Origin of the sequence: Streptomyces yatensis, from assembly GCF_018069625.1 — a bacterium.
In the GTDB taxonomy this organism is placed as follows: Bacteria; Actinomycetota; Actinomycetes; order Streptomycetales; family Streptomycetaceae; genus Streptomyces; species Streptomyces yatensis.
Genome location: NZ_CP072941.1, coordinates 4,692,413 through 4,748,347, shown reverse-complemented (window position 1 = coordinate 4,748,347; position 55,935 = coordinate 4,692,413). Strand labels below are relative to the sequence as shown.

Genomic DNA, 55,935 nt, shown 5'->3' with positions numbered 1-55,935 from the left:
CGGGGGCGGGATCAGCCGCCGAGCGCGGCGCGCAGCCGCTGGGGATTCACCCGCCAGAAGTCATGCTGTTCGCCGTCGATGAGCACCACCGGGATCTGCTCCCAGTAGGCGCGGTACAGCTCCTCGTCCTGGGTGATGTCCTTCTTCTCCCAGGGAGTGCCCAGCGCGCCGCAGACCTCTTCGACCACGGCCTCGGCGTCCTCGCACAGATGGCAGTCGGGCTTGCCGATCAGCGTGACCGTGCGCTCGGAGGGCTTCTTCCGCGGGGTGCGGCGCAGCAACGGACTCATGCCCTTCATTCTGCCTGCCCGCGCCGGGCGGGCCCGCTTCCACGAGTTCGGAAGTGGGCTCTCGGTCGATTACGATCGTGGGCGTTTTGTTGCTGTCCGGGGGTAAAAAGGTGAGGAGTGAGGGCCTGTGCTCCGGTCGGCGGCCCAGCGGTACGAGCGTGCCTGCCGGGAACGGTGTGACGCAGGTGGTGGTTCCGCGGCTGGCGCGAAAAGGCGCGTGACACCGGTCACTTTGCTCGGACAAAGCGGACACCATCTTTGTGCACGCGTTCACAAAGACATAGCCTGCTGTCGATGGGGCGGTCATGAAACACCCGGCCGCCCACAGCCTCGCTCTACCCGCAGGAGCACCGTGGCAACTGGCCGAACTCACCGACCGGCGACCCGCAGCCGAGGGATCCCCGAGGCCACCGTCGCCCGGCTACCGCTGTATCTGCGTGCCCTGACCGCTCTCTCGGAGCGCTCGGTGCCCACGGTGTCCTCGGAGGAGCTGGCCACCGCGGCCGGCGTCAATTCGGCCAAGCTGCGCAAGGACTTCTCCTATCTCGGTTCGTACGGCACCCGCGGTGTCGGCTATGACGTCGAGTACCTCGTCTACCAGATCTCGCGGGAGCTCGGGCTCACCCAGGACTGGCCGGTTGTGATCGTCGGTATCGGTAATCTCGGCGCCGCGCTCGCCAACTACGGCGGCTTCGCCTCCCGTGGCTTCCGGGTCGCCGCGCTGATCGACGCCGACCCCACCATGGCCGGGAAGCCGGTCGCGGGCATCCCGGTGCAGCACACCGACGAGCTCGAGAAGATCATCACGGACAACGGCGTCTCGATCGGCGTCATCGCCACCCCGGCGGGCGCGGCCCAGCAGGTCTGCGACCGGCTCGTCGCCGCCGGGATCACCTCGATCCTCAACTTCGCGCCCACCGTGCTGACCGTTCCGGACGGGGTGGACGTGCGCAAGGTCGATCTCTCCATCGAGCTGCAGATCCTCGCCTTCCACGAGCAGCGCAAGGCGGGTGAGGAGGTCACCGCCCCCGAGGAGGCCGCGGGAGCCGTTCCACCGCCGCCCGTGCCGCATCGCGCGCCCTCCGGCGGCCCCGGCGCCGACAGCGGTCGGCAAGGACCTGACGGGGACGTGCCCGCCGTGATGCCGGCATGAGTCTCCTCGTCGTCGGACTGAGCCACCGCAGCGCGCCCGTGAGCGTGCTGGAGCGCGCCGCCCTGGTGGGGGACGAGCAGGCGAAGCTGGTGCAGGACACCCTCGCCGCCGAGCCCGCCACCGAGGCCGCGGTGCTGGCCACCTGCAACCGCATCGAGCTCTACGCCGACGTGGACAAGTTCCACGCCGGGGTCGCCGAGCTGTCCACGCTGCTCGCCCAGCACACCGGCGTCGGACTGGACGAGCTCACCCCGTATCTCTACGTCCACTACGAGGACCGGGCCGTCCACCACCTCTTCTCGGTGGCCTGCGGGCTGGACTCGATGGTCGTCGGCGAGGGCCAGATCCTCGGCCAGATCAAGGACGCGCTCGCGCTGGGGCAGGAGCTGCACACCGCCGGACGGCTGCTGAACGATCTCTTCCAGCAGGCGCTGCGGGTCGGCAAGCGGGCCCACAGCGAGACCGGTATCGACCGGGCGGGCCAGTCGCTGGTCACCTTCGGTCTGGAGCAGCTGGCCCAGGGCGCGCCGGTGGCGGAGTGGGCCCGGGGCAAGCGGGCCCTGGTGATCGGCGCCGGTTCGATGTCCTCGCTGGCCGCGGCGACGCTCGCGCGCGCCGGTGTGACAGAACTGGTGATCGCCAACAGGACGTTGGAGCGGGCGCTGCGCCTGGCCGAGTCCCTGGTCCAGCAGCACGCGGCCACCCCGGCCGCGATCCTGGCCGAGGGTGATGAAACGTTGCGCGAGCCGCTGGTGGCCCGCGCCGTGCCGCGGGACCGGGTCTCCGCCGAGCTGCCGCACGCCGACATCGTCGTCTCCTGTACGGGCGCGACCGGGCTGGTGCTGACCGCCGCGGAGCTGCGCACCGCGCTCGCCCAGCGCGCGGCCTGCCCGCCCGGGGTCCACCGCGCGGGGACGGACGTCTCGCTGCTCGACCTGGCGATGCCGCGCGACATCGACGCGGCGGCGCACCGGATCGAGGGGCTGCACCTGGTCGACATCGAGTCCCTCGCCGAGGCGGCCGCCGAGCCGTCCGGGGCGCCGGGCTCGTCCGCCGGGGCGATGGCCGCCGACGTGGACAAGGTGCGGACCATCGTCTCCGCCGAGGTGGCCGCCTTCGGCGCTGCCCAGCGCGCCGCGCACATCACCCCGACGGTGGTCGCGCTGCGTACCATGGCGGCGGACGTCGTCGCGAGTGAGATCGCCCGGCTCGACGGGCGCCTTCCGGATCTGGACGACAAGCAGCGGTCCGAGATCACGCAGACCGTGCGCAGGGTCGTCGACAAGCTGCTGCACGCGCCCACCGTGCGGGTCAAGCAGCTGGCGAGCACTCCGGGTGGTGCCGGTTACGCGGACGCGCTGCGCGAGCTCTTCGACCTCGATCCGCAGGCGGTCGCCGCCGTCAGCCGTGCCGACGGCTCGGCCCGCGCGGCCGAACCGAACGACCCGAAGGGAGGCCGGCCATGAACGCCACCCCCTCACCCGCCGCCTCCGGCGGCACCCCGCCGCTGCGTCTGGGCACCCGCCGCAGCGCGCTCGCCATGGCCCAGTCCGGCCTGGTCGCGGACCTGGTGCGGGAGGTCACCGGGCGCCCCGTGGAACTGGTCGAGATCACCACGTACGGCGACACCTCGCGGGAGCACCTCGCGCAGATCGGCGGCACCGGCGTGTTCGTCTCGGCGCTGCGCGAGGCGCTGCTGAGCGGTGAGCTCGACCTGGCCGTGCACTCGCTGAAGGACCTTCCCACCGCGGAGCCCGACGGGCTGCGGCTGGCCGCGATACCGCGCCGCGAGGACCCGCGCGACGCGCTGATCGCCCGGGACGGGCTCACCTTCGCCGAGCTTCCCCCGGGGTCCCGGATAGGCACCGGATCCCCGCGGCGCGCGGCCCAGCTCAACGCGTGGGCCCGCTCCTTCGGCCTCGACATCGAGACCGTGCCGATACGCGGCAACGTCGACACCCGCATCGGCTACGTCCGGTCCGGACGGCTGGACGCCGTGGTGCTCGCCGCCGCCGGCCTGATCCGTCTGGGGCGGATCGGCGAGGCGACCGAGCTGCTCGATGTCGGCCATGTTTTGCCCGCCCCCGGCCAGGGGGCCCTGGCAGTGGAGTGTGCCGCGTCCAGCGTGGCGCTCACTGCCCGGCTCGCCGAGATCGACGACCCGTACACGCGGGTCGCCGTGACCGCCGAGCGATCCCTGCTCGCCGCCCTGGAGGCCGGCTGCAGCGCACCCGTGGGGGCGCTGGCCGACCTGCTGGCCGACGGTCAGGTTGTCACCGAAATGCGCCTGCGCGGCGTCGTCGGCTCTCTCGACGGCACGACGCTGGTGCAGCTGTCCACCACCGGTCCCGTACCCGCGTCGCCCAGTGAGGCCGGGGACCTCGGTCGCGAACTCGCCGCCGAGATGCTCGCCAAGGGTGCGGCCGGTCTTATGGGGGAGCGAGCACTTTGAACCCCACCGTCCCGAATCACCCCGGCTGCGGACACGTCACCTTCCTCGGTGCGGGCCCCGGAGATCCGGGCCTGCTGACCTTGCGCGCCGTGGAGGCTCTGGCCACCGCGGACGTACTGATCGCCGACCCGCAAGTGCTCGACGTGGTGCGGAGGCACGTCAGGCCGGGCGTGGCCGCGGACGCTCAGGGCGCGCCGCGGCAGGCGGACGCTGATGGGTCGTCAGCCACCGCCGCCGTCCCGGTACTCCGGGACACCGCCAATCTTGTCATGACGGCCGCGCGCGGCGGCAAGCGGGTCGTCCGCGCGGTCGCGGGCGACCCCGGCCTCGACGGATACGCCGCCGACGAGATGCTCGCCTGCGCCGCCGAGGGCATCCTCTTCGAGGTGGTGCCGGGTGTGGCCGCCGCGGTGGGTGTGCCCGCCTATGCGGGGGTGCCGCTGCGGGACGCCCACAGCGCGGATGTGCGCTTCGTGGACGCCCTGGCCGCCGATGAGCGCTGCTGGAGCGAGGTCGGCTCGTCCGACGCGACCGCCGTGGTCTCCGCGACCCTGGAGACGGTGGCCGCCGCCGCGGGTGAGCTGGTGGCCGCGGGCCGCAAGCCGGACACCCCGCTCACCGTCACCGTGGGCGGCACCACCACCCGCCAGCGGACCTGGACCGCGACGCTGGGGACCATCGCCCAGGTGCTGAAGGCGGCCAAGGTGCTGCCGTCGCCGCAGGGCGCACAGCCGGTGATAGCCGTGGTCGGCGAGCAGAGCGCGGCCGGCCGCCGCGATCAGCTCTCCTGGTTCGAGTCCAAGCCGCTGTTCGGCTGGAAGGTCCTGGTGCCGCGCACCAAGGAGCAGGCCGCCTCGCTCTCGGACCAGCTGCGCGGCTACGGCGCGGTGCCCAGCGAGGTGCCGACGATCGCCGTGGAGCCGCCGCGCACCCCGCAGCAGATGGAGCGCGCGGTCAAGGGCCTGGTCACCGGGCGCTATGAGTGGATCGCCTTCACCTCGGTCAACGCGGTCAAGGCGGTGCGGGAGAAGTTCGAGGAGTACGGGCTCGACGCCCGCGCGTTCGCCGGGATCAAGGTCGCGGCGGTGGGTGAGCAGACCGCGAAGTCGCTGATCGACTTCGGGGTGAAGCCGGATCTGGTGCCCAGCGGTGAGCAGTCCGCGGCCGGGCTGCTGGAGGACTGGCCGCCCTACGACCCGGTCTTCGACCCGATCGACCGCGTCTTCCTGCCGCGGGCCGACATCGCCACCGAGACCCTGGTCGCCGGGCTGATCGAGCTGGGCTGGGAGGTCGACGACGTGACCGCGTACCGCACCGTGCGCGCCTCGCCGCCGCCGGCCGAGACCCGTGAGGCCATCAAGGGCGGCGGGTTCGACGCGGTGCTCTTCACCTCGTCGTCCACCGTGCGGAACCTCGTCGGCATCGCGGGCAAGCCGCACAATGTCACTGTCATCGCCTGTATCGGCCCGGCCACCGCGAAGACCGCGGAGGAGCACGGGCTGCGGGTGGACGTGCTGTCGCCCGAGCCCTCGGTGCTCAAGCTCGCCGAGGCGCTCGCGGACTTCGGGGCGGCGCGGCGGCAGGCCGCGGTCGAGGCCGGGGAGCCGGTCACCCGCCCGAGCGAGCGACGGCCGGGATCGCGGAGGAGGGCACGCTCTTGAGCACCACGTACGGCAGTTTCCCCGGTGCGCGGCCGCGCCGGCTGCGGGTGAACCCGACCATGCGCCGCATGGTCGCGGAGACCCGGCTGCATCCGGCCGAGCTGATCCTGCCCGCGTTCGTCCGCGAGGACGTGACCGAGCCGGTGCCGCTGCAGACGATGCCGGGCGTGCTGCAGCACTCCCGGGACTCCCTGCGGAAGGCGGCGGCCGACGCGGTCGCCGCGGGCATCGGCGGGATCATGCTCTTCGGGGTGCCGGAGGAGTCCAAGAAGGACGCCGTCGGCACGCCCGGCACCGACCCGGACGGGATCCTCCAGGTGGCCATCCGCGATGTGCGCGCCGAGGTCGGCGACGACCTGGTGATCATGTCCGATCTCTGCCTGGACGAGCACACCGACCACGGCCACTGCGGGGTCCTGGACGCCGAGGGCCGGATCGACAACGACGCCACGCTGGAGCGGTACGCGGAGATGGCCCGCGTCCAGGCCGACGCGGGCGTCCACACGGTGGGCCCCAGCGGCATGATGGACGGGCAGGTCGGGGTGATCCGCGAGGCGCTGGACGGCGCCGGGCATAGGGACGTCTCGATCCTCGCCTACACCGCGAAGTACGCCTCCGCCTTCTACGGTCCGTTCCGCGAGGCGGTGGGCTCCTCGCTGAAGGGCGACCGCAAGACGTACCAGCAGGACCCGGCCAACGCCCGCGAGGCGATGCGCGAGCTGGAGCTGGACCTGGCCGAGGGCGCGGACATGGTCATGGTGAAGCCGGCCCTGCCGTATCTGGACATCCTGCGGCAGATCGCCGACGCCGTGGACGTGCCGGTGGCCGCGTACCAGATCTCCGGCGAGTACGCGATGGTCGAGGCGGCGGCGGCCAACGGCTGGATCGACCGCGACCGCGCGATCATGGAGACGCTGACGTCGGTACGGCGCGCGGGCGCCGGGATGATCCTCACGTACTGGGCGGTCGAGGTCGCCCAGCGGCTGAACCGCGGGGAGTGAGCCTCCACCGCGAGGAACGACCACGAGGCCGGGGGCGCGGAGCCCCCGGCCTTCGCGTCGCCGGCCCGCCCCTGGTCGTGTCGCCCATACGGCGATCACCGGCCGCTGACCACGAAGTCGGCGGCCGCCCGCCCGGGGGCGACCAGCCGGGCGTTGGCCTCGTCGGAGGTGAGGACGAAGCGCTCGGCCGCCTCGCGCGGCTTGCCGAACCGCTCATGGCGGTCGATCAGCCGGCGCACCCGCTCCTCGGTGTCCAGGTCGACCCACCAGGTCTCGTCCAGCAGCTCGCGGACCGGGAGCCAGGGCGCCTCGTCCAGCAGCAGATAGTTCCCCTCGGTGATCACCAGCGGGATCTCCGGCTCCACCGGGATGGTGCCCGCGACGGGCTGTTCCAGCTCGCGGTCGAACCCCGGCGCGTAGACGACCTCCTCGGCGCGCGGCGCCCGCAGCCGCCGCAGCAGCGCGGTGTAGCCGTACGGGTCGAAGGTCTCCGGCGCGCCCTTGCGGCCGATCAGGCCGAGCCGGCGCAGCTCGGCGTCGGCGAGGTGGAAGCCGTCCATCGGCACCAGGACGGCCCGGTCGGCGCCGAGGGCGTCGACCAGGTACTCGGCGAGGGTGGTCTTGCCGGCCCCGGGCGGTCCGGCGATGCCGAGGAGGCGGCGGCCGCCCGCGTCGGCCAGGCGCTGGACGCGGTCGAGGAGGTGCTGGGAGGTCATGGCGGCGCTTTCGGTGGCTTCGGGAATCGGCACGGTCCACTATCCGGCCTGCGGCCCGCCCCCGCGGCTGGCGGTGCGGGGGCGGGCAGGCGGGCAGCCGGGGGAATTTCCAGAAATCTCGGCAGAGGGGCACATCCCTCGGCCCCTTTCACGCGTCACATGAGAGAGCGGCCCTGCGATGCGGCCGCAGGCATGGGGCATTGGGAGATATTCACGTTGAAAACCGGCATGAAGGGTCTACGTCGCGTATCCGCGGTCGCGATCACCGCTGGAGCCGTGCTGTCGGCGGGGGCGTTCACCGCCTCCGCGCAGGCCGCGACGACCGCTACTCCCACGATCGCCGCCAAGGGCGGGTTCGTGATGAACAACGGCACGGGAAAGAGCCTGTTCACCAAGGCCGCGGACACCCGTCGGTCCACCGGCTCCACCACCAAGATCATGACTGCCCGGGTGGTGCTCGCACAGCCGAATCTCAACCTGGACGCCAAGGTCACGGTCCAGAAGGCGTACAGCGACTACATCGTCGACAACAACTGGGCCTCCTCGGCCCGGCTGATCGTCGGCGACAAGGTCACCGTCCGCCAGCTGCTGTACGGGCTGATGCTCCCGTCCGGCTGTGACGCGGCGTACGCGCTGGCGGACAAGTTCGGCACCGGTTCCACCCGGGCCGCGCGGGTGAAGTCGTTCATCGGCAAGATGAACACCACGGCCAAGTCCCTCGGGCTGACGAACACCCACTTCGACTCGTTCGACGGCATCGGGCGCGGCGCCAACTACTCGACGCCGCGCGATCTGACGAAGCTGGCCAGCAGCGCGATGAAGTACTCCACGTTCCGCACGGTCGTGAAGACGAAGTCGACCAAGCAGAAGGTGACCACGAAGAGCGGCGGCTACCGCTACATGTCGTGGACCAACACCAACAATCTGCTGGGCAGCTATTCGGGCACCATCGGCGTCAAGACCGGCTCGGGCCCGGAGGCCAAGTACTGCCTGGTCTTCGCGGCCACCCGGAACGGGAAGACGGTCATCGGCACCGTCCTCGCCTCCTCCTCGGTGGACAACCGCACGGCGGACGCGAAGAAGATCATGGACTACGGCTTCAAGCAGTAGGCCGGTCCGAGGTGAACAAGGGCCTGCCCCACGACCGTCCGGCCGTGGGGCAGGCCCTTCGCCGTCTTCCTCAGCGCACCGCGTTCCAGGAGTGCGCCACATCCACCACGACCCGCCCGTCCGTCTGGAAGACGCGGAACGGCAGCCGTGCGCGCACGCCCAGGCCGACCTGGGTCTCGCCCTCGAAGCTGGCGCCGAAGCGGGTGTCCCGGAAGGTCTGGTAGCCGGCGACGTTCACCCCCGGCAGCGGCTTGCGCGCCCGCCCCGGATACGACTCCCCGCCGGTCCCCGGGTCGTAGCTCGGCGCGGCCACATGGATGTCCAGGATGGCCCCGCCGCCGACCGGGATCTCCTCGCCCGAGCCCTCCTGGTACAGGGTGTCCACGTAGGACACGCGGTAGCCGACGCGATCGGCGGCCGTGGCGCCCTTCACATCGAACACCATGCGGTCGTAGCAGGCGTGCCGGCCGGTCCTGATGCTCCCCAGCGGTGTGTGACCCGCCGGCTGGGCCGTCTTCTCGCCGCTGCCCCAGCCGGTCTCACAGGCCGCCGCCTTCGCCGCCGCCTCGGCCGCGGCCGGAGTGACGGCCCCCGCCGCCCCCGCCGTCGCCGCCAGCGCGCCGCCCGCGAGCACCGTCGCCGCGAGCGCGGTCCCCCACCGTCGCATGGTCAAGCCCCCAATGGTCTGTTGATGACAGGTGATTCACGGGGTTGGACGGGCCGGGGTGGCGAGAGGTTGTCCCGGTCCGGGAAATGTGTCGCGAATGCTACGTGCGCGACGGTACGCCTGACGTTCCGTCGGGGGTTATCCCCCGGAAGGGTCGGCCGGTTGCCCGGATGGGAGACGGAAGCCGGTTCCACAAGGCTTGGGCACATGAGACCGACGACCGGCAGAACCGCCGCGCTGGCCCTCGCCACCGCCGCCGCCGCATCCCTCCTAGGCGTCGCGTCCGCGGACGCGACCCCGGGACCGCTGGCCGATCCGACCGCCACCGCGCTCAGCTGGGGGGCCTGCGAGGGCACCGGGCTCGACCCCCGGCAGGAATGCGCCACGCTCAAGGTGCCGCTGGACCACCGCGACCCCGGCGGCAAGCGGATCTCCCTCGCCGTATCCCGCATCCCCAGCGAGCGGCCGCAGGCCCGCCGGGGCACCCTGCTGCTGATCCCGGGCGGCCCCGGATCCACCGGGCTGGAGCGGCCCACCACGCTCGGCAAGCGGCTGCCGCGGTCGGTGCGGGACGCCTATGACCTCGTCAGCTTCGACCCGCGCGGCATGGGGCGGTCCACCCACACCGGATGCGGTCTGGACACCGCCGATCTGTCGCTGCTCGCCTCCCGCCCCTGGCCCGCCCCCGGCGGGGACATCACCCGGAACGTCACCACCGGCCGCCGCATCGCCGACACCTGCGCCCGCAACGGCGGTGAGCTGCTGCGCACCATCAGCACCGTCAACGAGGCCCGGGACATCGACAGCATCCGGCGGGCGCTCGGCGAGCGGAAGCTGTCCGCATGGGGCGTCTCCTACGGGACGTACGTGGGCTCCGTCTACGCGCAGATGTTCCCCGAGCACACCGACCGCTGGGTGCTGGACAGCAATGACGACCCGGATCCGGAGCGGGTGGAGCGCCGCTGGCTGGCCAACTACGCCGTCGGCGTCGAGGACACCTTCCCCGACTTCGCCGCCTGGGCCTCCGCCCCGAACAGCCCCGTCCGGCTCGCCGGGACCCCCGACGGGGTGCGCCGCCGCGTGCTGGACCTCGCCGCCCGGCTGGACGCGAAGCCGCTGCCGTGGCCCGGCGCCAACCCGCCCGAGCTGAACGGCAACGCACTGCGCCAGAGCATGCTGAACGCCCTCTACTCCCGGGACGACTTCGAGGACCTGGCCAAGCTGATCGTGGCCGCGGACGCCGGTAAGGCGCCCGGCGCGGCACCGGCCGACCCGCCCCAGGACGCCGCGGCCGTGTCCCTCGCCACCATCTGCAACGACGTGGAGTGGCCCACGTCCCTGCCGGACTACGCCCGGGATGTGGCCGCCAGCCGGAAGAGCCACCCGCTCACCGCGGGCATGCCGGTGAACGTCACGCCCTGCGCGTTCTGGCATGACGCGCCGCGGGACAAGCCGGTGCGGATCACCGACCAGGGACCGTCGAACGTGCTGCTGGTGCAGAACAAGCGCGATGTGGCCACCCCGTACGGCGGGGCGCTGAACCTGCGGCGCGCCTACGGCGACCGGGCGCGGATGGTCAGCGTGGACGCGATGGGGCATGGCGCGGCCTATGTGGGAGACAACGGCAGCGCCTGCGCGGACCGGAAGGTCACGGACTTCCTGCTGAAGGGGGAGCGGCCGGAGCGCGATGTGCTCTGCCGGTGAGGCACGCGCGGCTGAGGAACGCGAGGAGCCCCGCCCCTCGTACCGGGGCGGGGCTCCTCACACGCGGTGGCTCAGAGGCGCTCGGGGGTGCGGATGCCCAGCAGGGTCATGCCCTGCCGCAGCGTGCGCGCCGTGATGTCGCACAGGAAGAGGCGGTTCTCCACCTGGGACGGGCCGCCCTCGGCCTTCAGGACCGGGCACTGGTCGTAGAAGGTCGTGTAGAGCGAGGCCAGCTGGTAGAGATACCCGGCCAGCTTGTGCGGCTCGAACCCGGCGGCCACCTCGGCCAGCGTCTCCCCGAACTGGTCGAGGTGCAGCCCCAGCGCCCGCTCGGCCTTGGTCAGCGGCAGCTCGGGGTGGGCCAGCGGCCGCTGACCTTCCTCGGCGCGGCGCAGGATCGACTGGATCCGGGCGTACGCGTACTGCAGATAGACCGAGGTGTCTCCGTTGAGCGAGACCATCTGGTCGAGGTCGAACTTGTAGTCACGCGAGGCGGAGGTGGACAGATCCGCGTACTTCACCGCGCCGACGCCGACCTGGGCGCCGCGCTCGAGGATCTCCTCCTCGCTGAGACCGAGCTTCTCGCTCTTCTCCCGGACCACGGCGGCGGCCCGCTCGGTCGCCTCGTTCAGCAGGTCCTCCAGCCGCACCGTCTCGCCCGCGCGGGTCTTGAACGGCTTGCCGTCCTTGCCCAGGACGGTGCCGAAGGCGAGCTGGACGGCGTGCACCTGGTCATTGAGCCAGCCGATCCGGCGGGCGGTCTCGAAGACCATCTTGAAGTGCAGCGACTGCCGGGCGTCCACCACATACAGCAGGGTGTCGGCCTTCAGGTGCTGCACCCGGTCGCGGATCGCGGAGAGGTCGGTGGCCGCATAGCCGAAGCCGCCGTCGGACTTCTGGACGATCAGTGGCACCGGATTGCCCTCGGGGCCCTTGATGTCGTCGAAGAAGACGCACAGCGCACCCTGGGAGCGAACGGCGACGCCGGACTCCTCCAGCAGCCGGCAGGTCTCGGCCAGCATGTCGTTGTAACCCGACTCGCCGACCACATCGGGGTCGTGGATCTCGATGTCCAGCTTGTCGAAGACCGAGTAGAAGTAGATCTTCGACTCGTCCACGAACTTCCGCCACAGGGCGATGGTCTCCTCGTCGCCCGCCTGGAGATCCACCACCCGCCGCCGGGACCGCTCCTTGAACTCCGGGTCGGCGTCGAAGAGCGCCCGCGCGGCCTTGTACAGCCGGTTCAGATTGGACATGGCCTCCTCACCGGAGGAGGCGTCCTTGTGGTCCAGCTCATGCGGGTGCTCGATCAGATACTGGATGAGCATGCCGAACTGGGTGCCCCAGTCGCCGATGTGGTGGCGGCGGACCACCTTCTCGCCGGCGAACTCCAGGATCCGCACCACCGCGTCGCCGATCACCGCCGAGCGCAGATGGCCGACGTGCATCTCCTTGGCCACATTGGGCTGGGCGTAGTCGATCACGGTGGTGCCGGGCGCCTGCGCGAACGGCACGCCGAGGCGGTCGTCGGCGGCGCGGGCGGCGAGGGTCGCGGTGATCGCGGAGTCGGCGATCGTGATGTTGAGGAAGCCGGGGCCGGAGACCTCGATGTCGGCGATCACCGGATCGGGGTCGGCCGAGGTGGCGGCGACCGGAAGGTGGGCCACGACCTTGGCGGCCAGCTCACGGGGGTTTCCCTGGAGCTTCTTGGCCAGCGCCAGCATCCCGTTGGCCTGGAAATCGGCCCGGTCGCTTCGTCGCAGCAGCGGGTCCGCGGAGCCGGCCTCCGGCAGGGCAGCCGAGAGGGCGTCCGCGACGCGCTGATGGACGGTGGCGGCGAGGGAAGGGACCGATGCCATAGATGAGGTGCCATTCCGATAGTGGTGGTATGGGCAACCCAGTATTTCACGGCGGGTCCAACGATTTCCCCGGCCTGTGGATAACCCGGGCCCGCCCGGCAGGACCTGTGGGCAACGCCGGAGGGGTCCGTTCCGTCTGGGACAATGGGCGGTGCCATGACCGCTAGGAAGGAAGTGCCGACCGTGGCTCAGAGCACCGAGACCGACTGGGTCTCCCGATTCGCCGACGAGGTCATTGCCGAGGCGGAGCGCCGCGCCCCGGGCAAACCTGTCGTCTGCGCCTCGGGTCTCAGCCCGTCCGGCCCGATCCACCTCGGCAATCTGCGCGAGGTCATGACCCCGCACCTGGTCGCCGACGAGATCCGGCGCCGGGGATATGAATGCGTTCACATCCTCTCCTGGGACGACTACGACCGGTACCGCAAGGTCCCGGCCGGGATCGACCCGTCCTGGTCCGAGCACATCGGCAAGCCGCTCACCTCGGTCCCGGCCCCGCCCGGATCGCCGTATGCGAACTGGGCGGAGCACTTCAAGGCGCCGATGGCCGAGGCCCTGCGGGAGATGGGCATCGAGTTCCACCCCATCAGCCAGACCGAGATGTACACCTCGGGGGCCTACCGCGAGCAGATCCTGCACGCGATGCGCCATCGCCGGGAGATCGACGCCGTCCTGGACCGGTACCGCACCAAGGAGAAGGCCGGCGCCAAGAAGCCGGCCAAGCAGCAGCAGAAGCCGGTCGACGAGGCCGAGCTGGCCGCCGCCGAGGGGTCGGGCGCGGCCGCCGAGGACGACGGCAGCGCCGGCGGCGCGGGCTACTTCCCGTACAAGCCCTACTGCTCGGTCTGCGACCGCGATCTGACCACGGTGACCTCGTACGACGACGAGACCACCGAGCTGGCCTACACCTGCGCGTGCGGCCACGGCGAGACCGTCCTGCTCACCGAGCACAACCGGGGCAAGCTGGTCTGGAAGGTCGACTGGCCGATGCGCTGGGCCTATGAGGGCGTGGTCTTCGAGCCCTCCGGCGTCGACCACTCCTCGCCCGGCTCGTCCTATGTGGTCGGCGGCCAGATCGTCCGCGAGGTCTTCGGCGGGGAGCAGCCCATCGGCCCGATGTACGCGTTCGTGGGCATCAGCGGCATGGCCAAGATGTCCTCCTCCAAGGGCGGCGTGCCCACCCCGGCCGACGCCCTGGAGATCATGGAGGCGCCGCTGCTGCGCTGGCTGTACGCCCGCCGCCGGCCCAACCAGTCCTTCAAGATCGCCTTCGACCAGGAGATCCAGCGGACCTACGACGAGTGGGACGCGCTGGAGCGCAAGATCACCGAGGGCACGGCCCAGCCCGCCGACGTGGCCGCCTACGGCCGCGCGACCCGCACCTCCAAGGGCGAGCTGCCGAGCACCCCGCGCCCGCTGCCGTACCGCACGCTGGCCTCGGTGGTGGACATCACCACCGGCCATGACGAGCAGACGCTGCGCATCCTCAGCGACCTCGACCCGGACAACCCGGTCACGTCCCTGGAGGAGACCCGGCCCCGGCTCGACAAGGCCGAGCGCTGGATCACCACCCAGGTCCCGGCCGACCAGCGCACCCGGGTCCGGGACGAGCCGGACACCGAGCGGCTGGCCGTGCTGGGCGACACCGAGCGGGAGTCGCTGCGGCTGCTGCTCGACGGCCTGGACGACCACTGGTCGCTGGACGGTCTCACCACGCTGGTCTACGGAGTGCCCAAGATCCAGGCGGGGCTGTCGCCGGACGCCAAGCCGACGCCGGAGCTGAAGGTCGCCCAGCGGTCGTTCTTCGCGCTGCTCTACACCCTGCTGGTGGGGCGGGACACCGGCCCGAGGCTGCCCACGCTGCTGCTGGCGGTGGGGGCGGACCGGGTGCGCAAGCTGCTCGCGGCCTGATCCCTCCGCTCCCGGGCGCCGGGCGGGCGGCCTCACGGCTGCCGCCCGGCGCCTTCGGCTTTACGGAATGGCCTCCCGCTCCAGGCGGACCCGCTCCTTGAAGTCCTCGACATACGCGGCCAGCTCGCCGTTGCTGAGGTCGCTCACGCCGTACGCCTCGCGCAGCCGCTGCCCGAACTGGTACGCCGAGGGGTACCGGCTGTGGTCGGCGAGGAACTGGCGGAAGGTCGCGTAGTAGACCTCCTCGCGCGGGACGTCGTCCGGCAGCTGGTTCACCGGCTGCCCCGGCTGCTCCTCGTACGCGTACCGCTCGGGCTCGCGCTGCTCCGGTACGTACATCCCCTGGTGGCCGCCCACGCCCTCACCGCCGAGCGGTCGCACCCGGCCCCCGGGCCCGACCGGCACGGTCAGCTGGGGCTGCTGCGGCTGCTGCTGCTCGGGCTGCTGCTCGAACCGCGCCGCCTGGCCCGGGACCTGCTGGTACTGCGGCTGGGGGGCCTGCTCGTACTGCGGCTGCTGGGGCTGCTGCGGCTGCTGCTCGACCGGCGTGGGGTGGGTGGCGGCCGCCGGGTCGAACGGCACGGCGTTCCGGCCGTCGTGGCCCTGCCCGGCGGGCTGCTGGTAGACGGGCAGGGGCAGCGAGAGCGGCAGCTCCTGCGTCTGGGGCGGCTGAGGGTGCTGCTGCGGGGCGTCGGCGGCGCCGGTGCCGCCCGCACCCTCCAGGGCCCCCGGCGGGCCGTACGGGCCCGGCTGGGCCCCCGGGGAGGCACTCTTGGCCCCCGCCCCCTCCGCCGCGTCGCTCCGGCCCCGCGGAAGCGCCGTCGGCGACACCGCGGACGGCTCGAGACCGGCCGCCGCGAGCCCCGCCGGTGCGGTGTCCGACAGCGGCACCCCGTACCGCGCCAGCCGCAGCGGCATCAGCGACTCCACGGGCGCCTTACGGCGCCAGGCGCGCCCATAGCGGGCGCGCAGCCGGGCCTGGTAGACCAGCCGGTCCTGCTCCAGCCTGATGACCTCGTCGTAACTGCGCAGCTCCCACAGCTTCATCCGGCGCCACAGCCGGAAGGTGGGCACCGGCGCGAGCAGCCAGCGGGTGATGCGGACCGACTCCATGTGCCGGTCGGCGGTGATGTCGGCGATCCGGCCGACCGCGTGCCGGGCGGCCTCCACGGAGACCACGAAGAGGATCGGGATCACGGCGTGCATGCCGACGCCGACCGGGTCCGGCCAGGCGGCCGCGCCGTTGAAGGCGATGGTGGCCGCGGTCAGCAGCCAGGCCGTCTGGCGCAGCAGCGGGAAGGGGATCCGGATCCAGGTGAGCAGCAGATCCAGCGCGAGCAGGACCACGATCCCCGCGTCGATGCCGATCGGAAAGACGTTGGAGAAGGAGCCGAAGCCCTTGTCGAGGGCGAGATCGCGCACCGCGGAGTAGGAACCGGCGAAGCCGATCCCCGCGATCACCACCGCCCCGGTGACGACCACCCCGGCCAGTATTCGGTGCATCCGTGTCAGTTGCATCGCGGCCACCCGCGACCCCTCCCCGTCTTCAACAACAGCGGCCTCAGCGTCGCATACACGTCAAGGTCCGTGGGCGGGAAGGGGTCGTGTCGGGGGGTCAGGTGCCGCTCTGGGAGCCCTTCGCGATGGCGCCGACGGCCTCCTTGGCGGCGGACTTGGCGTCCTTGAGCAGCGCGGCCGCGTCCGGGGTCTTCTCCTTCTCATAGCCCGCGCCGTCGTACTGGACGGTGATGACGACATTGGCGGTGCGGGTCACCACCGTCTGGTTGCGGAACTCGTCGCCGTCCTTCTTCTCCTTGGAGCTGACCGAGGTCGCCTCGTCGCCGATGCCCGCGACCTTCTCGGTCTTGGGGTCGGTCACCTTGCCGGTGGCGGCCCGGCTCGCCTGCTGGGCGGCGTACTCCCCGGCGCGCCGGTCGCCGGAGCCGAGCCCCGGGTCGGAGTGGAACAGCTTGAGGGAGACGGTCAGCGAGCGGTACTTGAAGCCGTCGAGGCCGCTCCACAGGCAGCTGGCCGACGTGTTGGTATCGGCCGAGGGAAGGGCCTTGCCCTTCTTGTTCTGCGCCTTGGGGACGAGCTGGTCGACGGTCTTCCCGGAAAGGGCGGTGCACACGTCGGGCAGCTTGCTGAACTTCGCGGCCGCGACGGTGGGTGAAGCGCTGGGCGAGCCGGGTCTCGCCGAGCCACCGGCGTTCTTTTCGTCCTTGTCGTCCGAGCCGGAGGAGCAGCCGGCGACGAGCACCATCGGTACGGTCGCGCAGGCGAGTATTCGGGCGAGTCGCGGGGCTGAACGGTGCATGGGTCCTTCGCTCATTCTCTGTCGATGGGCGGACGTACCGCCCGCGTCATTAGTCGGCACGGTACGCGGCCGACGCGCGGGCGTCCCAATTTCGGAGGTCTGAGCGGGGGCCCCGCGGAGGGTGGCCGGAACCCGCTATTCGTTGAGGCGACCGGTCAGCTCATCGGCCAAGTCCTGGGCGTTCTCCTGCAGTCCCTGGCTGTTGGGAATGTGCTTCTTGTCGGTCGTCCACTGGTCGTACTCAATGGTGGCAATCACATTCGAGGACCGGAACACCAGCGTGATATCGCGGTGTATACCCGAGTCCTTGGTGATCAGCTCGTCGTTGAGGAAGGCGTCGTCACCGAGGTCGTCCAGCCGGCGCGGGGCGGTGTCGTCCGAGGCGGTGTCACTTTCGTCACTTTCACCGCTCGCCTCGCCCCCCGCGGAGGGGGTATCGGTGCCTTTGCCCGTCCCGTCGGAGTTGTCGGCCTCATTGCCCGTGCCGCCCTTACCGCTCGTGCCGGGCTCGTCGGAGCTGGTGCCGGGGGAGGCGGAGGAACCGCTGTCGCCACCCTCGCTCTGCGAGCCGGAGGAGGGGGTCGAGGAGGCGCTCGGAGCGTCCGGGATGTCGGCGGCGACGGCCTTCTCCTCGTAGGTCTCCTGCGCCCGGTCGTCATCGCTGACCGAGGGGTCGTACGAGACGACGCGCTGGAAGTCGATCGTGAGATAGCGCGTACCGCTCGCGGTCTCCACCTTCCAGCGGCAGCCGTCCCGCCGGTCTATGTCATACGTCACGGCGGCCTGGCCGTCGTACACCTTGTCGTCCTGCTCGGCGCCCGGCAGCAGGGTCTGCAGGGTCTTACGGCTGACCGCGCCGCATGCCTCGGGCAGGGTGCGGTAACGGCCGGGCTCGGCGGAGACATTCGTCCCGGAGTCGCCGGAGGCGCCGTCGTCCGGGCCGGAGGAGGAATCGGAGCCGGTGCATCCGCCGAGCCCCGCGGCGGCGAGCACGGTGATGAGCACGGCGACGGCCGGGGTGGCCCGCCGTCCGTACGCCCTTCGCTGCGCTGGCTGCACTGTCGGTGTCCCTTCGAGCGACGGAAAACTCCTTGCCGCCCGCGGGCGGTGGCTGGACACAATGTCTACCGCACGCACTGCCGTGCCTGCCGGTCGCCTGCCGCCTATGGGGCCTTGGTCCGGCTTTTGCGTTTTCTGTCTTTTACGGGGGAATGAGTACATCATGTCGTATGTCGAGGTGCCCGGCGCCCAGGTGCCGATCCGGATGTGGACCGACCCCTCGACGGTCGAGGGCGTGGCCATGCAGCAGCTCCGTAATGTCGCCACGCTGCCCTGGATCAAGGGCCTCGCCGTGATGCCGGATGTGCATTACGGGAAGGGTGCCACGGTCGGTTCGGTGATCGCGATGTCGGGCGCGGTGTGCCCGGCGGCCGTCGGCGTGGACATCGGCTGCGGGATGTCGGCGGTCAGGACATCGCTGACCGCCGACGACCTTCCGGGGGACCTCTCGCGGCTGCGGTCCCGGATCGAGCAGACGATCCCGGTGGGGCGCGGAATGCACGACGACCCGGTGGACCCGGGGCGGCTGCACGCGTTTCCGACGGCGGGGTGGGACGACTTCTGGAGCCGGTTCGGGGGAGTGGCCGAGGCGGTCAAGTTCCGTCAGGAGCGGGCCGTCAAGCAGATGGGTTCGCTCGGATCCGGTAACCACTTCATCGAGTTCTGTCTCGATGACGAGGGCTCGGTCTGGCTGATGCTGCACTCCGGCTCCCGCAACATCGGTAAGGAGCTCGCCGAGTACCACATCGGCGAGGCCCGCAAGCTCCCGCACAACCAGGATCTGGTCGACCGCGACCTGGCCGTCTTCATCGCGGACACCCCGCAGATGGCGGCGTACCGGCACGATCTCTTCTGGGCGCAGGAGTACGCGAAGTACAACCGCGCGATCATGATGGCGCTCTTCCAGGACGTGGTGCGCAAGGAGTTCAGGAAGGCCCGCCCGGTCTTCGAGCCGGTGATCAGTTGCCACCACAACTACGTCGCCGAGGAGCGCTACGAGCACATGGACCTTCTCGTGACCCGTAAGGGCGCCATCCGCGCCGGGAGCGGGGACTACGGGATCATCCCGGGCTCGATGGGCACCGGTTCGTACATCGTGCGCGGTCTGGGGAACGAGGCGTCGTTCAACTCGGCCTCGCACGGAGCGGGCCGCAAGATGAGCCGTAACGCGGCGAAGAAGCGTTTCTCGACCCGGGATCTGGAGGAGCAGACGCGGGGCGTGGAGTGCCGTAAGGACTCCGGCGTCGTGGACGAGATCCCCGGGGCGTACAAGCCGATCGAGAAGGTCATCGACCAGCAGCGGGATCTGGTCGAGGTGGTGGCGAGGCTCAAGCAGGTGGTGTGCGTGAAGGGCTGAGGTCCGGAACTCCGCGACCGCACATGATCAACGGCCCCCGGACCGGTGACGGTTCGGGGGCTCTGCCTTGTCCCTGGGCGATGCCCGGCGCTATCGGCTGAGGCCGTCGAAGGCGATGGGCAGATGCTGGGGGCCTCTGAGGGCGGCGTTGTGGCGGTAAGGGGGCGGGTCCTCGACCAGGCGGGGGTTGTCGAGCCGGCGGACGAGTTCGGCCAGCGCGGTCTGCGCCTCGAGGCGGGCCAGGGGCGAGCCGATGCAGTTGTGGATGCCGGAGCCGAAGCCGAAGTGCTGGTTGTCCGGGCGGTCGGGGATGAAGCGGTCGGGCTCGGGGAAGCGCTGGGGGTCCCGGTTCCCGGAGGCCGGGACGAGCCACAGGGAGGCGCCCTGGGGAATGGTGGTCCCGGCGATCTCGATGTCGTCGAGCGTGGTGCGCTCGGGCAGCAGCTGCACGGGCGGTTCGAACCGCAGCAGCTCTTCCACCAGCGGGATGACCAGGTCGGGGTCCGTACGCAGCTGCTTGAGGGTGTCGGGGTGGCGCAGCAGGGTGAGCATCCCGTTGGTGATGAGGTTGACGGTGGTCTCATGGCCCGCGATCAGCAGCAGCGTCAGATTGCTGAGCATCTCGGGCAGGGACATCGGGTTCTCGTCGGCTCCGCGGTCGGTGGCCAGGGCGGAGATCATGTCCTCCCGGGGTGCGCGGCGGCGCTGCTCGATCAGGCCCGAGAGGTAGCCGGCGAGCTGGTGGTGGGCCTCGCGGATGGACCGCCAGTGGGCCTCCTGCTCCTCGGGCGTGCCCACGGGCGGCTCGATGGCGGTGGCGACGGTGTCGGCCCAGCCGTGGAAGCGCTGCTCGTCCTCCTGCGGGACGCCGAGCAGACGGCAGATCACGGTGACGGGGAACGGGTAGGAGAAGTCGTCGACGAGGTCGATCTGCCCCCGCCCCTGGAAGCGGTCGATGAGGCCGGAGACGATGCCGGAGATCTCGCCGTGCAGGCCGTAGACGCGCCGGGGGGAGTGCGGCGGGCCGTACGTCCGCATGATCAGCCGGCGCAGCCGGTCGTGGTCGGGAGGGTCGAGCCTGATGAAGCTCGGCGGCAGGTCGGGGTCCTCGGTCCCGGGGCCGGTCTTCGCCTCGGGGGCGAGATTGCGGATGTCGGAGCTGACCCTGGGGTCGCGCAGCAGGCTGTGGATCTCCCAGTAGGTGCTGACCAGGTAGGGGCCGGATTCGTCCCGCACCACGGGGGTCCTGCGGAGTTCGGCATACAGCGGGTAGGGGTCGGCGCGGTTGGCGTGGTCGAGGATCTGGCCCAGGAGTGCGACCGACGTCATGGTGGTTTTCCTTCCGGGTGCCGATGGTGTCCGCGTCGGGTGGTGGGGCCCCTGTGGGCCCCTGTGGGGCCCGGTGGGGCCCGGTGGGGCTCGCGTCAGGCGGTGGGGCTCGGGTCAGGCCGGGGTGAACGTGACGCGCTGGTCGGTCGGGGAGTGGCCGCTCACGGTGACCTGGGGGCCGTGGGTGGGCACCGACGGGTCGGGGAATCCGGCCGGCACCGGACGCATGCCTTCGGCCCGCCGGTCGACGGTGGTGAACGGCGGGGGGAAGGGCGCGGCCTGTTCGATCTGCCGCTGATGGAACTCCAGCCATTTCGCCTGGTCGAAGGTGACGGCGGCGATGACGCGGCCCTGGTAGCCATAGGCCGCGGTGAAGCGGTGTTCGCCCAGCGACCCCTGGCTGACGATGATCTGGTCGGCCATGTTCGGCACCCCGACGGACTTGATGTTGACGCCGAACTGGGCCGACCAGAAATACGGCGTCCACAGATGCGGACGGCGCTCCTCACCGCGGCAGATCATGTTGTGGGCGGCGACCGCGGCCTGCGCGACCGCGTTGCCCCAGTGCTCCAGGGACAGGAACTGGTAGCCGAACAGCGGATGCGGTGAGCGGGCGACGTCGCCCGCGACGAAGACATCGTCGGCGACGATGCCCCGTACGTCGAAAGCCCGGCAGCCCGCGTCGCAGGCGATCCCGCGCGGCCCCGCGGCCAGCCCGGAACCCGCGAGCCATTCGGTGTTGCGCGTCGCGCCCAGGGCGACGACGGCCACCTCCGCGTCCACCGTCCCGCCGTCCGAGAAGTGGGCCCGCCGCAGCCGTCCCGCACCGTCGCCCTCGAGCCCGGTGACCATGACACCGCAGCGCAGGTCGACGCCGTGCTGATGGTGCAGCTGGGCGGCCACATCGCCGATCACGCTGCCCAGGGCGCCCGACAGGGGCGTCGGGCCGCGTTCGGCGACCGTGACGGGCAGGTCCCGCTCGCGGCAGACGGAGGCGATCTCCGAGCCGGTGAATCCGGCACCGATCACCAGCACCCGGCTGGGCCCGGCCTTCAGCCGGTGCCTCAACCGGGTGGCGTCATCCCTGGTCCGCAGCACGAAGACGCCGTCAAGACCGGCCTCCAGCTCGTTCGGCCACGGACGGGAGCGGACCCCGGTGGCGATCAGCAGCCGGTCGTACTCCACCGAGGTGCCATCGGCGAGAGCCACCCGCTTGGCCGACAGATCCAGGCCGGTCGCGGCGACACCCAGCCGCCACTGCGCCTCGATCGCACGGCGCCGGGGGAGGGCCGTATGGTCGGCCGGCACCCTGCCGAGCAGGACCTGTTTGGACAGCGGCGGCCGGTCGTACGGTTCGTACGGCTCGTCACCGATCATGGTGAGGGTGCCGGTGAAGCCCTCTTCCCGGAGCGTCTCGGCCGCTCGCAGCCCCGCCAGGGAGGCACCCACGACGACGATGCGGCCCTCGCGCCTGAGCCGCTCCAGGGAACCGTCAACCGCCATCGGAGACACCCGCCCCCTCCGTGGCCCACATGGCGCCCGTGCCCTCCACGGTGATGGCCTTGACCGGACAGGCCGCCTCCGCCCGCAGGACGTCCAGGCGCCACGTGTCGTCGGGCTGCCCGTCGTACAGCAGCGCCTCCTCGCCGTGCATCGCGAACACATCCGGCGCGAGGAAGGCGCACTGCGCATAGCCCTGGCACCGGTTGAGATCTACGACAACCTTCATGACGCCTCCGCTTCACCGCGAGGTGACGGTCTCTCCCAGCATCGGAGAGACCTCGGGACGGCGCACATTCACCGGGTCGGACGGGCGGACTGCCAGGGCGGGCGGCCGGGGCGGACGGCTACGGGCCGCCCGTTCGCGGGCTCGGCGCTCGCGAACGGGCTCGGTAGCCGGGAACGGGCTCGGTAGCCGCGGAAACCGGGCTCAGCAGCCGCGGAACGGGCTCAGCGCTCGCGGTGGACCTTGTGCTGGGCGGCCTGGGCGCGTGGGCGGATGACCATCATGTCGATGTTCACATGCGAGGGGCGGGTGACCGCCCACTCGACCGTGTCGGCCACGTCGTCGGCGGTCAGCGGCTCGGCCACGCCCTCGTAGACGGCCGCGGCCTTGGCCTCGTCGCCGCGGTAGCGGTTGACCGCGAACTCGTCCGTCCTGACCATGCCCGGGGCGATCTCGATCACCCGCACCGGCTCCCCGCACAGTTCCAGGCGCAGGGTGGCCGCGATGGCGTGGGCGCCGTGCTTGGCCGCCACGTACCCGCCGCCGCCCTCGTACGCCACATGGCCCGCGGTGGAGGACAGCACCACGATCGTGCCGTCGCCGGAGGCGGTGAGGGCGGGCAGCAGCGCCTGGGTCACCTGGAGCACCCCCACCACATTGACCTCGTACATCGCCCGCCAGTCGGCCGGGTCGGCGGTGGCGACGGGCTCGGCGCCGACCGCGCCGCCCGCGTTGTTCACCAGGACGTCGCAGCGGTTCACAGCGGCGGCGAAGGACTCCACGGCGGCACGGTCGGTGACATCCAGGACATACGCCTCGGCCTCGTGCCCTGCCTCGGTCAGCTCGGCGGCGAGCGCGTCGACGCGCTCCTTACGGCGGGCGGCGAGGATGACGCGGTATCCGGCGGCGGCCAGGCGGCGCGCGGTCGCGGCGCCGATCCCGCTGCTCGCGCCGGTGATGACTGCGGTACGGGTGGTCATCGGCCCTCCTGTGGCGAGTGGCGCAAACGGTGGTGCCTGCGCATGATCCATACGCAGGATATGACGGCCTGATTTACCTCCAATCGGGGGACTGCAGATCGGAATCCGCTAGCGGGTCCTGGGCTCGGGGAAGGGTGCAGTGCGTCCGGCGCGGCGCCGGTAATGGAGCACCCATGCCCAAGGAGTGAATTCAGGTAATGACTCAGCAGAGCAGATTCCTTCAGCGGTCTCGTCGTTCTTTCCGGCGCTGGGGCGTGGCCTCAGCGGGTGCCATCGCAGCGGCGGCCCTGGTCACAGGTGCTCCGGGAACCGCATGGGCCACGGGCACCACCCCCGAGCCGCACTCGTCGTCGAGCAACAAGTGTCACCAGGACAGGGCCCACGGCGACAGCAAGGCGCACGACGAGAACGGTCATCAGGACCCGAACGGCCGCCACGATCACGTCCGTCACGATGAGGGCAGCCGTCACGACGACGGTGGGCGGCACGAGGACAACGGCCAGCGTGAGGACAACGGCCAGCGTGAGGACAACGGCCAGCGTGAGGACAACGGCCAGCGTGAGGACAACGGCCGTGACGACCACAGTCGCCAGGAGGACAACGGCCAGCGTGAGGACAACGGCCGTGACGACCACAGTCGCCAGGAGGACAACGGCCAGCGTGAGGACAACGGCCGTGACGACCACAGTCGCCAGGAGGACAACGGCGGCCAGGAGAACAAGGAGAACAAGGAGAACAAGGAGAACAACGGCGGCCAGGAGGACAACGGCCGGCGCGAGGACCAGGGGCGTCCGGACATGAGCAAGTACTTCCCCGGGAAGTACTGGCACGGCCTCCAGGGCCGCAGCATGGCCCGCCCCGAGCAGGCCGCACAGCCGCAGCAGGCGGCTCAGCCCGAGCAGATGGCCCAGCCCGAGCAGATGGCCCAGCCCGAGCAGGCCGCCCAGCCCGCTGAGGAGGCTCAGGACCGGGGCGCCGTGCGCCCAGTCGCCGTTCCCGTCCACGAGGACGACCAGGCGCGCCACGGCGAGGAGAACAAGCAGAACAAGCAGAACAAGCAGAACAAGGAGCACCAGGACGCGAAGAAGAGCGACCCGGTGACGATCGCCGAGGCGATCGAGATCGCCGAGTGCGAGGTCGGCGGCCGTGCCGTCACCGCCGAGCTCGTGGACTGCCCCGAGGACGACCCGCACCACAAGGGCAACCACAAGGGCAACCACCAGGACGAGCGCAAGGACGAGCGCAAGGACGAGCGCAAGGACGAGCGCAAGGACGAGCGCAAGGACCCGCAGCACCACGACAAGCAGCGCAAGGACGAGCACAAGGACCCGCACCAGAAGGAGGGCAAGAAGGTCTGGGTCGTGGAGGTCGAGTGCGACCACACCCTCACGACCGTCTTCATCGACCCGGCGACCGGCTGCGTCCTCGGCACGGAGCAGGAGCAGGACGACCACCACGGTGACCACGGCAAGCAGGGTGACCACGGCGACCACGAGGGCAAGGGCGGCCACGGCCGGCCGATGGTTACCGCCTAGGCACGTACATGATCACAGCGACTCCGGCCAGGCAGATCAGCGCTCCGATGACATCGAAGCGATCGGGCCGGTAGCCGTCGGCGACCATGCCCCAGGCGAGCGATCCGGCGACGAACACGCCGCCGTACGCCGCGAGGATGCGGCCGAACTCCGCGTCCGGCTGGAGCGTGGCCACGAACCCGTAGGCGCCCAGGGAGATGATCCCTGCGCCGATCCACGCCCAACCCCTGTGCTCACGTACGCCCTGCCAGATGAGCCAGGCGCCTCCGATCTCCAGGAGCGCGGCCACGGCGAACAGAGCGATGGAACGTGCGGTGAGCATGGGGGAAGGGTACGGCCCGGTCATGAGGCCTGAACGAACCGCTCATGGGCCCACCTGAGCCCCGGGCGCCGGCCGAAATTCCCTTTGCGCGCATCCCGGCCTGGGTGAACGCCGAGCGGATCAAGAACGCCACCGAGATCGGCCAACTCCGCCTGCTGCGCGCCGCGTCCGCGGCGTAGGAGCCCGGCCTCAGGGCCACGGCCCGATCTCAAGCCCCGGGCCTCAGGGCCCCGGCCTCAGGGCCCCGGCCTCAGGGCCCCGGCCTCAGGGCCACACCAGGCAGTACGCCTGGTGCCCCGCCTCGTGCAGGCGGTGGCTGAAGTCCTGCCACTCGTGGAGCAGCTGATAGACCGTGAAGGCGTCCCGGGGGCCGCCGCGGTCGGGGACCGTGGACCAGATGAAGGCCGCGGCGCCCACGGACTCCTCGCCCACGCCGCGCAGCGGGTCGACGACGGTCATCGGGAGCTTGACGACGGCGTAGTCCGGGTGGAGGACGACCAGTTCGAGCGGGGGGACCCGGTGGAGCGGGACGCCCTCGATGCCGGTGAGGACCATCGCCGCGACCGTCTCCGGCTTGATCTTCGTGAACATGCCCTGGCCGAGCTCATCGCCGCCGAGCTCCTCGGGGCGCATGGAGATGGGGACCCTGGCCGCGGTGGCGCCATCGGGCGCACCGAAGTACTTGTAGGTCACCCCCATGCGGCCCCCGCTTCTGCCTGCCCTGCCCGCCTCGCCCCGCCGATGGCGTCCGGGCCGGGCACGCTCGGGGCCGCCTCGGTCGTCAGTCCCTTCACCCAGTTCGCCACCGCGATGCATATCTCCACCCGACCACTCGCGGCCACTACCGCGCAACCCGATCTCTGTTACAGCAACCTCCCCCACGCTCGGGCTGTGAAACGCCCGGCCGCAGGAGTCTGTCCGGCTCTGACAACATGGCTAGCGTGAGCTATCCGTACGCAGCCCCAGTTTCGCAGACGCTTTTCGATCGCGCGGCCGCCGTGACCCCCGGCGGCGTGAACTCTCCGGTGCGGGCGTTCCGCGCCGTGGGAGGAACGCCCCGGTTCATGGTGTCCGGTGACGGTCCGTACCTCACCGATGCCGACGGACGCGAGTATGTGGACCTCGTGTGCTCGTGGGGACCGATGATCCTCGGCCATTCCCACCCCGAGGTCATCGCGGCCGTGCAGGCCGCCGTCGCTCGCGGTACGTCGTTCGGCACGCCCGGTGAGGGTGAGGTCGAGCTCGCCGAGGAGATCGTGGCGCGCGTCGCCCCCGTCGAGCAGGTGCGCCTGGTGTCGTCCGGCACCGAGGCGACGATGTCGGCGATCCGCCTGGCCCGCGGGTTCACCGGACGGTCAAAGGTGATCAAGTTCGCCGGTTGCTACCACGGGCATGTGGACGCCCTGCTGGCCGCGGCCGGGTCCGGAGTGGCGACCTTCGGGCTGCCGGACACCCCGGGGGTGACGGGAGCGCAGGCGGGGGAGACCGTGGTGCTGCCGTACAACGATCTGGAGGCGGTCCGGGCGGCCTTCGTCGCGCACCCCGGGGAGATCGCCTGTGTGATCACCGAGGCGTCGCCGGGCAACATGGGCGTGGTCCCGCCGCTGCCCGGGTTCAACGCGGGCCTCAAGCAGCTGTGCGCCGACCATGGCGCGCTCTACATCTCCGACGAGGTCATGACCGGCTTCCGGGTCTCCCGGGCCGGGTGGTTCGGGCTGGACGGCGTGGAGCCGGACCTGATGACCTTCGGCAAGGTCATGGGGGGCGGCTTCCCGGCCGCGGCCTTCGGCGGGCGCGCCGATGTCATGGAACGCCTGGCCCCGGCCGGCCCGGTCTACCAGGCGGGCACGCTGTCCGGGAACCCGATCGCCACGGCGGCGGGCGTCGCGCAGCTGCGGCTGCTGGACGACGCGGCGTACGGACAGGTCGACGCGGCCTCCGAGCGGCTGCGGGCGATGGCCACCGAGGCGCTCTCCAAGGCGGGTGTGGCCCACCGGGTGCAGGTCGCGGGCAATATGTTCTCGGTCTTCTTCACCGACGACGAGGTCACCAACTACGAGCAGGCCAAGGCGCAGGAGTCGTTCCGCTTCACCGCCTTCTTCCACTCGATGCTGTCCCAGGGCGTCTATCTCCCGCCGTCCGCCTTCGAGTCCTGGTTCGTCTCCACGGCGCATGACGAGCGGGCGCTGGAGCGGGTGGCGGCGGCTCTGCCGGGGGCGGCGCGGGCCGCCGCCGAGGCCACTGAATGATGGGTGACATGACACAGAGCGAGAACGACATCACCGTCGTCCATGTGATGCGCCACGGCGAGGTCCACAACCCGGAGGGCGTGCTCTACGGCAGGCTGCCCGGCTACCACCTCTCGGACCTGGGGCGGCAGATGGCCGACCGGGTCGCCGAGCACCTCGCCGACCGTGACATCACCCATGTCGTCGCCTCCCCGCTGGAGCGGGCGCAGGAGACGGCGGGGCCGATCGCCAAGGCGCACGGCCTGGACGTGGCCTCGGACGAGCGGCTGATCGAGGCGGCGAACGTCTTCCAGGGCAAGACCTTCGGCGTGGGCGACGGCGCGCTGCGCAAGCCGGCCAACTGGCGCCATCTCACCAACCCCTTCCGCCCGTCCTGGGGTGAGCCCTATGTCGACCAGGTGGTGCGGATGATGGCGGCGCTGGGCCGGGCGCGGGACGCCGCGCGGGGGCACGAGGCGGTGTGCGTCAGCCATCAGCTGCCCATCTGGATCGTGCGCAGCTTCGTGGAGCGGCGGCGGCTGTGGCACGACCCGCGCAAGCGGCAGTGCACCCTGGCCAGCCTCACCAGCTTCACCTACCGCGGCGACCGGATCGTGGCGGTGGGCTACAGCGAACCGGCCCGTGATCTCGTCCCGGCCCATCTGCGCGCGGGCGCCAAGCCGGTGAAGGGGGCTTCCAAGGGCTTCGGCGCCTGAGGGCTTCCAAGGGCTTCGGAGCCTGAGCGGCGGGCTACGGCGCCCGCGGCGCCCGGTGACCGGCACATGGCCGCACGGTGGCTTGTGCGCCACGGGGCGCGTTCCCCAATGGAGACATTGTGTCCACCGTGTAATTGACCGCGCTCCTTCGGAACCTCGCTATTCGCTTCGCCATCTCCAGGGTTGTCCGGACACCCCGGGCAATCGGAACGGCGAGTGCGAATAGAGGACGTTATGCGTGAGGTCAGCCGGAGGGGGATCCTCGGTCTGGGTATGGGAGCGGCGGCATCACTGGCCGTCGCCGGCTGTTCCTCAGGATCCGGGACGCCGAAGCCCGCGAAGAAGACCACTCAGGCGAAGCCGATCGGTGACGGATCCACTTCGAAGGGTGAGCAGCGGCCGGCGGACCCGAAGCCCGAGCGGCTGGCACCGGGGCAGAAGCCGCCGCAGTTCGTGGTCTTCTCATGGGACGGCGCGGGAGAGGTCGGCAACGGTCTCTTCCCGCGGTTCCGCAAGCTCGCCAAGGACCATGGCGCGACCATGACCTTCTTCCTCTCCGGTATCTACTGTCTTCCGGAGTCGAAGAAGTCGCTGTACCGGCCGCCGAACAACCCGGTGGGCGCCTCCGACATCGGCTATCTCACCGATGAGCACATCAAGGAGACGCTGCGCAACGTGCGCGAGGCATGGCTCGAGGGCCATGAGATCGGCACCCACTTCAACGGCCACTTCTGCTCCGGAAGCGGGTCGGTGGAGAACTGGACGTCCGCGCAGTGGAAGTCCGAGATCGACCAGGCCATGTCCTTTGTCACCGAGTGGCGGACGAATACGCGCTTCACCGATGTGGAACCGCTGCCGTTCGACTACCACAAGGAACTCATCGGCGGCCGCACGCCTTGTCTGAAGGGCCAGACCAATTTGCTGCCGACCGCCCGGGAACTCGGCTGGCGCTATGACGCCAGTTCGCCCGGCGGACTTCAGGTGTGGCCGTCGAAGAAGCAGGGCGTGTGGGACTTCCCGCTGCAGCAGATTCCCTTTCCGGGGCACACCTTCGAGGTGCTCTCGATGGACTACAACATCTTGGCGAACCAGTCGCAGAATTCCACCAATGCCCCGCCCGCGAACTACCCGGGCTGGCGCAAGCAGGCCACCGACGCGTACATAGCCGGCTTCAACCGGGCCTATGAGACCAACCGTGCCCCGTTTTTCATCGGCAACCACTTCGAGCAGTGGAACGGCGGTATCTACATGGACGCCGTCGAAGAGGCGCTGAAGCATATGGCCGACGAGAAGCGGAAGGACGTCCGGCTGGTCTCCTTCAAGCAGTTCACCGACTGGATGGACGCACAGGACCCCGCGGTCCTGGCCGATCTGCGCGGGCTCGGCGTGGGTCAGGCGTGGAGCGCGAGCGGCCACTGACCGCGCCGGCGGGCCGTAAGGTCCGCGGAGGTCCTCCGGACCCCTGGCGGGGGTGCCCGGAGGGGGGTGGCGAAGATCCGCAAAAGGGCCATGCGAAACTTTTCACATGAGTGCCTGCCGTGCCCTTCGGGGCCTCGCGACCCGTCGTGGCGCAACCGTGCCGGCCATCGGGGCCGTGATCGCCGCGCTGTCCCTGACCGCCTGCGGCGGGGGTGGCGCCTCGGGCGGCTCCGCCGACACCAAGTTCGTCCAGGGCAAGGGCGGGGTGGACACGGTCTCCGAGGAGAACCGTAAGGACGCCCCCCAGCTCTCGGGGAAGACCCTGGAGGACAAGCCGCTGGACGTGGCGGACTACAAGGGCAAGATCGTGGTCCTGAACGTCTGGGGCTCGTGGTGCGCCCCCTGCCGGGCCGAGGCGTCGAACCTCGCCAAGGTCGCCAAGGACACCAAGGCCAAGGGTGTGCAGTTCGTCGGGATCAACACCCGTGACTCCAACCGCGCCCCCGCGCTCAGGTTCGAGAAGGAATACGGCGTCGACTACCCGAGCCTGTACGACCCGATCGGGAAGCTCATGCTGCGCTTCCCCAAGGGCAGCCTCAACCCGCAGGCCATCCCCTCGACGATCGTCCTGGACCGGGAGGGCAGGATCGCGGCCCGCGCCCTGACGCCGCTCAGCGAGGAGCGCCTGCGGTCGATGATCACCCCGCTGATCGCGGAGAAGTGACCTCCGTGAGCACTCTGGCCGCGGCCACCGATCCCAACCAGACCGTCCTGACCGGGGCGCTGCTGCTGGCGCTTCCGGTCGCCGTGCTCGGCGGGCTGGTCTCCTTCTTCTCCCCGTGCGTGCTGCCGCTGGTGCCCGGCTATATGTCGTATGTCACCGGGGTCACCGGGACGGATCTGGCCGAGGCCAAGCGCGGCCGGATGGTCGCGGGCGCCTCGCTCTTCGTGCTCGGCTTCACCGTGGTCTTCGTCTCCGGGGGCGCGCTCTTCGGCAACTTCGGCTGGACCCTCCAGGAGCACAAGGAGACCATCTCCAAGGTTCTCGGGGTCGTCACGGTCGTGATGGGCCTCGCCTTCATGGGGGTGCTGGGGGGCTTCGGACAGCGGGAGTTCCGCTTTCACATCAAGCCCACGCTGGGGCTCGCGGGGGCGCCGGTGCTGGGCGCCCTGTTCGGCGTCGGCTGGACGCCGTGCCTGGGGCCGACGCTCACCGCCGTCAACGCCCTGGCGTTCAACGAGGCGAGCGCGGGGCGCGGGGCCCTGCTCACCGCCGCGTACTGCGTGGGGCTCGGGCTGCCCTTCGTGGTGGTCGCCGTGGCCTACCGCCGGGCCCTGGGTGCCTTCGGCTGGGTCAAGCGGCACTACGTCTGGGTGATGCGAGCCGGGGGCGGCATGCTCGTCGTCCTGGGGGTGCTGCTGCTCACCGGTATCTGGGACACCATGATGGGCTCCATGCAGACCTGGGCTCAGGGCTTCAACGTTGGGATCTGACTGATGTCCACCACCGATACCGACACCGCGGCCGGCCAGGAGGCGCCGCCCGAGAGCGGTGCGACCGCCGAGGAGCGTGAGCTCGGCGCCGCGGAGTCGCAGCTGTCCACCGCCCCGGCCGAGGAGATCAACATCCCCTCGCTGGGGCCGCTCGGCTGGGCCCGGTGGTTCTGGCGGCAGCTGACCTCGATGCGGGTCGCGCTGCTGCTGCTCCTGTTGCTCTCCCTCGGCACGATCCCCGGCTCGCTGGTCCCGCAGACCAGCATCGACCAGCTCAAGGTGCAGGACTTCCAGGAGCGGCACCCGACGCTCACGCCGATCTACGAGAAGCTGCAGCTGTTCCACGTCTACAGCTCGGTGTGGTTCTCGGCGATCTATCTCCTGCTGTTCATCTCCCTCATCGGCTGCATCGTGCCGCGCACCTGGCAGTTCATCGGCCAGCTGCGCGGCCGCCCGCCGGCCGCGCCCCGCCGGCTGACCCGGCTTCCCGCGTACACCACCTGGCGCAGCGAGGCGGAGCCGGAGCAGGTGATCGAGGCCGCCCGGAAGATCATGAAGCGGCGCCGCTTCCGCGTCCACGGCTCGGGTGACGCGGTGGCCGCGGAGAAGGGCTATCTGCGCGAGGTGGGCAATCTGCTCTTCCACATCGCGCTGATCGTGCTGCTGGTCTCCTTCGCCGCCGGCCAGTTGTGGAAGACCGAGGGCAGCACCCTGATCACCGAGGGCGGCGGCTTCTCCAACAGCGTCACCCAGTACGACGACATCAAGTCGGGGCAGCTGTTCGACAACGACGATCTCGCCCCCTTCGGCTTCCAGCTGAACCGCTTCACCGCGACCTATGAACGCAGCGGTCCGCAGATGCGCACCCCGCGCACCTTCCGCGCCGATGTGTCCTACTGGGACGGCGCCGACGGTGCCACCCGCAAGACCTCCATCAAGGTGAACGAGCCGCTGGAAATCTCGGGCTACAAGGTCTACCTGCTGAACCACGGCTACTCGCCGGTCGTCACCATCCGGGACGGCAAGGGCAACGTGGTGCACCAGGGCCCGGTGGTCGGGCTGCCGATCGACGGGGCCAACCTCACCGAGAGCATGGTCATCAAGGTCCCGGACTACCGGGACAAGAACGGCAAGAAGGACCAGATCGGCTTCCAGGGGCAGTTCCTGCCGACCTGGGTGCGCAGCCAGGGGATGTTCTCCGTCTTCCCGGCGCTGGACAACCCGGCGCTGGTCCTGACCGCCTACCACGGCAGCCTCGGCGTCGACGGCGGCACTCCGCAGAGCGTGTACCAGCTGGACAAGTCGCGGATGAAGCAGTTCATGGAGTCCGACGGCAAGACCAAGTTCGCCCGGGCGCTCAAGGTCGGCGACACCATGAAGCTGCCGAACGGCGCCGGAACGCTCTCGTTCGACGGCGTCAAGGAATGGGCCAGCTTCCAGATCTCGCACAAGCCGGGTGACCAGGGCGCCCTCATCGGCGCCGTGGCCGCCCTGGTGGGCCTGGCCGGCTCCCTGTTCATCCAGCGCCGCCGGGTGTGGGTGCGCGCGGTGCGGGGCGATGACGGCACCACCGTGGTCGAGATGGCGGGGCTCGGCCGCAGTGAGTACGCCAAGCTCCCCGAAGAACTCGCCGATCTGGCCGTCCGTCTGCAGACGGACGCACCTCCGGCCCCGGAAGCGGAACCCGATCCGGAGCCCGGCCGGGACTCCACCGAGGAGCCCGGCCGGGACTCCACCGAGGAGCCCGGCAAGGACTCCACCGAGGACGCCGGTAAGGGCTCCTCCAAGGACCCGAGCAAGGACTCCGGCAAGGAGCCCACCAAGGACTCCGCCTCGGAATCCGCATCCGACACCGCAGATCCCGCAGATCCTGCCGAAGGAGCGCGCGCGTGAACCTCGCCGCCGAAGTCAACGAGAACCTGGCTCATTACAGCAACGTGCTGATCTACTCGGCGATGGCGGTCTACACGCTCGCCTTCCTCGCGCATATCGCCGAGTGGGTGTTCGGCAGCCGCAGCGCCGTCGGCCGCACCGCCGCCGCGATCACCGCCGACGCCGCGACCGCCCAGCGCGCCAAGGTGACCGTGCAGGTCGGCGGGCAGAGCGGCGGCACCGCCGTGCTGGAGCGACCGAAGATCGTCACCCGCTCCGCGGCGGGCAGCCGCGATGTGCCGGACGGGCCGGGCGCCGCGGGCGGCACCGAACGGGGCGATGTCTACGGCCGGATCGCGGTGGGCCTGACCGTACTGGCCTTCCTCTTTCATGCGGTGGGCGTCCTCTTCCGCGCGCTGTCGGTGCAGCGGGCCCCGTGGGGCAACATGTACGAGTTCTCCACGACCTTCGCCATGGTCGCGGTCGCCACGTACCTCGTGCTGCTGGCGCTGAAGAAGAATGTGCGCTGGATCGGGCTGCCCCTCGTCACCACGGTCCTCCTCGATCTCGGTCTCGCTGTCTCTGTCTTGTACACCGACAGCGACCAATTGGTTCCGGCCCTGCACTCGTACTGGCTGTGGATCCACGTCAGCTGCGCGATCGTCTCCGGCGCCTCGCTCTACATCGGGGCCGTCTCCACGCTGCTGTACCTCTTCCGCGACCGCTACGAGGCCCGGCTGGAGGACCCGGAGGGCAAGCAGTACGGCCGGTTCGCCACCTCCGTTCTGGAGCGGGTGCCCTCGGCGGCGTCGCTGGACAAGTTCGCGTACCGCATCAACGCCACGATCTTCCCGCTGTGGACCTTCACGATCATCGCGGGCGCGATCTGGGCCGAGGCGGCCTGGGGCCGCTACTGGGGCTGGGACCCCAAGGAGGTCTGGTCCTTCATCACCTGGGTCGCCTACGCCTGTTACCTGCACGCCCGCGCCACCGCAGGCTGGAAGGGCCGCAAGGCCGCCTACCTCGCGCTGATCGCCTTCGGCTGCTACCTGTTCAACTACTACGGCGTCAACATCTTCATCACCGGCAAGCACTCCTACGCCGGGGTCTGACACCGGAACACGCCAACGGCCGGTGCCCGTGACCCAGGTCACGGGCACCGGCCGTTGGCGTGTGGACGGTCCCGGCCGCCGCGTCAGGCCGTCCGACCCCGCCTCAGGACGCGGCCGGCGGCGGTGAGTCCTCGGGACCGGAACCGGAACCGGAGCCGGGCCCCTCGCCCTTGCGGCGCAGCTCCTCCTCGCGGCGGCGGAGGTCGGCCTCCCAGTCCTTCAGCCGCTCCTCGTCGCTCTCCTGGTCGCCGGGCGGGTCGGCCCGCGCGTCCTCGTCGTCCTTACGGCTCTTGTCGTTCAGGGACTTGAGGAACTCGGGATTGTCGTCCGGCGCGACCCATCCGCCCCCGCCGCCCGCGCCGCGGGCAGCGCCCCGGCCGCCGCCTCCGGCGACGGCGCGCTTACGGCCCGCGATCAGCCAGGAGATGGAGCCCACGACGGGGAACAGCAGGACGAGGATCGCCCAGATGGGCTTGGGGATATAGCGGATGTCCTGTTCGTCGGTGGTGATGCAGTCGATGAACGCGTAGATGCTCAGTGCCAGCGGCACCAGGATCATCAGCACCCGTAGCATGAGGCGATTCCCCCTGCGTGTGGTGTTCGGGGCGGTGGCTCGGGCCCCCAGTTACGGGACCAGGGTAGTGCGTACCGGATACTGGGACGCATGGCTTATGACGATCTTCGTTCCTTTCTGCGGGCGCTCGACAAGGAAGGCGACCTCACGAGGGTCAAGGCCGAAGTCGATCCGTATCTGGAGGTCGGGGAGATCGTCGACCGGGTCAACAAGGCGGGCGGCCCCGCGCTGCTCTTCGAGAACGTCAAGGGCTCGTCGATGCCGCTGGCCATGAATGTCTTCGGCACCGACCGCCGCCTCCTCAAGGCCCTCGGACTCCGCTCGTACGACGAGATCAGCGAGAAGATCGGCGGGCTGGTCAAACCCGAGCTGCCGCAGGGATTCGGCGGTATGCGCGAGGCGTTCGGGAAGCTGGGCTCGATGGCCCATGTGCCGCCGAAGAAGGTGAAGGAGGCGCCCGTCCAGGAGGTGGTCCTCACCGGCGAGGACGTCGATCTGGACCGGCTTCCGGCGCTGTTCACCTGGCCCGAGGACGGCGGGTCGTTCTTCAACCTCGGCCTCACCCACACCAAGCACCCCGAGACCGGGGTGCGCAACCTCGGCCTCTACCGCCTCCAGCGCCATGACCGCCGCACCATCGGCATGCACTGGCAGATCCACAAGGACAGCCGCAACCACTACCAAGTGGCCGCCCGGCGCGGGGAGAAGCTCCCGGTGGCGATCGCCTTCGGCGCGCCGCCCGCCGTGACCTACGCCTCGACCGCGCCGCTGCCCGGCGACATCGACGAATACCTCTTCGCGGGGTTCGTCCAGGGCCGGCGGGTCGAGATGGTCGACTGCAAGACGGTGCCGCTCCAGGTCCCGGCGGCCGCCGAGGTCGTCATCGAGGGCTGGCTGGAGCCCGGAAAGATGCTGCCCGAGGGCCCGTTCGGCGACCATACGGGCTTCTACACGCCCCAGGAGCCGTTCCCGGCCCTGACCATCGACTGTGTGACGATGCGGCGGCGGCCGCTGCTCCAGTCGATCGTGGTGGGCCGTCCGCCGACCGAGGACGGACCGCTGGGGCGGGCGACCGAGCGGTTCTTCCTCCCGCTGCTCAAGATCATCATCCCGGACATCGTGGACTACCACCTCCCCGAGTCCGGCGGATTCCACAACTGCGCGATCGTCTCGATCGACAAGAAGTACCCCAAGCACGCGCAGAAGGTGATGCACGCCATCTGGGGCGCCCACATGATGTCGCTCACCAAGCTGATCGTCGTAGTCGACGCCGACTGCGATGTACACGACTTGCACGAGGTCTCCTGGCGCGCTCTGGGGAACACCGACTACGGCCGCGATCTGACCGTGGTCGATGGCCCCGTCGACCACCTCGACCACGCCTCGTACCAGCAGTTCTGGGGCGGCAAGGCGGGCATCGACGCCACCGCGAAATGGCCCGAGGAGGGCTATACGCGCGACGGCGGTTGGCCCCGCATGGTCATGTCCGACCCGGAGATCGCCGATCGGGTGACAAAGCGATGGAAGGAGTACGGGCTGTGAGCGCCGATTCCGCAACCTCCGATCTCTTCGGCCCCGAACCGGCGCCGCCCGGGCGGGTCCGCGCCTTTCTGCGGCTGGTGATGATCGAGCACTCGGTCTTCGCGCTGCCCTTCGCCTACACGGCCGCGCTGACCGCGATGCACCTGTGGGACGGCACCGTCCACTGGACGCGGCTGCTGCTGATCACGGTCGCCATGGTCGGCATGCGCACCTTCGCGATGGCCTGCAACCGGATCATCGACCGCGAGATCGACGCCCGCAATCCGCGCACCGCAGGCCGTGAGCTGGTCACCGGCGCCGTGTCGGTGCGCACCGCCTGGACCGGCGCCCTCATCGCGCTCGCCGTCTTCCTGGGCTCGGCGGCGCTCCTGGGCCCGCTCTGCCTGGCGCTGGCGCCGTTCGCGGTGGTGCCGATGGTGGTCTATCCGTACGGCAAGCGGTTCACCGACTTTCCGCACGCCATCCTGGGGCTGGCCCAGGCCATCGGCCCGGTGGGCGCCTGGATCGGGGTCACCGGCGAATGGTCGTGGGACGCGGTGATCCTCGGGCTCGCGATCGGCATCTGGATCGGCGGCTTCGACCTGATCTACGCCTGCCAGGACGTGGCGGCGGATCGGGCGCACGGGGTGCGGTCGGTGCCGGCCCGCTTCGGCATCGCGGGCGCCCTGTACGGGGCGCGCGTCTGCCATGTGGTCACCACGGCCCTGCTGGTCTGGTACGCGCTGGCCACCGGCGCCGGTCCGTTCTTCTGGGTGGGGCTGGTGATCGTCGCGGTGGCGTTCGGGTACGAGCACACCATCGTGCGGCCCGGCGATCTGTCCCGGCTGAACCGCGCCTTCTTCACGGTCAACGGCTTCATCGGGATCGCCCTCTTCGCCTGTGCGCTCCTGGACCTCGTGGTGCGGGGCCTCAGCCCGTGAGACCCGCCGGATAGGCTCGGTGACGTGGAGACGCCGCACGAGCCTTACGGACCGCACGAGCCGTACGGGCCGCACGAAGAAGTGAGCCGGCGCCGTCCCTGGGTGGTCGGCGTGTCCGGCGCGTCCGGGACGCCGTACGCCGCCTCGGTGCTGCGCGCGCTGCTGGCGGCGGGGGAGGCCGTCGACCTCGTGGTCAGCAGGGCGTCACGGCTGACGCTGCTGGACGAGACGGGGATCGGCTTCCGGGACGCCCACTGGCGCGAGGATCTGCGCCGCTGGCTGGCGCGGGGCGCGGACGGCAGGCCCGACGCCTTCGAGGTGCCCGCCGAGGTCGCGGACGTGGCCCACTGGGCGGCCGGGGACCTGGCCGCCGGGCCGTCCTCCGGCTCGTATCCGACCAAGGGGATGCTGATCGTCCCGGCGAGCACCGCGTGTGTGGCCGGGGTGGCGCTCGGGCTGTCGAAGGATCTGCTCCAGCGGGCCGCGAGCGTCACGCTCAAGGAACGGCGCAAGCTCGTGGTGGCGGTGCGCGAGACGCCGCTGAACGGGCAGACCCTCAAGGCTCTGGTGTCGCTGGACGAGGCGGGCGCGGTGGTGCTGCCCGCCTCGCCGGCGTTCTACGCGGCGGCGACGCACATCCAGGATCTGGTGGACTTCGTCGCGGGGCGGGTGCTGGACGCGGCGGGGGTGCCGCACAAGCTGTACCGCCGGTGGGAGGGGGAGCTCGGTGGGGACCGGGACCGGGGAACGGCCTAGAGGAGCCCGCCCTAGCGGGTCCAGCGCCTCCTGGTGCGCGCGGCCCGGGCCGCGACGACGGCCGCGCGGCGGGCCGCACGGGAGACGGGCCGGTCGGTGGCATGGGCTGCACGCGAGCGGTTGGCCAGGTCCCGCAGCTCGAGCATGCGGGCCTCAAGACCCTCGATCGTGTACACGGTGAGTCTCATCTCCTGAGGACAGGTTGATCGCCTGAAAGATTTACAGGGCTTGTGGCCCTGATGCCTTAGATTCTACATGTAATCTCGCTCAATCTCTGAATAATGGAAGGCGTACGTGCTTATGGACGCGGTGGACAGGCAGCTCATCCAGGCCCTTCGGGAGAACGGCCGGGCCTCGTACGCGGAGCTGGGCAGGCTGGTCGGCCTCTCCGGGCCCAGCGTCACGGACCGGATCAACCGCCTGGAGGCCGCCGGGGTGATCACCGGTTATCGCGCGACCGTCGACGCCGCCTCCCTGGGGCTCGGCGTCACCGCCCTGATCGGCATTCAGCTCTCGGACGCCACCGACCACGAGGAGGTGGCCCACCGGATGCGCGAGCTCGCCGAGATCGAGGACTGCTGGTTCATCGCGGGCGACGACTCCTACATGCTCAAGGTGCGCGCCTCCGATGTGGACGGCCTGGAGCGGACCATCCGCCGGCTCTCCGGCACCAAGGGCGTCTCCCGCACCCGCACCACGATCGTGCTCTCCACCAAGTGGGAGAACCGGGTCGGCGAGCTTCCCGAGGACATCGAGGCGTAGTCTCGGCCAAGGCTGACATCAGCAGACGTATTGGGAGGCGACCGGGGTGACGGGGACCACACACGACGCGGGTTTCAAGCGGGAGTTGGAAGAGAAGGTCCGCGCGGGCGAGCGGCTCTCGCGGGAGGACGGCATCGCCCTCTACGAGTCCGACGACCTGGCCTGGCTGGGCGGTCTCGCCCATGAGGTGCGCACCCGTAAGAACGGCGACGTCGTGCACTTCAACGTCAATCGCCACCTCAACATGACGAACGTGTGCACCGCGTCCTGCGCGTACTGCTCCTTCCAGCGCAAGCCCGGCGAGAAGGACGCCTACACGATGCGCATCGAGGAGGCCGTCCGCCTCGCCAAGGCGATGGAGAACGAGAACCTCACCGAGCTCCACATCGTCAACGGCCTGCACCCGACCCTTCCCTGGCGCTACTACCCGCGCTCGCTCAAGGCGCTCAAGGAAGCCCTGCCGCAGGTCTCGCTGAAGGCGTTCACCGCCACCGAGATCCACCACTTCGAGAAGATCTCCGGCATGCCGGCCTCGGAGATCCTCGACGAGCTGATCGACGCCGGACTGGAGTCGCTCACCGGCGGCGGCGCCGAGATCTTCGACTGGGAGATCCGGCAGCACATCGTCGACCACGAAACCCACTGGGAGGACTGGTCGCGGATCCACCGGCTCGCGCACGAGAAGGGGCTCAAGACCCCCTGCACGATGCTCTACGGGCATATCGAGGAGCCCCGCCACCGGGTGGACCACGTGCTGCGCCTGCGTGAGCTCCAGGACGAGACCGGCGGCTTCCAGGTCTTCATCCCGCTGCGCTACCAGCACGACTTCGTGGACATGAAGGACGGCAAGATCCGCAACCGCCTTCAGGCCCGCACCACCATGGCGACCGGCGCCGAGGCGCTGAAGACCTTCGCCGTCTCGCGGCTGCTGTTCGACAACGTGCCGCACGTCAAGGTCTTCTGGGTGATGCACGGCGTGCAGACCGCACAGCTCGCGCTCAACCACGGCGCGGACGACATGGACGGCTCGGTCGTCGAGTACAAGATCACTCACGACGCCGACTCCTATGGGACGCCCAACAAGCTCACCCGTGACGACCTGCTCGAGCTGATCCGGGACGCCGGCTTCCGGCCGGTGGAGCGGAACACCCGCTACGAGATCATCCGCGAGTTCGAGGGCCCGGACGCGGCCCGCCGCGAGTCCCCGCAGCCGATGCGGGTGTGACCCGTCCCGCCCACCGCCCGGCGGCCGCTGTCTGACGGCCGCCGAGCGGGGCACTCGGGGAGCATGACCGGTACGAAGAGCCCCGAGGACGCGTACACCGCCGCCCCCTTCGTCCCGGACGGCGCCGACCTGGACGCGCTCCGGGAGGCGGCGGCCGGATGCCGCGGCTGCCCGCTGCACCGCGCCACCACGCAGACGGTCTTCGGCGCCGGCGACCCGGGCGCCCGGGCCATGCTCGTGGGCGAGCAGCCGGGCGATCAGGAGGACCGGCAGGGCAAGCCCTTCGTGGGCCCGGCCGGCAAGGTCCTCGACCGGGCCCTGGCCGAGGCCGGGATCGACCCGGACGAGACGTACATCACCAACGCCGTCAAGCACTTCAAGTTCACCCATGTCCCCGAGCGCGGCAAGCGGCGCATCCACAAGCCGCCCAGCCTGCGCGAGCTCTCGGCCTGCGGGCCCTGGCTGGAGGCCGAGGTGGAGCTGATCGGGCCCGAGGTGATCGTGGCGCTCGGCGCCACGGCCGGGAAGGCGCTGCTCGGCTCGTCGTTCCGGGTGACCAAGGAGCGCGGGACGCGGCTGGAGGGCGACGCGTCGGGACCGGCGCGCGGCGCCCTGATCGTCCCCACGATCCACCCCTCCGCGGTGCTGCGGGCCGATGACCGGGAGGCGGTGTACGAGGGGCTGGTGGCGGATCTGCGGGTCGTGGCGGAGGTGCTCGGCTGAGCGAGCGGCCGGGGCCGGGGCGTACGGAAGCCCGGGAGCCCCGCCGCGGAAGCCCGGGAGTCCCGCCGCCGTCGTGTAAGGGGCCCTGGGCGTGTGACCACTGACAGTCCCGGTGGGTATCGTCGGCCGCATGTCCCTGCGCTTTGAACTCGACCCCGAGGTCACCCCCGAGCTGCTCGACTCCGTCTGTTCCCTCTGGGCCGACGTATCGAACGCGGACGGCGCCGTCGGCTTCGTACCGCCCGTGACCGAGGACGACATACGCCCCGAGCTGCTCAAGCACCTCGCCGCGATGACGGAGGGCCGGACCCGTCTGCTCATCGGCCGTGACGAGGACGGCACCGTGGCCGCCACCGCGTTCTTCACCTTCAACGTCCACCGGCTGATGCGCCACTGGTGCTGGCTCTACACCGTGATGGTGCACCCCTCCCACCAGGGCAAGGGGTATGGCCGCGCCCTTATGGCCGCCGCCGAGGACGGCGCGCGCGATATGGACGGCATCCGGGGGATACGGCTCACCTGCCGCGGCGGCACCGGCGCGGACCGCTTCTACGAGGCGTGTGGCTACAAGGAGGTCGGGCGGGTGCCCGGCGCGATCAGGGTCGCGGACGACGACTTCCGGGACGACGTCACCATGTGGCTGCCGCTGAATTGATCAGAAACCGGCCGTGGTTCACTGGGAGGACAGTTTCTCCCGGCGCAAGCTCCGGCAGAACGCCCAGCAGAACTCCCAGGAGAGAGGACGAGTCGTGTCCTTCACGCCGAGTGCCATGTTCCGCTACACCCTCATGCGCTTGGGAATCTTCGTCGGCTCGTTCCTGGTCATCTGGGGCCTGGTCTACGTGCGGGTGCTGCCCTCCGGCCTCGGCAGCTCCAACCTCTTCTGGGTGGCGCTGCTCGCGCTGGTCGTCTCCGCGCCGCTCAGCTGGGTGATGCTGCGCAGGCAGCGGGACGCCGTGGCCGTCCAGGTCGCCGAGAGGGTGGACCGCGCCAAGGAGCGGCTGGCGGCGAACCAGAGCCAGGAGGACGGCGTCTGACCCGCGCCGGGCTGTAACCCTCCTCACACCGCCCCGCACACTCCACCGACGCCCCCTGCGCCAGCTTCCGTTGGCGCAGGGGGCGTTGATGTCTTTCGGCCCCTCAGAAGCCGTCAGGAGCCCTCGGAAGCCGCCGGAAGTCAAAGATTTCCTTTGGGTGCCCCAAAGCGGCGGTGTTAATGTACTTGTCATGAAGACAGCAGCCGCGCCCCTCATCTCCGCGAGCGTTCCGCTCGTGGCGCGCCTGCACATCGATCTTTGCCGCTGCCTGTCCGCGGCCTGTCGTCGCCGCTGATCGACCTCACGCACAGCGGCCGGAGATCCCGTACGGACTCCTGGCTTTCTCCCGCCCTCTTACCTCCACCGGAGTGTGTCCGTTGTCGTCCGCCCTCAAGGCGTCCCCCCAGGGGTCGTCGTCCTTCCGCCTGCCCAAGGTGCCCTTCTGGGCACAGATCCTGCTGGGCCTCGTCCTCGGTGTGGTGCTCGGCTGGATCGCCCGCAGCGGTGATGTCGGCTGGCTGGTCACCACGCTCGACAAGATCGGCTCGATCTTCGTCCAGCTGCTGAAGCTGGCCGTCGCCCCGCTGGTGTTCTTCGCGATCCTGATCTCGATCACCAATCTGCGGAACGTCAACAACGCCGCCCGGCTGGCCACCCGCACCCTGCTGTGGTTCATGGCCACCTCGCTCATAGCCGTCGCCATCGGCCTCGCGATCGGCCTGATCACCAACCCGGGCGCCGGCACCGATCTGACCCCCAAGGACGGCGCCAAGCCCGACCACGCGGGCTCCTGGCTGGACTTCCTCACCGGGATCGTGCCGACCGACGTCATCACCCCGTTCACCGAGCTGAACGTCCTGCAGATCGTCTTCATCGCCGCCGTCGCGGGCGTCGCGGCCCTCCAGCTCGGCGAGAAGGCCCAGCCGATCCTCACCCTGAGCCAGTCGGTGCTGGAACTGCTCCAGAAGGCCCTGTGGTGGGTCATCCGCCTCGCCCCGCTGGGCACGCTCGGCCTCATCGGCACGGCCATCGCCGACTACGGCTGGAACCTGATCGGCAAGTACGCGACCTTCACCGCCGACATCTACATCGGCTGCGCGCTGGTGATGTTCGGCGTCTACCCGCTGCTGCTCGCGACGGTCGCCAAGGTCAACCCGCTGAGCTTCTTCAAGGGCGCCTGGCCCGCCATCCAGCTCGCCTTCGTCTCCCGCTCCTCGGTCGGCACCATGCCGCTGACCCAGAAGGTCACCGAGCGCCTGGGCGTCCCCAAGGAGTACGCCTCCTTCGCGGTGCCCTTCGGCTCGACGACGAAGATGGACGGCTGCGCCTCGATCTACCCGGCGATCGCCGCGATCTTCATCGCCCAGATCTTCGACGTCCACCTCGGCATCGGCGACTACCTCCTGATCGCCTTCGTCTCGGTCATCGGCTCCGCCGCCACCGCCGGCCTTACCGGCGCCACGGTCATGCTGACCCTGACCCTCTCCACCCTGGGCCTCCCCCTGGAGGGCGTCGGCCTGCTGATGGCCATCGACCCGGTGCTGGACATGATGCGGACCGCCACCAACGTGGCCGGCCAGTCGCTGATCCCGGTGATCGTCTCGGCCCGCGAGAAGATCCTCGACCACGAGGCGTACGCCCACGCCAGCGCCTCCCCGCTGGACGACTACGACGAGCCGGAGCGCCAGCTCGCCGCCGCGTAACACCCGTGCCGCCTGGGGCCAACGGCAATGTCGCCCCACTCTCCTCTCCACTGAGGGTGGGGCGACGTGCTCGGCGAGAGTCGGGGCAGTTCATGGTCGATCAGCATTGCCCTCGCTGGAGGCAATCGATGCCGCATTCAGGGCCAGGTGCCACGGGTAGTTCTCCGGTCGGCCCTGGCCCGGCTTATTGGGTACGAATCCGCCCTCCCCGTACAGCACACGTACGCCCATCGCGCGGAGCGTGGCAACGCTGGTGTCGAACTGAGTGTGATGGGCATAGGCGGCGTTGACGCATGGCATGGTCACGGTGGGGATGCCCTTGCCGGTGGCCTCGGCCACGAATCCGACGATGAATTTCTCGGTGATCCCCAGGGCCCACTGGTTGATCGTGTTGAAGGTGGCGGGCGCCAGGACGGCGGCATCAGCGGGAGGCCAGACGTCCGGCTCCCAGGGCAGCTTGTACTGGCTGCGCACCGGGTGCCCGGTCAGCTCCTCCAGTGCCGGCAGGCCGCCGTCAAGCCAGCGTGCGGCCGTGGGGGTCAATCCGAGGCAGACATCCCAGCCGTCGGCCTGCGCCCGTTCGATGACGCCGGCGATGTTCAGCACCGGCGGGGCGGCGCTTCCGAACAGGTAGAGGACACGGCTCGCGCTCATGCGGGCAGTCCACCGTGTATCACCCTCCCTCTGCAAACCCCGCCGGTCGGGGAATGAGATCGCCATTCACCGCCGTCGTCCATGCCCGGGCGGGTAGCGTTCCGAGGAGTGAGCCACCAAAGGGAGGCATGCATGCCGCTCCCCGACGACGAACACACGGGCACTCGGATCGCGCATCACCGGAAACGGGCTGGGCTGACTCAGCGAGGGTTGGCTCAGAAGGTCCCCTTCTCCTACAGCCTGCTCACCCAGGTCGAGACCGGGCACAAACCGGCCAGCCCCGACCTGGTGGCCGCGGTCGCACGAGCGCTGCGCATCGACGTCACGGCGCTGACCGGCCAGCCCTACGTGACCGAGCTGCAGCAGGACCGGTTGGCGGCACTGGTCCGCCCGATCCGCGAAGCCCTCGACCTCTACGACCTGGGAGCCGACCCGGCGATCACACCCCGTCCCACTCCACAGCTCGTCACCGCTGCTCAGGCACTGTGCCAGCAGGTCCGGGCCACGAAGCTCCATGACGCTGCTCTCGATCTTCCGGGCACGATGGCGGAGATCACCACAGCCGCGTATCGGACGCCGTCGTCCGAGCTGTGGGCCGCCCTGTCGAGTACCTACCGCACCGCGCACGACCTGGCCGTGAAGCTGGGCTACTACGACCTGTCCACGGTGGCGCTGGACCGTATGGACTGGGCCGCGTCACGGGCTTCCGATCCGTTGCTCTCCGCAGTGCGCCAGTACATGCGGGCCCTGGTCTACTTCCGGGAAGGCGAGTACACCATCGGCCAGCGGCTCGTCGCCTCCGGGCAAGGGCTGTTGGAGCAGTCTCCGCAGACGCGAGAGCGGCATGCCGTCGCCGGACAGCTTCACCTCGGGGCAAGCATCATCGCTGCCCGCGCCCATGACGAAGACGCGGTGAAGAACCACCTCACCGAGGCCCGGTCGTACGCGGACCGGACAGGCGAAGCAACGGACGTGCACTGGCTGTCCTTCGGCCCCACGAATGTCACCGTCCACGCGGTGTCGGCTCATGTCGAGATGCGGCACTACGGTGAAGCTCTGCAAGAGGCCGCGAAGGTGCGGATACCGAAGGACTGGGCTGTCTCCCGCGCCGCTCACTTCTACGTGGACCGAGCACGCGCCGAGATGGAAGCGGGGCGCTCCGAAGCAGCCTTGAAGTCCATCGTGACGGCGCGGAAACTGGCGCCACAGCAGACCAGGTACCACGCAGGCGCACGCGAGACCATCAGAGGCCTGATCCACTTGTCCCGTCGCACTCCGGACACGCTGGATCACCTGGCCGCCTGGGTGGGCCTCTGACCCCTTCACGGCACCAGCCCCCGGCTTTCACTCAACTGTGAAAGTTGGGGGCTTCGCATGTCACCAGCATGAATACTCAGCCGGTTTACACCCGCCACAGGACCCCGGCGACGCGGGCGTGCGTCCCGGGGCGTGGCCAACCTGAGGAAGCAGGTCGACATGCGGCACTGTATCGGCAGGATCTTCGAGCAGTTCATGAGACTTCTACAGCCCGGCCAAGGACGTCATCGCACGGTGCAGGTAAATCAGCCGGTGAACTGCGCTGATACCCCGACCTCGCGGCTGCCTCATGTGCAACGGGTTCCGCGTAGGCCCGTGCCGCGTGGTGAGGACGTGCAGCTTGTCCGGCCGTATCTGGTGGCACATGAGCGTCGGAAGAACGTGCCTCGGGTGGAGCTGTTGTGCGCGCCGCACGGGATGGTGGTGGTCAGGTGAGTGCGCAACCGCGATTGCTGCCGTGGCCCGGCCCTGCCGGGAAGCCGTGCTACCTGGTGTCGGACGTGGACGGCGCGGGATATCTGTCGCGCCTGGCCGACGAGGTGGAAGCCGTTCAGCTTCAGAGGGGCGCTGAACTCATCGGTCACGCCCGCTTACTGCTCCGCGACCGGAAGGCGGACGCCCGAGAGCTCCGCTACCTCTCCAACCGCCTCATCGAGGCACTGCAAGACGCTCTCCGGATCGCGGAGAGTCGCGGTGGGCGTCTGCCGGTGTCCGGCGAGTCCGAGAGCGACGAGCCGACTCAAGCGAACGAGGGGGACGGATGAGTCGGGCGTCAGAGGGCTGGCAGGTCGGCCCCGCACCGGGACGTGGTCTGCGTCCGGGCAAAGACGGTCTGCTTGAACTGCCGCTTCACGTTCTCCGTCCCGGTCGCGCGTCTCTGGCATCGCTGGTGCTGACGGTGGTGGAAGCGGAGCAGTTGCACGCCGCCTTGTGTTACGCGCTCGGCGACAAGCCCGCGCCTGAAAACGCGCCCGAGTGCCGAAAGCCGATCCGTTACCCGGGCGGCCGACAGAAGTACTGAAGCCAGCCAGCGGTGCCCTCGGACCTCCCCTCGGTCCGGGGGCACTGCGCTGTTCGGACGGAGGCCCAAGTGGCGAGCACTGATCGAATCGAACCGGTCTGTCCTGGGAAAGGTTGACCCTGAACAAACGTGAAGGCTTTCAACGGAAGGGAAGTGTTGGCGATGAGGCGGCAGTCAACGACCTGGGCACACTATGCTGACGAGTAGTCAATCGACCCGGGGGGGGAACGGTGGCATCGGGGGAACCGAGCGTGGAAGCGAGGGCAGTGCGAAACGAATTCGCACTGGAGCGCTACCGCTACATACAGCAGCAGATCCACGCTGTCAATGAGAACGCTCACCGTTTCCTCGCCATTTATCAGACACTTGCCACTGCGTTGGTCAGTGCAGCCCTCGCGCTCTTTGTGGGGTACCGGAAGTGGGAGGTCGCGCCGGACGTAGCGCGGGGCGGAGTTATCGGTTTGCTGATCCTCGCCACGGTGGTAGCCGCGTTCACCAGCACGCTCATTGTGGTGGGAGCCCTGGCCTGGCTTGATTATCGGAACGAGGAGTGCGATATCACCGACGAGATCGTTGCACCCGGCTTCCGTAAGCGTCCGAATCCGGGCAACCTCTTCCGTTGGTACGAGACGTACGTGTTGTTGTTCATCACCGCCTCGGTTATCACCATGTGGGTGCTTGCCGGGATCTTTCTCCTGCCTGCTATGAGGTGATCGTTTACAGTGCCTGAGTACGACTACGTCAGCACATCTCTCTGGCAGAAGACTCTCGCTGCGCGCTCGCGTGCAGATGATCATCGCAGTCAACGTGAGCGGCTCCGCGTGTCTTATATGGCACTGAGAGACACGGCAGCGGTGCTCCTTTCCGAAAACGCGCGCAGTCTGCCCGATTTTACTGTGCATGACATCAGTCACGTGGACGCGCTGTGGGAGACGGCCAGTCTCATGTGCGGTGATCAGGTTGCACTGAATCCAGCGGAGGCATACGTACTGGGCTGCGCCTTCGTGTTGCATGATGCTGCGATGGGGGCGGCCGCGTATGGGATGAGTGTGCCTTCTGCGTTTGGTGAACAGCGGTGGCGTGATCTGGTGTCCGTAGCCTATTTCCAACAGCATGGATGTTGGCCGGATCAAGAGAAACTGGACGCACCGCCTGCCGAGATCGCGGAAGTGTGCTTGGCGACCGCGATCCGGGAGACTCATGCGGAGCAGGCCCTGCGGCTGGTGGACCAGCCATGGCGGTCCTCCACAGGCAACGAGATCTATCTTATCCAGGACCTCCAGCTCCGCGAAGCCTATGGTCCGCTGATTGGAGATCTGGCAGCCAGCCACTGGTGGCCGGTGCATATGCTCGCCGACCGGTTTCGCCAGGCGAAAGGGTCCCTGCCCTGGCAGCCGGCAGAGTGGATTATCGAACCACTGAAACTGGCCAGTATCCTGAGGCTCGCCGACGCAGCTCAGATCGACAGCCGTCGGGCCCCCACGTTTCTCTTTGCTTTACGTAAACCGCAAGGAATTGCCCGGCAGCACTGGCGTTTCCAGGAACACGTCAGCCGTCCGCACTTGCACGGCGACCGGATCACCTATACATCGCTGCGCCCTTTCTCCTCCGACGATGCCGCTGCTTGGTGGTTGGCCCTCGACTATTTGCGCGGCATCGACGAGGAGCTCAAGAAGGTGGATGCCCTCCTCCATGACCTCGGCCGCAGTCGGCTCGCAGCCCGCGCGGTGGCCGGAGTCGACTCCCCCGAGCGCTTCGCTGAGCTCTTCCCTGTGTCGGACTGGCGGCCGATCGACGCGGTGGTCAAGGTCACGGACGTCCCCGCCCTGGTCGGGACTCTGGGTGGTGAGCAACTGTACGGCAAGGAACTCGAGGTGGCCGTACGCGAGCTGATTCAGAACGCTCAGGACGCTGTACTGGCCCGCTGCGCACTGGAGCCTGACTTCACTGACGGGCGCGTTGATGTTCGTCTCACCGAAAATAGCGACTCTTGGTGCTTGGAGATCAGTGACAACGGGGTGGGCATGGACGAAGAGGCTCTCGTCCACGGCCTGCTTGACTTCGGCACCAGCGGCTGGAGTTCGACCCGGGTCCGCAGTCGGCTTCCTGGCCTGGCGAGCGGGGGATTTCAGCCCAATGGACGGTTCGGTATCGGCTTCTTCTCTGTCTTTTTGCTGGGTGATCAAGTCGAGTTGATCACCCGCCGCTACGATGCCTCCATGTCAGATGCCCGTCGTCTCTCCTTCGAGAGTTCCTCCCGGCGGCCACTCCTGATGCCTTTACCTGCGCAGACGCGAGCCTCACTAGGCACAACTGTGCGCGTCACGCTGAAGGAAAATCCTTATGACGCCCAAGGACTGTTTCGCAGAACCAGTGATGACCGGCTCCTGCAAGTGATCCAGCGATTGGTATTGGAAAACGCGGTCCCTATTCGTATCTGGGAACCCGATGTAGTCAATCCTCACGTCCTTGCACCCTTTGCCTTGGCCACAGGTGCACCCGATGAGGTCTTCGACCGTTTGTACCCGCCTCTGGCGGAAAGTTGGCAGGTCGGGCGGGAGGAGCAGCGTCTCCGGTTGCGCGATCATTTCGTCGAACGGGCGGCCGAACTGCTGGACGATTCGGGCCGGCGCATTGGTCTGGCCACGATCTGGAATAATCTTTTCTCCTATGCGCAGGGTGACTTGCGTGGAATCGTCACAGTAAATGGCTTCCGGGCTGATGACACGATGGCCTTCGCGGGATACCTTGCTGGCGAACCCAGTCGGGCTTCGCGGGACAAGGTGAACTTGGTTGCCGACCGGGAGCAGGTCAGGCGCTGGATGCGCGCCCAGGAGCAATGGCTTCGTGATTCCAAGCACTTCGGTGACTTGATTCAGCTCGATCTGGCCTACACTTTTTACAGGACCCTCGGGTTCCTGGCCGATGACGTCGCTTTCGCTATCACCACGCAGGGCTTGCTCCGCCCTGCCGACATAAGTGCCTGGGTGGAGCAACGCAACGAAGTCTTTATATCGTGGGTTCCTTTGAGCTGGCGACCGAGTCCGCCGCACATCTTCCACTACGTGTCGGGTCAGGACGTACAACTCCCCGACCATTGGGTCGTGATTCGACAAACGGGTTATGTGTCGCCGATATATGACATGTTTCCGGACATCCTGAATCGCGACTCCGAATACGAGCACGCGCGCCACCAGCGCACGCTTACGTGGCAGAAATTCTGGTGGCGCATGTCCGGCGATCTCTTCGGTTTGTTTCTGCGCGGCGTGTGCCAAGGGTGGTCGTGCACCATAGAGGCCCTACTCGCGCCACTTGAGCAGCGTCACTGGTCGGACCATTATTCGATGGATGAGGAGAACCTCGGCCCAGTTTCCGGCTACCTGCTTCGCCGCCCCGGGAGCTCCAGCTGAGGGCCGTGTTCTCTCACAACTGGGGTGTTCACGCGCCCGCCGTGGCCTCCAGGCCCACGATGGCCACCACCAGCAGGAGCAGGAAGAGGATCCGGGCCGGGGTGACCGGTTCCTGGAAGAGGAGCATGCCGAGCAGCGCGGTGCCTACGGCGCCGATGCCGACCCAGACGCCGTAGGCCGTGCCGATGGGCAGGCTTTTGACCGCCACGCTCAGCAGCCCCATGCTCACGATCAGACCGGCGACGGTGAACACGCTGGGCCACAGCCGGGTGAAGCCGTCGCTCAGCTTCATGCCGATCGACCAGCAGATCTCGAACAGTCCGGCGATGAGCAGCAGGACCCAGGCCATGACGGCACCTCCGTGAAGTCTCTCGTTACGGGGTGCGTCGTCTTTGCGGGGCCCGGTACGGCGCGTCTCGTCGGGTGTTCTCGACCGTAGCAAACCCCGGCGTCAGGCGAGCGGGCCGGTGAGGAGGGGCAGGGCGCGGGTGAGCTCGCGCTCCCAGTAGGGCCAGGTGTGGGTGCCGGGGCCGTAGAGGTGGGCGGTGACGGCCAGTCCGTGGGCGCGGGCGCGGCGCACATAGCGCTGGGCCATCTCGCCGAGGCCGCGCTCCAGGGCGTCCTCGGGGCGGCCCGGGGGGTCGAGGGGGCCGGGGGTGCCGTTGCCGCAGGCCAGGTAGAGCGGATAGCCGCGGGGGAGCCGGGGGATGAGGGCGTACGGGTTGTGGGCGTCCCAGAGCGCGGACTGGGCGGCGGGGTCTCCCCACAGGGCCGTCGGGTCGGCGCCCTGGCCCGTGAGGATGCCCTGGATGCCGGCCGGGTCCAGGGTGGTGTGGACGACACCGCTGAAGGACGCCGCCGCGCGGAACAGGCGGGGGTGGCGGGCGGCGTAGGACAGGGCGCCGAAGCCGCCCATGGACAGGCCGGCGATCGCCCGGCGGCCGTTGGCCCGCAGGGCGCGCTCCAGGAGGGGGCGCAGCTCGGCCAGGTGGAAGGTCTCCCAGGCGGGCGGGCCGTAGTGGCCGCCGTTCCACCAGTTGGAGTAGAAGCCGACGGGGCCGCCCTCGGGGGAGACGATCAGGGCCGGGACGTCCGCGGTGATGGCCTCGACATCGGTGTTGCGGGTCCACGCCTCCCAGCCGGGGCCCGGGTCGCAGCAGCCGTGGAGCAGGTAGAGGACGGGCCAGCGGTGGTGGGGGCGGCGGTCGTAGCCGGTGGGGAGGAGGACGCGGGCATGGCCCTCGCGGCCCAGGGCGGGGGAGTCGATCGTCAGGTCGAGGACGCGTTCGCCGACGCGGTCCGCGGCGATGAGGCGGGCGCGGGCGGGCGTCCGGCGTCCGGCAAGGGCTTCCGGCGGAAGGGCCTTCGGGGCCTTCGAGGGGCCGGGCTCCGGGGAGCGGGCTTCGGCGGTGGTCGCCAGGAGCGGTGCGGCGGCCAGCGCGGCGAGTGCGGCGACGGCTCTGCGGCGGTTCGGCATCGTTCGTTCTCCTTCGCGGTGCTGCGTATGGAGCTGAACGGGGCACGGTGCGTGGTCAGTTGAAACTTTGATGTCGACCGGCGGCCGTGGCAAGAGCGCCGACAGCGGTCCCACGTAGGCTTAACCCGATATGTGTGCGGGGGCACGATCGAAGGGGGCGGCCTGCGTGGGCGGGGCGACGGGGAGCAAGCGCGTACCACGGGCGGTGCGGGAGCAGCAGATGCTGGATGCGGGGGTGCGGGCCTTCGCGCGCAGCGGCTATCGCAACGCCTCGATGGACGACATCGCCGAGCTGGCCGGGGTTTCCAAACCGCTGGTCTATCTCTATCTCAACTCCAAGGAAGAGCTGTTCACGGCGTGCATACGGCGGGAGGCCGCGGCGCTGGTGACCGCGGTGCGCGCCGCCGTGGAGCGGGACGCGCCCGCCGACCGGCAGTTGTGGAGCGGGCTGAGCGGCTTCTTCGCCCATGCGGCCGAACATCCCGACGGCTGGACGCTGTTGCATGTGCAGGCCCGTACGCATGGGCAGCCCTACGCGCGCGAAGTGGCCGCGATGCGGGCGGAGATCGTGGAGTTCGTGACGCAGCTGATCGGGGCCGCGGCGCGGGAGCACGCCCGCGGCACGGCGCGCGCCCGGACCCTCGCGGGCACCGAGGTGTCCGGGCTCGCGCACGCGCTGGTGGGCGCGGCCGAATCGCTCGCGGACTGGGCGGGGGACGGGAGAGCGGGCGGGCACTCGGCCAAGGAGGCCGCGGCCACCCTGATGAACTTCGCCTGGGCCGGGCTGGGGAATCTGCTCCAGGGGACGGGATGGTCGCCCGACCGGGTCGGGTGAGATGCGGATTCAGCTGAGCGGTGGGCCGGTGTGGCGTCGGGTGGGCGTCAGGCGGTGCAGGTGCCCCGCGTCGGTTCGTCCGCCAGCCGTCCGGCCATCCAGTCCAGGGCCGCCGGGATCCCGGTCAGCGCCGTGGTGACATGGTCGAGCGGATAGTCGCGCCACTGCACCGGAACGCCCCGGGCGCACCAGCGGGTGCGCAGCGCCTCGCCGACCCGGTACGGGATCAGCTCGTCCACCAGGCCCTGGTAGAGGTAGACGGGGCGGTCCGGGGCGCGGGTGCCCAAGTACGAGGTGCGCAGCGCGAGTTGCCAGGCCGGGTCGGCCAGCGGATCCCTTACGGTCACCTCGGACAGGTGCTGGAAGAGCCCGGCGATGGTGCTGAGGGCCACGCAGTTCCGCTTCATGAAGTCCGCATAGCCGCGGCCCCGGTCGTTGAGGTACGCGTCGAGCCGCAGCGCGGGGAAGGCGGCGTCCTGTCCGGCGAGCGCCATCAGGGCGAGTCCGGCACCGGCTCCACCGTCGTTGTGGGCGAGCGTCGTGGGGAGATCGGCGGGCACGCCTCCGGCGGCCGTGCCCTTCAGCCGCAGCTCGGGGGCGTACGAGGCGTGCAGTTCGGCGGCCCAGCCGGCCGCCTGGCCGCCCTGGGAGTAGCCCATGATGCCGACGGGAGCCTCCGGTGAGAGCCCGGCCTCCGGAAGGCGCTGGGCGGCGCGCGCCGCGTCCAGGACGGCATGGCCCTCGGACCGGCCGGCCGTATAGGTGTGGTCGCCCGGGGTGCCCAGCCCCTCGTAGTCGGTGACGGCGACGGCCCAGCCGCGGCGCAGCGCGAGGTCGATCAGCTGGGCCTCGGTCGAGGTGCCCTGCGGGAACCGGCCGGAGACCGCGCAGTCGTCGGAGAGGCCGACGGCGCCGATGCCCCAGGTGAGGAGCGGCCGGGGGCCCGGCTTGCCGTCGTCGGGGACGACGACCGTGCCGGAGACGACGTCGGGGCGGCCGGTGGCGGTGGTCGAGCGGTAGGTGATGTGCCATGCCCTGGTCGCGGTCGGCACCCCGGGCAGCGTCCGGAAGGCGGTGGGGGCGGAGGTGACGATGTCGCCGGCTCTGCCGGTGCCGTCGGCCGGGGCGCCCGATACGGCCGCGGCGGCGGGCGGCGCCGAGGCCAGGGCCAGTGCGGTGAGGGCGGCGAGCACGGTGGTGCGGATGCGCATACGGCTCTCCCAACGGTGCGGTGCGCTCTGGTGGTGCCGAGTCGCTGTGGGAGGACCGTAAGGACGGGCGGAATGTCTGTGGCTGACCGCGGCGCTCAGTTTTGCTGACTCCATGTCTCATGTCGGTATGCGCCCGGAGTTGACCCGGTCCAGCGTCGGAACGCCCGGTGGAACGCCGTGTCCTCGGAAAAGCCCAGCCGGGCGGACAGGTCGGCGATGGGCTCGGCCCCCTCGGCCAGGCTGCTGACCGCCTCGTCACGCCGCACGGTGTCCTTGAGCTTCTGGAAGGACGTGCCCTCCTCGCGCAGCCGCCGCCGCAGCGTCGCCGGACTGACCGCCAGCCGGGCGGCCACCTCGGGAAGCTCCGGGAGCCGCGCGGTGCGTCGGCCGCGTGGGCTCATCGCCGGGCCGCCGCGCGCCCGCAGCGCCCCGGTGAGCGCGTGCCGCACCTGCTCGGCCACGGTCGTCGCGTAGGCGCGGCGGCTGAGCAGCCCGGCGGGCGCGTACCGCAGCAGCGTCTGGAGCGTGGACTCGTCCTGGACGACGGGGGCGGTCAGCCAGCGGCGGTCGAAACCGGCCGCGGTGCGCGGGGCGCCGAAGCGGGGCGGGCAGCCGAAGAGCGGCTCGTAGTCGTCGGCGTACGGGGGCGGGGGATAGGCGAACTGGGCCCACAGCAGCGGGATGCGGCGACCGATCAGCCAGCCGGCGAGCCGGTGCCAGATGAGCATCAGCCATTCGGCCACGATGTGGTGCTCGGCCGCCGTAAGGCCGTCCGCATGCGGGCCCAGCCCGCCGCGCAGGGCGAACACCGCCTCCCGGCCGCGGCCCGCGCCGCGTTCCAGGGCCAGATTGGGTCCGCCCGGGAAGAGCCGGTAGAAGCGGGCCCCGCGCTCCACCGCCGTGCCGAGGTCGGGGCAGCCCAGCGAGGCGTAGCACATCATCGCGAAGGTGCCGGGGCGGCTGCGGATGGTCCCCAGCCCCAGGAACTCGTCCCCGGTGGCCCGGTGCAGGGCACGCACCAGCCGGGCGAACTGCTCGGGGGAGACGCGGGCGCGGTCGTCGGTGAGCAGCAGCGGGGGTATCCGGGCCCGTTGCAGCAGGGGGACGGTGTCGAGGCCGAGCCGCTGCGCACCGCGCAGCGCGGCCCGCACATGGTGCACCGTCACCGTCCGCCGCCCGCGCCCCATGGTCAAAACCGTAGCCCGATCGGGGCGTTGCGTCAGCGGTGCGTCGCCGGCCCCCTACACGGCGTGAGCACCTTAAGGGCGGCGCGAACCCCTTCATGCCGGGTGAGTGCCTTGAGTCGACGATGGCGTGAGCGCCTTACGGGCTATCCTCGACGGCCCGGACGGACCTGTGAGAGCGGTGAGGGACATGACCACGACCCGGCGGCCCGCGACAGCCGAATGGCTCGGCCTGGAGCCCCATCCGGAGGGCGGCTGGTACCGGGAGACCTGGCGAAGCGATGTCACGGTGCGGCCGCCGGGGTACGAGGGCGAGCGCGCGTCGGCCACGGCGATCTACTTCCTGCTGACTCCCGGTGAGGAGTCCCGCTGGCATGTGGTGCGCTCGGCCGAACTGTGGCTGTGGCACAGCGGCGGCCCGCTGCGGCTCCGGCTGGGCGGTACGGGCGACGGCCCGGAGGCGGCCCCCACGGAGCTGGTCCTGGGTCCCGATATCGCCGCCGGCCAGCGGCCCCAGGTCGTCGTCCCGCCGGGCACCTGGCAGTCGGCCCGTCCGGTGGCGGACGAGGAGGTCCTGGTGAGCTGTGTGGTCTCCCCGGGCTTCGACTTCGCCGACTTCCGGCTGCTGGAGGACTGACCGTCCCCGCGAGGCTCCGGGAAAGGCGGAAGGCCAGAAAGGGCGGAGAAGAGGCGGAAAAGGCAGGAGCCCCGCTTCCCGCCAGGCGGGGAGCAGGGCTCCTTAGGTGGTGCTACTTGATCAGACGGGGCTGACGTTCTCCGCCTGGGGGCCCTTCGGACCCTGAGTGACGTCGAAGGTCACGGCCTGGTTCTCCTCAAGAGAACGGAAGCCGGTCGCGTTGATCGCGGAGTAGTGAACGAAGACATCGGGGCCGCCGCCGTCTTGGGCGATGAAGCCGAAGCCCTTCTCGGCGTTGAACCACTTGACGGTTCCGGTAGCCATAAGCCCTCCTTGGGCCAAAGGGTTGCCCTGCTCCAGAACCTGCAAGAAGTCTGAAAACTACAAAAGCCTGCGGTTACATGCTCCGCAGGCTCTGTACTGCAAGGAAACCAAACTGCAACTTGCGGCGAGCCTAGCACGCTCCGTGTGCACGAGGAAAGAGCCGAAGATCACGAAAACGAGGGGTTTCCCTGGCTTCCAGGATGGATAAGATCGCAGGTCGAGCGCTTACCGGTCAGTCAGCGCAAGGCTCGCCGACCACCCCGCCGCCATTCCCGGGGGCGAGCGGGGCTAGCCTCCGAGACGTGGACAATTCACCGAGTTCCCCCTCGCGGAGTACCCAGGACGCCTCCGAAAGCATCAGGCCCCCTGTCGGTCATCGGCTCAGCCGGCCAAAAGTGGGGCACATCCAGTACCTCAATTGCATGCCGTTGTACTGGGGCCTCGCCAGGACCGGATCCCTCCTGGATTTCGAGCTCACCAAGGCATCTCCCGACGCCCTCAACGACCTGCTGGTCCGTGGCGATCTCGACATCGGCCCGATCAGCCTGGTGGAGTATCTGCGCAATGCGGACGATCTCGTCGCGCTCCCCGACATCGCGGTGGGCTGCGACGGGCCCGTGATGTCCTGCGTGATCG

General features: G+C 69.9%; 54 protein-coding genes, 1 pseudogene and 1 riboswitch (1 of these 56 running past the window's edge). Of the genes and pseudogenes, 34 read left to right on the top strand and 21 right to left on the bottom strand.

From position 1 onward, the window contains the following. Positions 1-11: 11 nt before the first annotated feature. A complete protein-coding gene (locus tag J8403_RS19685) occupies positions 12-290 on the bottom strand; it encodes a glutaredoxin family protein (protein WP_211124328.1) in 279 nt (92 codons plus the stop codon). A 352-nt stretch (positions 291-642) separates the two neighbouring features. On the opposite strand from J8403_RS19685, the gene J8403_RS19680 reads away from it, so the two are divergent. Genes J8403_RS19680 through hemB form a run of 5 tightly spaced genes read left to right on the top strand, consistent with a single transcriptional unit; the run spans position 643 to position 6,557 of the window. Beyond that, a complete protein-coding gene (locus J8403_RS19680; RefSeq protein ID WP_211124327.1) occupies positions 643-1,443 on the top strand; it encodes a redox-sensing transcriptional repressor Rex in 801 nt (266 codons plus the stop codon). Beyond that, positions 1,440-2,909 carry a glutamyl-tRNA reductase gene (locus J8403_RS19675; protein WP_211124326.1) on the top strand — a complete coding sequence of 490 codons (1,470 nt, stop codon included), beginning with the start codon at positions 1,440-1,442 and terminating at the stop codon, positions 2,907-2,909. Before J8403_RS19680 ends, J8403_RS19675 begins: the two co-directional genes overlap by 4 nt. After that, entirely contained in the window at positions 2,906-3,895 is a 990-nt protein-coding gene (gene hemC, locus J8403_RS19670; protein ID WP_211124325.1) for a hydroxymethylbilane synthase, read from the top strand. Before J8403_RS19675 ends, hemC begins: the two co-directional genes overlap by 4 nt. Then, entirely contained in the window at positions 3,892-5,556 is a 1,665-nt protein-coding gene (locus J8403_RS19665; protein ID WP_211124324.1) for a bifunctional uroporphyrinogen-III C-methyltransferase/uroporphyrinogen-III synthase, read from the top strand. The genes hemC and J8403_RS19665 overlap by 4 nt, the downstream gene beginning before the upstream one ends. Next, positions 5,553-6,557, top strand: coding sequence for a porphobilinogen synthase (hemB, locus tag J8403_RS19660; protein ID WP_211124323.1), 1,005 nt, complete (start codon positions 5,553-5,555; stop codon positions 6,555-6,557). The genes J8403_RS19665 and hemB overlap by 4 nt, the downstream gene beginning before the upstream one ends. A 95-nt stretch (positions 6,558-6,652) precedes the next feature. Here the strand turns inward: hemB and J8403_RS19655 are convergent, their stop codons facing one another. Continuing rightward, on the bottom strand, positions 6,653-7,273 hold the full coding sequence (locus tag J8403_RS19655) for a nucleoside/nucleotide kinase family protein (RefSeq protein WP_211128335.1): 621 nt from the start codon (positions 7,271-7,273) through the stop codon (positions 6,653-6,655). A gap of 228 nt (positions 7,274-7,501) precedes the next feature. Here J8403_RS19655 and J8403_RS19650 point away from each other — a divergent pair, with 228 nt between their 5' ends. After that, entirely contained in the window at positions 7,502-8,383 is an 882-nt protein-coding gene (locus tag J8403_RS19650; protein ID WP_211124322.1) for a D-alanyl-D-alanine carboxypeptidase family protein, read from the top strand. Between the two features lie 70 nt (positions 8,384-8,453). Here J8403_RS19650 and J8403_RS19645 read toward each other — a convergent pair whose 3' ends face one another. Then, positions 8,454-9,050 (bottom strand): AMIN-like domain-containing (lipo)protein, encoded by a 597-nt coding sequence (locus J8403_RS19645; protein ID WP_211128334.1) that lies wholly within the window; start codon positions 9,048-9,050, stop codon positions 8,454-8,456. A 207-nt stretch (positions 9,051-9,257) separates the two neighbouring features. Here J8403_RS19645 and J8403_RS19640 point away from each other — a divergent pair, with 207 nt between their 5' ends. Further along, the gene (locus J8403_RS19640) at positions 9,258-10,754 is read left to right on the top strand and encodes an alpha/beta hydrolase (RefSeq protein WP_211124321.1); all 1,497 of its coding nucleotides are present in this window, start codon (positions 9,258-9,260) and stop codon (positions 10,752-10,754) included. A 71-nt stretch (positions 10,755-10,825) separates the two neighbouring features. On the opposite strand, the gene argS is transcribed toward J8403_RS19640, so the two are convergent. Further along, entirely contained in the window at positions 10,826-12,613 is a 1,788-nt protein-coding gene (gene argS, locus J8403_RS19635) for an arginine--tRNA ligase (RefSeq protein WP_211124320.1), read from the bottom strand. 156 nt (positions 12,614-12,769) lie between these two features. On the opposite strand from argS, the gene lysS reads away from it, so the two are divergent. After that, the gene (gene lysS, locus J8403_RS19630) at positions 12,770-14,521 is read left to right on the top strand and encodes a lysine--tRNA ligase (RefSeq protein WP_211124319.1); all 1,752 of its coding nucleotides are present in this window, start codon (positions 12,770-12,772) and stop codon (positions 14,519-14,521) included. Positions 14,522-14,581: 60 nt separating this feature from the next. Here the strand turns inward: lysS and J8403_RS19625 are convergent, their stop codons facing one another. From J8403_RS19625 to J8403_RS19615, 3 genes are all read right to left on the bottom strand, one after another. Next, entirely contained in the window at positions 14,582-16,048 is a 1,467-nt protein-coding gene (locus tag J8403_RS19625) for a DUF2637 domain-containing protein (protein WP_211124318.1), read from the bottom strand. Between the two features lie 88 nt (positions 16,049-16,136). Next, positions 16,137-16,838, bottom strand: coding sequence for a hypothetical protein (locus J8403_RS19620; RefSeq protein WP_211124317.1), 702 nt, complete (start codon positions 16,836-16,838; stop codon positions 16,137-16,139). Positions 16,839-16,973: 135 nt separating this feature from the next. Next, a complete protein-coding gene (locus J8403_RS19615) occupies positions 16,974-17,897 on the bottom strand; it encodes a DUF3558 domain-containing protein (RefSeq protein WP_246585904.1) in 924 nt (307 codons plus the stop codon). A gap of 163 nt (positions 17,898-18,060) precedes the next feature. Between J8403_RS19615 and J8403_RS19610 the strand changes: the two genes are divergently transcribed. Then, positions 18,061-19,254 carry an RtcB family protein gene (locus J8403_RS19610; protein ID WP_211124316.1) on the top strand — a complete coding sequence of 398 codons (1,194 nt, stop codon included), beginning with the start codon at positions 18,061-18,063 and terminating at the stop codon, positions 19,252-19,254. 90 nt (positions 19,255-19,344) lie between these two features. Here J8403_RS19610 and J8403_RS19605 read toward each other — a convergent pair whose 3' ends face one another. The 4 genes from J8403_RS19605 to J8403_RS19590 all read right to left on the bottom strand — a co-directional run bounded on the left by J8403_RS19605 (position 19,345) and on the right by J8403_RS19590 (position 23,289). Then, complete coding sequence (locus J8403_RS19605) at positions 19,345-20,583, bottom strand: cytochrome P450 (protein ID WP_211124315.1); 1,239 nt, start codon at positions 20,581-20,583, stop codon at positions 19,345-19,347. Between the two features lie 114 nt (positions 20,584-20,697). Then, the gene (locus J8403_RS19600) at positions 20,698-22,086 is read right to left on the bottom strand and encodes an NAD(P)/FAD-dependent oxidoreductase (protein WP_211124314.1); all 1,389 of its coding nucleotides are present in this window, start codon (positions 22,084-22,086) and stop codon (positions 20,698-20,700) included. Next, complete coding sequence (locus J8403_RS19595; RefSeq protein ID WP_211124313.1) at positions 22,076-22,312, bottom strand: ferredoxin; 237 nt, start codon at positions 22,310-22,312, stop codon at positions 22,076-22,078. Before J8403_RS19595 ends, J8403_RS19600 begins: the two co-directional genes overlap by 11 nt. A gap of 221 nt (positions 22,313-22,533) precedes the next feature. Next, a complete protein-coding gene (locus tag J8403_RS19590; RefSeq protein ID WP_211124312.1) occupies positions 22,534-23,289 on the bottom strand; it encodes an SDR family NAD(P)-dependent oxidoreductase in 756 nt (251 codons plus the stop codon). 254 nt (positions 23,290-23,543) lie between these two features. On the opposite strand from J8403_RS19590, the gene J8403_RS19585 reads away from it, so the two are divergent. Further along, positions 23,544-24,824 (top strand): hypothetical protein, encoded by a 1,281-nt coding sequence (locus tag J8403_RS19585; RefSeq protein WP_211124311.1) that lies wholly within the window; start codon positions 23,544-23,546, stop codon positions 24,822-24,824. On the opposite strand, the gene J8403_RS19580 is transcribed toward J8403_RS19585, so the two are convergent. Then, positions 24,814-25,146 carry a YnfA family protein gene (locus tag J8403_RS19580; RefSeq protein WP_211124310.1) on the bottom strand — a complete coding sequence of 111 codons (333 nt, stop codon included), beginning with the start codon at positions 25,144-25,146 and terminating at the stop codon, positions 24,814-24,816. The two genes, J8403_RS19585 and J8403_RS19580, sit on opposite strands and share 11 nt — an antisense overlap. A gap of 86 nt (positions 25,147-25,232) precedes the next feature. Here J8403_RS19580 and J8403_RS19575 point away from each other — a divergent pair. After that, positions 25,233-25,325: pseudogene (locus J8403_RS19575) on the top strand (DinB family protein); the annotation flags it as partial. A gap of 85 nt (positions 25,326-25,410) precedes the next feature. On the opposite strand, the gene J8403_RS19570 reads toward J8403_RS19575, so the two are convergent. After that, a complete protein-coding gene (locus J8403_RS19570) occupies positions 25,411-25,962 on the bottom strand; it encodes a hypothetical protein (RefSeq protein ID WP_237299092.1) in 552 nt (183 codons plus the stop codon). Positions 25,963-26,078: 116 nt separating this feature from the next. Between J8403_RS19570 and hemL the strand changes: the two genes are divergently transcribed. The 7 genes from hemL to ccsB all read left to right on the top strand — a co-directional run bounded on the left by hemL (position 26,079) and on the right by ccsB (position 33,987). Next, positions 26,079-27,395, top strand: a complete 1,317-nt coding sequence (hemL, locus tag J8403_RS19565; protein WP_211124309.1) for a glutamate-1-semialdehyde 2,1-aminomutase — start codon at positions 26,079-26,081, stop codon at positions 27,393-27,395. Positions 27,396-27,403: 8 nt separating this feature from the next. Beyond that, a complete protein-coding gene (locus J8403_RS19560) occupies positions 27,404-28,090 on the top strand; it encodes a histidine phosphatase family protein (protein ID WP_174893822.1) in 687 nt (228 codons plus the stop codon). A gap of 234 nt (positions 28,091-28,324) precedes the next feature. Then, on the top strand, positions 28,325-29,509 hold the full coding sequence (locus tag J8403_RS19555; protein WP_211124308.1) for a polysaccharide deacetylase family protein: 1,185 nt from the start codon (positions 28,325-28,327) through the stop codon (positions 29,507-29,509). 106 nt (positions 29,510-29,615) lie between these two features. Then, positions 29,616-30,233 (top strand): TlpA family protein disulfide reductase, encoded by a 618-nt coding sequence (locus J8403_RS19550; RefSeq protein WP_211124307.1) that lies wholly within the window; start codon positions 29,616-29,618, stop codon positions 30,231-30,233. Positions 30,234-30,238: 5 nt separating this feature from the next. Beyond that, positions 30,239-31,003 (top strand): cytochrome c biogenesis CcdA family protein, encoded by a 765-nt coding sequence (locus tag J8403_RS19545; protein WP_211124306.1) that lies wholly within the window; start codon positions 30,239-30,241, stop codon positions 31,001-31,003. Between the two features lie 3 nt (positions 31,004-31,006). Next, a complete protein-coding gene (resB, locus tag J8403_RS19540) occupies positions 31,007-32,896 on the top strand; it encodes a cytochrome c biogenesis protein ResB (RefSeq protein WP_211124305.1) in 1,890 nt (629 codons plus the stop codon). Beyond that, positions 32,893-33,987: a c-type cytochrome biogenesis protein CcsB gene (ccsB, locus tag J8403_RS19535; RefSeq protein ID WP_211124304.1), complete on the top strand. Its 1,095-nt coding sequence runs from the start codon at positions 32,893-32,895 to the stop codon at positions 33,985-33,987. Before resB ends, ccsB begins: the two co-directional genes overlap by 4 nt. 103 nt (positions 33,988-34,090) lie before the next feature. Here the strand turns inward: ccsB and J8403_RS19530 are convergent, their stop codons facing one another. Further along, positions 34,091-34,561: a PLD nuclease N-terminal domain-containing protein gene (locus J8403_RS19530; RefSeq protein ID WP_211124303.1), complete on the bottom strand. Its 471-nt coding sequence runs from the start codon at positions 34,559-34,561 to the stop codon at positions 34,091-34,093. A 90-nt stretch (positions 34,562-34,651) separates the two neighbouring features. On the opposite strand from J8403_RS19530, the gene J8403_RS19525 reads away from it, so the two are divergent. The 3 genes from J8403_RS19525 (at position 34,652) to J8403_RS19515 (ending at position 37,779) form a co-directional block, all read left to right on the top strand. Then, positions 34,652-36,103 (top strand): menaquinone biosynthesis decarboxylase, encoded by a 1,452-nt coding sequence (locus J8403_RS19525; protein WP_211124302.1) that lies wholly within the window; start codon positions 34,652-34,654, stop codon positions 36,101-36,103. After that, complete coding sequence (mqnP, locus tag J8403_RS19520; RefSeq protein WP_211124301.1) at positions 36,100-37,023, top strand: menaquinone biosynthesis prenyltransferase MqnP; 924 nt, start codon at positions 36,100-36,102, stop codon at positions 37,021-37,023. The genes J8403_RS19525 and mqnP overlap by 4 nt, the downstream gene beginning before the upstream one ends. Positions 37,024-37,104: 81 nt before the next feature. After that, complete coding sequence (locus J8403_RS19515; RefSeq protein ID WP_211128332.1) at positions 37,105-37,779, top strand: UbiX family flavin prenyltransferase; 675 nt, start codon at positions 37,105-37,107, stop codon at positions 37,777-37,779. A gap of 11 nt (positions 37,780-37,790) precedes the next feature. On the opposite strand, the gene J8403_RS19510 is transcribed toward J8403_RS19515, so the two are convergent. Continuing rightward, positions 37,791-37,967 carry a hypothetical protein gene (locus J8403_RS19510; protein ID WP_165449181.1) on the bottom strand — a complete coding sequence of 59 codons (177 nt, stop codon included), beginning with the start codon at positions 37,965-37,967 and terminating at the stop codon, positions 37,791-37,793. 112 nt (positions 37,968-38,079) lie between these two features. On the opposite strand from J8403_RS19510, the gene J8403_RS19505 reads away from it, so the two are divergent. The 6 genes from J8403_RS19505 to J8403_RS19480 all read left to right on the top strand — a co-directional run bounded on the left by J8403_RS19505 (position 38,080) and on the right by J8403_RS19480 (position 43,229). Continuing rightward, a complete protein-coding gene (locus J8403_RS19505; protein ID WP_014054040.1) occupies positions 38,080-38,541 on the top strand; it encodes an Lrp/AsnC family transcriptional regulator in 462 nt (153 codons plus the stop codon). A 46-nt stretch (positions 38,542-38,587) separates the two neighbouring features. Then, positions 38,588-39,766 (top strand): aminofutalosine synthase MqnE, encoded by a 1,179-nt coding sequence (gene mqnE / locus J8403_RS19500; protein ID WP_078642837.1) that lies wholly within the window; start codon positions 38,588-38,590, stop codon positions 39,764-39,766. A 63-nt stretch (positions 39,767-39,829) separates the two neighbouring features. Next, positions 39,830-40,489 carry a UdgX family uracil-DNA binding protein gene (locus J8403_RS19495; protein WP_211124300.1) on the top strand — a complete coding sequence of 220 codons (660 nt, stop codon included), beginning with the start codon at positions 39,830-39,832 and terminating at the stop codon, positions 40,487-40,489. 130 nt (positions 40,490-40,619) lie between these two features. Beyond that, entirely contained in the window at positions 40,620-41,144 is a 525-nt protein-coding gene (locus tag J8403_RS19490) for a GNAT family N-acetyltransferase (RefSeq protein WP_211124299.1), read from the top strand. Between the two features lie 115 nt (positions 41,145-41,259). After that, on the top strand, positions 41,260-41,526 hold the full coding sequence (locus tag J8403_RS19485) for a DUF4229 domain-containing protein (protein WP_211128331.1): 267 nt from the start codon (positions 41,260-41,262) through the stop codon (positions 41,524-41,526). Between the two features lie 377 nt (positions 41,527-41,903). After that, the gene (locus J8403_RS19480) at positions 41,904-43,229 is read left to right on the top strand and encodes a dicarboxylate/amino acid:cation symporter (RefSeq protein ID WP_185929689.1); all 1,326 of its coding nucleotides are present in this window, start codon (positions 41,904-41,906) and stop codon (positions 43,227-43,229) included. Positions 43,230-43,319: 90 nt separating this feature from the next. Here J8403_RS19480 and J8403_RS19475 read toward each other — a convergent pair whose 3' ends face one another. Further along, positions 43,320-43,883, bottom strand: coding sequence for a flavoprotein (locus J8403_RS19475; protein WP_211124298.1), 564 nt, complete (start codon positions 43,881-43,883; stop codon positions 43,320-43,322). A 132-nt stretch (positions 43,884-44,015) separates the two neighbouring features. Between J8403_RS19475 and J8403_RS19470 the strand changes: the two genes are divergently transcribed. The 4 genes from J8403_RS19470 (at position 44,016) to J8403_RS19455 (ending at position 49,631) form a co-directional block, all read left to right on the top strand. Continuing rightward, entirely contained in the window at positions 44,016-45,200 is a 1,185-nt protein-coding gene (locus J8403_RS19470) for a helix-turn-helix domain-containing protein (RefSeq protein WP_211124297.1), read from the top strand. A gap of 491 nt (positions 45,201-45,691) precedes the next feature. Continuing rightward, positions 45,692-45,964: a hypothetical protein gene (locus tag J8403_RS19465; RefSeq protein ID WP_425519811.1), complete on the top strand. Its 273-nt coding sequence runs from the start codon at positions 45,692-45,694 to the stop codon at positions 45,962-45,964. Between the two features lie 523 nt (positions 45,965-46,487). Further along, entirely contained in the window at positions 46,488-46,934 is a 447-nt protein-coding gene (locus tag J8403_RS19460; RefSeq protein WP_246585903.1) for a hypothetical protein, read from the top strand. A gap of 9 nt (positions 46,935-46,943) precedes the next feature. Then, on the top strand, positions 46,944-49,631 hold the full coding sequence (locus J8403_RS19455; RefSeq protein WP_211124294.1) for an HD domain-containing protein: 2,688 nt from the start codon (positions 46,944-46,946) through the stop codon (positions 49,629-49,631). 28 nt (positions 49,632-49,659) lie between these two features. Here J8403_RS19455 and J8403_RS19450 read toward each other — a convergent pair whose 3' ends face one another. Beyond that, positions 49,660-49,980, bottom strand: a complete 321-nt coding sequence (locus J8403_RS19450) for a DMT family transporter (RefSeq protein ID WP_211124293.1) — start codon at positions 49,978-49,980, stop codon at positions 49,660-49,662. Positions 49,981-50,011: 31 nt separating this feature from the next. Continuing rightward, a riboswitch (guanidine-III (ykkC-III) riboswitch) is annotated at positions 50,012-50,077 on the bottom strand. Positions 50,078-50,082: 5 nt separating this feature from the next. Beyond that, on the bottom strand, positions 50,083-51,108 hold the full coding sequence (locus J8403_RS19445; RefSeq protein ID WP_211124292.1) for an alpha/beta hydrolase: 1,026 nt from the start codon (positions 51,106-51,108) through the stop codon (positions 50,083-50,085). Between the two features lie 220 nt (positions 51,109-51,328). On the opposite strand from J8403_RS19445, the gene J8403_RS19440 reads away from it, so the two are divergent. Then, complete coding sequence (locus tag J8403_RS19440) at positions 51,329-51,943, top strand: TetR/AcrR family transcriptional regulator (RefSeq protein ID WP_246586351.1); 615 nt, start codon at positions 51,329-51,331, stop codon at positions 51,941-51,943. A 47-nt stretch (positions 51,944-51,990) separates the two neighbouring features. Here the strand turns inward: J8403_RS19440 and J8403_RS19435 are convergent, their stop codons facing one another. Continuing rightward, positions 51,991-53,154 carry a lipase family protein gene (locus tag J8403_RS19435; protein WP_211124290.1) on the bottom strand — a complete coding sequence of 388 codons (1,164 nt, stop codon included), beginning with the start codon at positions 53,152-53,154 and terminating at the stop codon, positions 51,991-51,993. Between the two features lie 95 nt (positions 53,155-53,249). After that, positions 53,250-54,341, bottom strand: coding sequence for an AraC family transcriptional regulator (locus tag J8403_RS19430; RefSeq protein ID WP_211124289.1), 1,092 nt, complete (start codon positions 54,339-54,341; stop codon positions 53,250-53,252). 187 nt (positions 54,342-54,528) lie between these two features. Here J8403_RS19430 and J8403_RS19425 point away from each other — a divergent pair, with 187 nt between their 5' ends. Further along, positions 54,529-54,975, top strand: a complete 447-nt coding sequence (locus J8403_RS19425) for a cupin domain-containing protein (RefSeq protein ID WP_211124288.1) — start codon at positions 54,529-54,531, stop codon at positions 54,973-54,975. 120 nt (positions 54,976-55,095) lie between these two features. Here the strand turns inward: J8403_RS19425 and J8403_RS19420 are convergent, their stop codons facing one another. After that, a complete protein-coding gene (locus tag J8403_RS19420) occupies positions 55,096-55,299 on the bottom strand; it encodes a cold-shock protein (protein ID WP_014054052.1) in 204 nt (67 codons plus the stop codon). A gap of 356 nt (positions 55,300-55,655) precedes the next feature. Between J8403_RS19420 and J8403_RS19415 the strand changes: the two genes are divergently transcribed. Beyond that, positions 55,656-55,935, top strand: partial view of a menaquinone biosynthetic enzyme MqnA/MqnD family protein gene (locus J8403_RS19415; protein WP_211128330.1) — the start only. The gene runs 578 nt beyond the window's last position; only the first 280 of its 858 coding nucleotides appear in the window; it begins with the start codon at positions 55,656-55,658; the stop codon falls past the right edge of the window.

Excerpts from the sequence above, each read along its gene's own strand:
- J8403_RS19685 (WP_211124328.1), bottom strand. The coding sequence starts at position 290 with ATGAGTCCGTTGCTGCGCCGCACCCCGCGGAAGAAGCCCTCCGAGCGC.
- J8403_RS19675 (WP_211124326.1), top strand. The coding sequence starts at position 1,440 with ATGAGTCTCCTCGTCGTCGGACTGAGCCACCGCAGCGCGCCCGTGAGC.
- hemC (WP_211124325.1), top strand. The coding sequence starts at position 2,906 with ATGAACGCCACCCCCTCACCCGCCGCCTCCGGCGGCACCCCGCCGCTG.
- J8403_RS19655 (WP_211128335.1), bottom strand. The coding sequence starts at position 7,273 with ATGACCTCCCAGCACCTCCTCGACCGCGTCCAGCGCCTGGCCGACGCG.
- J8403_RS19650 (WP_211124322.1), top strand. The coding sequence starts at position 7,502 with ATGAAGGGTCTACGTCGCGTATCCGCGGTCGCGATCACCGCTGGAGCC.
- J8403_RS19645 (WP_211128334.1), bottom strand. The coding sequence starts at position 9,050 with ATGCGACGGTGGGGGACCGCGCTCGCGGCGACGGTGCTCGCGGGCGGC.
- J8403_RS19640 (WP_211124321.1), top strand. The coding sequence starts at position 9,258 with ATGAGACCGACGACCGGCAGAACCGCCGCGCTGGCCCTCGCCACCGCC.
- argS (WP_211124320.1), bottom strand. The coding sequence starts at position 12,613 with ATGGCATCGGTCCCTTCCCTCGCCGCCACCGTCCATCAGCGCGTCGCG.
- lysS (WP_211124319.1), top strand. The coding sequence starts at position 12,770 with ATGACCGCTAGGAAGGAAGTGCCGACCGTGGCTCAGAGCACCGAGACC.
- J8403_RS19620 (WP_211124317.1), bottom strand. The coding sequence starts at position 16,838 with ATGCACCGTTCAGCCCCGCGACTCGCCCGAATACTCGCCTGCGCGACC.
- J8403_RS19610 (WP_211124316.1), top strand. The coding sequence starts at position 18,061 with ATGTCGTATGTCGAGGTGCCCGGCGCCCAGGTGCCGATCCGGATGTGG.
- J8403_RS19605 (WP_211124315.1), bottom strand. The coding sequence starts at position 20,583 with ATGACGTCGGTCGCACTCCTGGGCCAGATCCTCGACCACGCCAACCGC.
- J8403_RS19600 (WP_211124314.1), bottom strand. The coding sequence starts at position 22,086 with ATGGCGGTTGACGGTTCCCTGGAGCGGCTCAGGCGCGAGGGCCGCATC.
- J8403_RS19595 (WP_211124313.1), bottom strand. The coding sequence starts at position 22,312 with ATGAAGGTTGTCGTAGATCTCAACCGGTGCCAGGGCTATGCGCAGTGC.
- J8403_RS19590 (WP_211124312.1), bottom strand. The coding sequence starts at position 23,289 with ATGACCACCCGTACCGCAGTCATCACCGGCGCGAGCAGCGGGATCGGC.
- J8403_RS19580 (WP_211124310.1), bottom strand. The coding sequence starts at position 25,146 with ATGCTCACCGCACGTTCCATCGCTCTGTTCGCCGTGGCCGCGCTCCTG.
- J8403_RS19570 (WP_237299092.1), bottom strand. The coding sequence starts at position 25,962 with ATGCATCGCGGTGGCGAACTGGGTGAAGGGACTGACGACCGAGGCGGC.
- hemL (WP_211124309.1), top strand. The coding sequence starts at position 26,079 with ATGGCTAGCGTGAGCTATCCGTACGCAGCCCCAGTTTCGCAGACGCTT.
- J8403_RS19560 (WP_174893822.1), top strand. The coding sequence starts at position 27,404 with ATGACACAGAGCGAGAACGACATCACCGTCGTCCATGTGATGCGCCAC.
- J8403_RS19555 (WP_211124308.1), top strand. The coding sequence starts at position 28,325 with ATGCGTGAGGTCAGCCGGAGGGGGATCCTCGGTCTGGGTATGGGAGCG.
- J8403_RS19550 (WP_211124307.1), top strand. The coding sequence starts at position 29,616 with ATGAGTGCCTGCCGTGCCCTTCGGGGCCTCGCGACCCGTCGTGGCGCA.
- resB (WP_211124305.1), top strand. The coding sequence starts at position 31,007 with ATGTCCACCACCGATACCGACACCGCGGCCGGCCAGGAGGCGCCGCCC.
- J8403_RS19530 (WP_211124303.1), bottom strand. The coding sequence starts at position 34,561 with ATGCTACGGGTGCTGATGATCCTGGTGCCGCTGGCACTGAGCATCTAC.
- J8403_RS19525 (WP_211124302.1), top strand. The coding sequence starts at position 34,652 with ATGGCTTATGACGATCTTCGTTCCTTTCTGCGGGCGCTCGACAAGGAA.
- J8403_RS19510 (WP_165449181.1), bottom strand. The coding sequence starts at position 37,967 with ATGAGACTCACCGTGTACACGATCGAGGGTCTTGAGGCCCGCATGCTC.
- J8403_RS19505 (WP_014054040.1), top strand. The coding sequence starts at position 38,080 with ATGGACGCGGTGGACAGGCAGCTCATCCAGGCCCTTCGGGAGAACGGC.
- J8403_RS19495 (WP_211124300.1), top strand. The coding sequence starts at position 39,830 with ATGACCGGTACGAAGAGCCCCGAGGACGCGTACACCGCCGCCCCCTTC.
- J8403_RS19490 (WP_211124299.1), top strand. The coding sequence starts at position 40,620 with ATGTCCCTGCGCTTTGAACTCGACCCCGAGGTCACCCCCGAGCTGCTC.
- J8403_RS19485 (WP_211128331.1), top strand. The coding sequence starts at position 41,260 with ATGTTCCGCTACACCCTCATGCGCTTGGGAATCTTCGTCGGCTCGTTC.
- J8403_RS19475 (WP_211124298.1), bottom strand. The coding sequence starts at position 43,883 with ATGAGCGCGAGCCGTGTCCTCTACCTGTTCGGAAGCGCCGCCCCGCCG.
- J8403_RS19470 (WP_211124297.1), top strand. The coding sequence starts at position 44,016 with ATGCCGCTCCCCGACGACGAACACACGGGCACTCGGATCGCGCATCAC.
- J8403_RS19450 (WP_211124293.1), bottom strand. The coding sequence starts at position 49,980 with ATGGCCTGGGTCCTGCTGCTCATCGCCGGACTGTTCGAGATCTGCTGG.
- J8403_RS19445 (WP_211124292.1), bottom strand. The coding sequence starts at position 51,108 with ATGCCGAACCGCCGCAGAGCCGTCGCCGCACTCGCCGCGCTGGCCGCC.
- J8403_RS19440 (WP_246586351.1), top strand. The coding sequence starts at position 51,329 with ATGCTGGATGCGGGGGTGCGGGCCTTCGCGCGCAGCGGCTATCGCAAC.
- J8403_RS19435 (WP_211124290.1), bottom strand. The coding sequence starts at position 53,154 with ATGCGCATCCGCACCACCGTGCTCGCCGCCCTCACCGCACTGGCCCTG.
- J8403_RS19430 (WP_211124289.1), bottom strand. The coding sequence starts at position 54,341 with ATGGGGCGCGGGCGGCGGACGGTGACGGTGCACCATGTGCGGGCCGCG.
- J8403_RS19425 (WP_211124288.1), top strand. The coding sequence starts at position 54,529 with ATGACCACGACCCGGCGGCCCGCGACAGCCGAATGGCTCGGCCTGGAG.
- J8403_RS19420 (WP_014054052.1), bottom strand. The coding sequence starts at position 55,299 with ATGGCTACCGGAACCGTCAAGTGGTTCAACGCCGAGAAGGGCTTCGGC.